63 protein-coding genes and 2 other annotated features (1 of these 65 running past the window's edge) are annotated in these 57,671 nt (G+C 41.6%); of the genes, 51 read left to right on the top strand and 12 right to left on the bottom strand.

The window, feature by feature from the left end; translation table 11 throughout:
• The 4 genes from ASE42_RS15450 to ASE42_RS18820 all read left to right on the top strand — a co-directional run.
• On the top strand, window positions 1–1,911 hold the 3' portion of the coding sequence (locus tag ASE42_RS15450) for an ATP-dependent RecD-like DNA helicase (protein ID WP_056767973.1). The gene continues 474 nt to the left of window position 1, outside the view; only the last 1,911 of its 2,385 coding nucleotides appear in the window; the start codon falls outside the window, past its left edge; its stop codon occupies window positions 1,909–1,911.
• Window positions 1,912–2,021: 110 nt separating this feature from the next.
• Window positions 2,022–2,540 carry a hypothetical protein gene (locus ASE42_RS15445; protein WP_056767970.1) on the top strand — a complete coding sequence of 173 codons (519 nt, stop codon included), beginning with the start codon at window positions 2,022–2,024 and terminating at the stop codon, window positions 2,538–2,540.
• A 13-nt stretch (window positions 2,541–2,553) separates the two neighbouring features.
• Entirely contained in the window at window positions 2,554–2,745 is a 192-nt protein-coding gene (locus ASE42_RS15440) for a hypothetical protein (protein ID WP_003216308.1), read from the top strand.
• A 20-nt stretch (window positions 2,746–2,765) separates the two neighbouring features.
• Window positions 2,766–2,897 carry a YrzQ family protein gene (locus ASE42_RS18820; RefSeq protein ID WP_003216198.1) on the top strand — a complete coding sequence of 44 codons (132 nt, stop codon included), beginning with the start codon at window positions 2,766–2,768 and terminating at the stop codon, window positions 2,895–2,897.
• Window positions 2,898–3,000: 103 nt separating this feature from the next.
• On the opposite strand, the gene ASE42_RS15435 is transcribed toward ASE42_RS18820, so the two are convergent.
• The 4 genes from ASE42_RS15435 to ASE42_RS15420 all read right to left on the bottom strand — a co-directional run bounded on the left by ASE42_RS15435 (window position 3,001) and on the right by ASE42_RS15420 (window position 5,949).
• Window positions 3,001–3,651, bottom strand: a complete 651-nt coding sequence (locus ASE42_RS15435) for an amino acid ABC transporter permease (protein WP_056767967.1) — start codon at window positions 3,649–3,651, stop codon at window positions 3,001–3,003.
• A gap of 15 nt (window positions 3,652–3,666) precedes the next feature.
• Entirely contained in the window at window positions 3,667–4,320 is a 654-nt protein-coding gene (locus tag ASE42_RS15430; protein WP_024423118.1) for an amino acid ABC transporter permease, read from the bottom strand.
• Window positions 4,321–4,397: 77 nt separating this feature from the next.
• Window positions 4,398–5,207, bottom strand: a complete 810-nt coding sequence (locus ASE42_RS15425) for a transporter substrate-binding domain-containing protein (RefSeq protein ID WP_025092422.1) — start codon at window positions 5,205–5,207, stop codon at window positions 4,398–4,400.
• 13 nt (window positions 5,208–5,220) lie between these two features.
• Entirely contained in the window at window positions 5,221–5,949 is a 729-nt protein-coding gene (locus ASE42_RS15420; protein WP_048238982.1) for an amino acid ABC transporter ATP-binding protein, read from the bottom strand.
• 230 nt (window positions 5,950–6,179) lie between these two features.
• On the opposite strand from ASE42_RS15420, the gene ASE42_RS15415 reads away from it, so the two are divergent.
• The 13 genes from ASE42_RS15415 (at window position 6,180) to udk (ending at window position 19,431) form a co-directional block, all read left to right on the top strand.
• Window positions 6,180–7,244 (top strand): AI-2E family transporter, encoded by a 1,065-nt coding sequence (locus tag ASE42_RS15415; protein ID WP_056767964.1) that lies wholly within the window; start codon window positions 6,180–6,182, stop codon window positions 7,242–7,244.
• Window positions 7,245–7,288: 44 nt separating this feature from the next.
• Window positions 7,289–7,496, top strand: a binding site (T-box leader).
• A gap of 80 nt (window positions 7,497–7,576) precedes the next feature.
• The gene (alaS, locus tag ASE42_RS15410) at window positions 7,577–10,213 is read left to right on the top strand and encodes an alanine--tRNA ligase (RefSeq protein ID WP_056767960.1); all 2,637 of its coding nucleotides are present in this window, start codon (window positions 7,577–7,579) and stop codon (window positions 10,211–10,213) included.
• Between the two features lie 89 nt (window positions 10,214–10,302).
• A complete protein-coding gene (locus ASE42_RS15405) occupies window positions 10,303–10,569 on the top strand; it encodes an IreB family regulatory phosphoprotein (RefSeq protein ID WP_008358522.1) in 267 nt (88 codons plus the stop codon).
• Between the two features lie 3 nt (window positions 10,570–10,572).
• Entirely contained in the window at window positions 10,573–10,989 is a 417-nt protein-coding gene (gene ruvX / locus ASE42_RS15400) for a Holliday junction resolvase RuvX (protein ID WP_024423113.1), read from the top strand.
• Between the two features lie 15 nt (window positions 10,990–11,004).
• The gene (locus ASE42_RS15395) at window positions 11,005–11,286 is read left to right on the top strand and encodes a DUF1292 domain-containing protein (RefSeq protein WP_024423112.1); all 282 of its coding nucleotides are present in this window, start codon (window positions 11,005–11,007) and stop codon (window positions 11,284–11,286) included.
• Window positions 11,287–11,440: 154 nt separating this feature from the next.
• Entirely contained in the window at window positions 11,441–12,007 is a 567-nt protein-coding gene (locus tag ASE42_RS15390; protein WP_056767957.1) for a biotin transporter BioY, read from the top strand.
• Window positions 12,007–13,467, top strand: a complete 1,461-nt coding sequence (locus ASE42_RS15385; protein ID WP_056768098.1) for an acyl-CoA synthetase — start codon at window positions 12,007–12,009, stop codon at window positions 13,465–13,467. Before ASE42_RS15390 ends, ASE42_RS15385 begins: the two co-directional genes overlap by 1 nt.
• Window positions 13,455–14,543 carry an acetyl-CoA C-acyltransferase gene (locus tag ASE42_RS15380; RefSeq protein ID WP_056767954.1) on the top strand — a complete coding sequence of 363 codons (1,089 nt, stop codon included), beginning with the start codon at window positions 13,455–13,457 and terminating at the stop codon, window positions 14,541–14,543. The genes ASE42_RS15385 and ASE42_RS15380 overlap by 13 nt, the downstream gene beginning before the upstream one ends.
• A 73-nt stretch (window positions 14,544–14,616) precedes the next feature.
• Window positions 14,617–15,699 (top strand): endolytic transglycosylase MltG, encoded by a 1,083-nt coding sequence (gene mltG, locus ASE42_RS15375; protein ID WP_024427875.1) that lies wholly within the window; start codon window positions 14,617–14,619, stop codon window positions 15,697–15,699.
• Window positions 15,700–15,910: 211 nt separating this feature from the next.
• The gene (locus ASE42_RS15370) at window positions 15,911–16,576 is read left to right on the top strand and encodes an O-methyltransferase (RefSeq protein ID WP_024423109.1); all 666 of its coding nucleotides are present in this window, start codon (window positions 15,911–15,913) and stop codon (window positions 16,574–16,576) included.
• Window positions 16,573–17,502 carry a peptidase U32 family protein gene (locus ASE42_RS15365; RefSeq protein ID WP_056767952.1) on the top strand — a complete coding sequence of 310 codons (930 nt, stop codon included), beginning with the start codon at window positions 16,573–16,575 and terminating at the stop codon, window positions 17,500–17,502. Before ASE42_RS15370 ends, ASE42_RS15365 begins: the two co-directional genes overlap by 4 nt.
• Window positions 17,503–17,522: 20 nt before the next feature.
• Window positions 17,523–18,791, top strand: coding sequence for a peptidase U32 family protein (locus ASE42_RS15360; RefSeq protein WP_056767949.1), 1,269 nt, complete (start codon window positions 17,523–17,525; stop codon window positions 18,789–18,791).
• A 7-nt stretch (window positions 18,792–18,798) separates the two neighbouring features.
• Window positions 18,799–19,431: a uridine kinase gene (gene udk, locus ASE42_RS15355; RefSeq protein WP_024423106.1), complete on the top strand. Its 633-nt coding sequence runs from the start codon at window positions 18,799–18,801 to the stop codon at window positions 19,429–19,431.
• 52 nt (window positions 19,432–19,483) lie between these two features.
• On the opposite strand, the gene ASE42_RS15350 is transcribed toward udk, so the two are convergent.
• Entirely contained in the window at window positions 19,484–19,840 is a 357-nt protein-coding gene (locus tag ASE42_RS15350) for an Ig-like domain-containing protein (protein WP_056767947.1), read from the bottom strand.
• A 622-nt stretch (window positions 19,841–20,462) separates the two neighbouring features.
• On the opposite strand from ASE42_RS15350, the gene greA reads away from it, so the two are divergent.
• The 3 genes from greA (at window position 20,463) to ASE42_RS15335 (ending at window position 23,447) form a co-directional block, all read left to right on the top strand.
• A complete protein-coding gene (gene greA / locus ASE42_RS15345; protein WP_008358505.1) occupies window positions 20,463–20,936 on the top strand; it encodes a transcription elongation factor GreA in 474 nt (157 codons plus the stop codon).
• Window positions 20,937–20,986: 50 nt separating this feature from the next.
• Window positions 20,987–22,729 carry a peptidoglycan D,D-transpeptidase FtsI family protein gene (locus ASE42_RS15340; RefSeq protein ID WP_056767942.1) on the top strand — a complete coding sequence of 581 codons (1,743 nt, stop codon included), beginning with the start codon at window positions 20,987–20,989 and terminating at the stop codon, window positions 22,727–22,729.
• Between the two features lie 67 nt (window positions 22,730–22,796).
• On the top strand, window positions 22,797–23,447 hold the full coding sequence (locus tag ASE42_RS15335; protein WP_056767940.1) for a YrrS family protein: 651 nt from the start codon (window positions 22,797–22,799) through the stop codon (window positions 23,445–23,447).
• 180 nt (window positions 23,448–23,627) lie between these two features.
• Here the strand turns inward: ASE42_RS15335 and ASE42_RS15330 are convergent, their stop codons facing one another.
• A complete protein-coding gene (locus tag ASE42_RS15330) occupies window positions 23,628–23,831 on the bottom strand; it encodes a DUF2536 family protein (protein WP_039183233.1) in 204 nt (67 codons plus the stop codon).
• 186 nt (window positions 23,832–24,017) lie between these two features.
• Here ASE42_RS15330 and ASE42_RS15325 point away from each other — a divergent pair, with 186 nt between their 5' ends.
• From ASE42_RS15325 to ASE42_RS18955, 7 genes are all read left to right on the top strand, one after another.
• A complete protein-coding gene (locus ASE42_RS15325; RefSeq protein ID WP_056767938.1) occupies window positions 24,018–24,659 on the top strand; it encodes a class I SAM-dependent DNA methyltransferase in 642 nt (213 codons plus the stop codon).
• Window positions 24,660–24,674: 15 nt separating this feature from the next.
• Window positions 24,675–25,370: a 5'-methylthioadenosine/S-adenosylhomocysteine nucleosidase gene (gene mtnN / locus ASE42_RS15320; protein ID WP_024423101.1), complete on the top strand. Its 696-nt coding sequence runs from the start codon at window positions 24,675–24,677 to the stop codon at window positions 25,368–25,370.
• A gap of 46 nt (window positions 25,371–25,416) precedes the next feature.
• On the top strand, window positions 25,417–26,340 hold the full coding sequence (locus ASE42_RS15315) for a PLP-dependent cysteine synthase family protein (protein WP_024427895.1): 924 nt from the start codon (window positions 25,417–25,419) through the stop codon (window positions 26,338–26,340).
• Window position 26,341: 1 nt separating this feature from the next.
• Window positions 26,342–27,490 (top strand): bifunctional cystathionine gamma-lyase/homocysteine desulfhydrase, encoded by a 1,149-nt coding sequence (locus ASE42_RS15310; RefSeq protein WP_024423100.1) that lies wholly within the window; start codon window positions 26,342–26,344, stop codon window positions 27,488–27,490.
• A gap of 72 nt (window positions 27,491–27,562) precedes the next feature.
• Window positions 27,563–27,793 carry a YrhC family protein gene (locus ASE42_RS15305; protein ID WP_034624035.1) on the top strand — a complete coding sequence of 77 codons (231 nt, stop codon included), beginning with the start codon at window positions 27,563–27,565 and terminating at the stop codon, window positions 27,791–27,793.
• A 449-nt stretch (window positions 27,794–28,242) separates the two neighbouring features.
• On the top strand, window positions 28,243–28,377 hold the full coding sequence (locus tag ASE42_RS18810; RefSeq protein ID WP_065214597.1) for a YrzI family small protein: 135 nt from the start codon (window positions 28,243–28,245) through the stop codon (window positions 28,375–28,377).
• 159 nt (window positions 28,378–28,536) lie between these two features.
• Window positions 28,537–28,698 carry a hypothetical protein gene (locus tag ASE42_RS18955; protein ID WP_155267112.1) on the top strand — a complete coding sequence of 54 codons (162 nt, stop codon included), beginning with the start codon at window positions 28,537–28,539 and terminating at the stop codon, window positions 28,696–28,698.
• A 43-nt stretch (window positions 28,699–28,741) separates the two neighbouring features.
• Here ASE42_RS18955 and ASE42_RS19520 read toward each other — a convergent pair whose 3' ends face one another.
• Window positions 28,742–28,867 carry a YjcZ family sporulation protein gene (locus ASE42_RS19520; protein ID WP_008342643.1) on the bottom strand — a complete coding sequence of 42 codons (126 nt, stop codon included), beginning with the start codon at window positions 28,865–28,867 and terminating at the stop codon, window positions 28,742–28,744.
• Between the two features lie 268 nt (window positions 28,868–29,135).
• Here ASE42_RS19520 and ASE42_RS15300 point away from each other — a divergent pair, with 268 nt between their 5' ends.
• The 10 genes from ASE42_RS15300 (at window position 29,136) to ASE42_RS15255 (ending at window position 40,351) form a co-directional block, all read left to right on the top strand.
• Window positions 29,136–29,738, top strand: a complete 603-nt coding sequence (locus ASE42_RS15300) for a class I SAM-dependent methyltransferase (RefSeq protein ID WP_024427897.1) — start codon at window positions 29,136–29,138, stop codon at window positions 29,736–29,738.
• A 401-nt stretch (window positions 29,739–30,139) separates the two neighbouring features.
• Window positions 30,140–31,354, top strand: a complete 1,215-nt coding sequence (gene fdhA, locus ASE42_RS15295) for a formaldehyde dehydrogenase, glutathione-independent (protein ID WP_024423097.1) — start codon at window positions 30,140–30,142, stop codon at window positions 31,352–31,354.
• Between the two features lie 98 nt (window positions 31,355–31,452).
• Window positions 31,453–32,226: a class I SAM-dependent methyltransferase gene (locus tag ASE42_RS15290; RefSeq protein ID WP_056767935.1), complete on the top strand. Its 774-nt coding sequence runs from the start codon at window positions 31,453–31,455 to the stop codon at window positions 32,224–32,226.
• 330 nt (window positions 32,227–32,556) lie between these two features.
• Window positions 32,557–33,501, top strand: a complete 945-nt coding sequence (locus ASE42_RS15285; RefSeq protein WP_056767933.1) for an ABC transporter ATP-binding protein — start codon at window positions 32,557–32,559, stop codon at window positions 33,499–33,501.
• Window positions 33,502–33,520: 19 nt separating this feature from the next.
• A complete protein-coding gene (locus ASE42_RS15280; protein WP_056767931.1) occupies window positions 33,521–34,687 on the top strand; it encodes an ABC transporter permease in 1,167 nt (388 codons plus the stop codon).
• The gene (locus ASE42_RS15275; protein WP_056767927.1) at window positions 34,680–35,801 is read left to right on the top strand and encodes an ABC transporter permease; all 1,122 of its coding nucleotides are present in this window, start codon (window positions 34,680–34,682) and stop codon (window positions 35,799–35,801) included. The genes ASE42_RS15280 and ASE42_RS15275 overlap by 8 nt, the downstream gene beginning before the upstream one ends.
• Before the next feature lie 141 nt (window positions 35,802–35,942).
• Window positions 35,943–36,692, top strand: a complete 750-nt coding sequence (locus ASE42_RS15270) for an SDR family NAD(P)-dependent oxidoreductase (RefSeq protein ID WP_056768094.1) — start codon at window positions 35,943–35,945, stop codon at window positions 36,690–36,692.
• Window positions 36,693–36,770: 78 nt separating this feature from the next.
• Window positions 36,771–37,011 (top strand) — a binding site (T-box leader).
• Window positions 37,012–37,063: 52 nt separating this feature from the next.
• A complete protein-coding gene (locus ASE42_RS15265) occupies window positions 37,064–38,284 on the top strand; it encodes an MFS transporter (protein ID WP_056767924.1) in 1,221 nt (406 codons plus the stop codon).
• A 70-nt stretch (window positions 38,285–38,354) separates the two neighbouring features.
• Window positions 38,355–39,395, top strand: a complete 1,041-nt coding sequence (locus ASE42_RS15260; protein WP_017358082.1) for a 2,3-butanediol dehydrogenase — start codon at window positions 38,355–38,357, stop codon at window positions 39,393–39,395.
• A gap of 125 nt (window positions 39,396–39,520) precedes the next feature.
• The gene (locus tag ASE42_RS15255; protein WP_025092842.1) at window positions 39,521–40,351 is read left to right on the top strand and encodes a manganese catalase family protein; all 831 of its coding nucleotides are present in this window, start codon (window positions 39,521–39,523) and stop codon (window positions 40,349–40,351) included.
• A 35-nt stretch (window positions 40,352–40,386) separates the two neighbouring features.
• Here ASE42_RS15255 and ASE42_RS15250 read toward each other — a convergent pair whose 3' ends face one another.
• From ASE42_RS15250 to ASE42_RS15235, 4 genes are read right to left on the bottom strand one after another with little or no spacing between them, the layout of a single operon-like run.
• Window positions 40,387–41,100, bottom strand: coding sequence for an amino acid ABC transporter permease (locus ASE42_RS15250; RefSeq protein WP_056767921.1), 714 nt, complete (start codon window positions 41,098–41,100; stop codon window positions 40,387–40,389).
• Between the two features lie 12 nt (window positions 41,101–41,112).
• On the bottom strand, window positions 41,113–41,811 hold the full coding sequence (locus ASE42_RS15245; protein ID WP_056767918.1) for an amino acid ABC transporter permease: 699 nt from the start codon (window positions 41,809–41,811) through the stop codon (window positions 41,113–41,115).
• Window positions 41,808–42,668 (bottom strand): amino acid ABC transporter substrate-binding protein, encoded by an 861-nt coding sequence (locus ASE42_RS15240; protein ID WP_056767915.1) that lies wholly within the window; start codon window positions 42,666–42,668, stop codon window positions 41,808–41,810. The genes ASE42_RS15245 and ASE42_RS15240 overlap by 4 nt, the downstream gene beginning before the upstream one ends.
• Window positions 42,665–43,429 carry an amino acid ABC transporter ATP-binding protein gene (locus tag ASE42_RS15235; RefSeq protein WP_024423086.1) on the bottom strand — a complete coding sequence of 255 codons (765 nt, stop codon included), beginning with the start codon at window positions 43,427–43,429 and terminating at the stop codon, window positions 42,665–42,667. Before ASE42_RS15235 ends, ASE42_RS15240 begins: the two co-directional genes overlap by 4 nt.
• Window positions 43,430–43,573: 144 nt before the next feature.
• On the opposite strand from ASE42_RS15235, the gene ASE42_RS15230 reads away from it, so the two are divergent.
• The 10 genes from ASE42_RS15230 to ASE42_RS15185 all read left to right on the top strand — a co-directional run bounded on the left by ASE42_RS15230 (window position 43,574) and on the right by ASE42_RS15185 (window position 50,855).
• On the top strand, window positions 43,574–44,737 hold the full coding sequence (locus ASE42_RS15230; RefSeq protein ID WP_056767911.1) for an acyl-CoA dehydrogenase family protein: 1,164 nt from the start codon (window positions 43,574–43,576) through the stop codon (window positions 44,735–44,737).
• A 125-nt stretch (window positions 44,738–44,862) separates the two neighbouring features.
• On the top strand, window positions 44,863–45,651 hold the full coding sequence (gene blaBPU / locus ASE42_RS15225; RefSeq protein ID WP_056768091.1) for a BPU family class D beta-lactamase: 789 nt from the start codon (window positions 44,863–44,865) through the stop codon (window positions 45,649–45,651).
• A 112-nt stretch (window positions 45,652–45,763) separates the two neighbouring features.
• Entirely contained in the window at window positions 45,764–46,378 is a 615-nt protein-coding gene (locus ASE42_RS15220) for a hypothetical protein (protein ID WP_056767907.1), read from the top strand.
• A gap of 95 nt (window positions 46,379–46,473) precedes the next feature.
• Window positions 46,474–46,821, top strand: coding sequence for a YxiJ family protein (locus tag ASE42_RS15215; protein ID WP_056767903.1), 348 nt, complete (start codon window positions 46,474–46,476; stop codon window positions 46,819–46,821).
• A gap of 18 nt (window positions 46,822–46,839) precedes the next feature.
• Complete coding sequence (locus ASE42_RS15210; protein ID WP_235566807.1) at window positions 46,840–47,103, top strand: hypothetical protein; 264 nt, start codon at window positions 46,840–46,842, stop codon at window positions 47,101–47,103.
• Window positions 47,104–47,267: 164 nt separating this feature from the next.
• Window positions 47,268–48,137, top strand: coding sequence for an alpha/beta hydrolase (locus tag ASE42_RS15205; RefSeq protein WP_056767899.1), 870 nt, complete (start codon window positions 47,268–47,270; stop codon window positions 48,135–48,137).
• Between the two features lie 72 nt (window positions 48,138–48,209).
• Window positions 48,210–48,566, top strand: coding sequence for a winged helix-turn-helix transcriptional regulator (locus tag ASE42_RS15200; protein ID WP_029708013.1), 357 nt, complete (start codon window positions 48,210–48,212; stop codon window positions 48,564–48,566).
• 239 nt (window positions 48,567–48,805) lie between these two features.
• Window positions 48,806–49,438 carry a 3-hexulose-6-phosphate synthase gene (gene hxlA / locus ASE42_RS15195; RefSeq protein WP_024423080.1) on the top strand — a complete coding sequence of 211 codons (633 nt, stop codon included), beginning with the start codon at window positions 48,806–48,808 and terminating at the stop codon, window positions 49,436–49,438.
• Window positions 49,435–49,992, top strand: a complete 558-nt coding sequence (gene hxlB, locus ASE42_RS15190; RefSeq protein WP_056767896.1) for a 6-phospho-3-hexuloisomerase — start codon at window positions 49,435–49,437, stop codon at window positions 49,990–49,992. The genes hxlA and hxlB overlap by 4 nt, the downstream gene beginning before the upstream one ends.
• 137 nt (window positions 49,993–50,129) lie before the next feature.
• Window positions 50,130–50,855 (top strand): DsbA family oxidoreductase, encoded by a 726-nt coding sequence (locus tag ASE42_RS15185; protein WP_056767893.1) that lies wholly within the window; start codon window positions 50,130–50,132, stop codon window positions 50,853–50,855.
• Between the two features lie 144 nt (window positions 50,856–50,999).
• Here ASE42_RS15185 and ASE42_RS15180 read toward each other — a convergent pair whose 3' ends face one another.
• Window positions 51,000–52,088: a GntR family transcriptional regulator gene (locus ASE42_RS15180; protein ID WP_024423077.1), complete on the bottom strand. Its 1,089-nt coding sequence runs from the start codon at window positions 52,086–52,088 to the stop codon at window positions 51,000–51,002.
• Window positions 52,089–52,361: 273 nt separating this feature from the next.
• On the opposite strand from ASE42_RS15180, the gene ASE42_RS15175 reads away from it, so the two are divergent.
• The 4 genes from ASE42_RS15175 to ASE42_RS15160 all read left to right on the top strand — a co-directional run bounded on the left by ASE42_RS15175 (window position 52,362) and on the right by ASE42_RS15160 (window position 57,546).
• Window positions 52,362–53,987: a xylulokinase gene (locus ASE42_RS15175; protein ID WP_056767889.1), complete on the top strand. Its 1,626-nt coding sequence runs from the start codon at window positions 52,362–52,364 to the stop codon at window positions 53,985–53,987.
• The gene (locus ASE42_RS15170) at window positions 53,981–54,685 is read left to right on the top strand and encodes an L-ribulose-5-phosphate 4-epimerase (RefSeq protein ID WP_056767886.1); all 705 of its coding nucleotides are present in this window, start codon (window positions 53,981–53,983) and stop codon (window positions 54,683–54,685) included. Before ASE42_RS15175 ends, ASE42_RS15170 begins: the two co-directional genes overlap by 7 nt.
• Before the next feature lie 17 nt (window positions 54,686–54,702).
• A complete protein-coding gene (gene araA, locus ASE42_RS15165) occupies window positions 54,703–56,124 on the top strand; it encodes an L-arabinose isomerase (protein WP_056767882.1) in 1,422 nt (473 codons plus the stop codon).
• A gap of 81 nt (window positions 56,125–56,205) precedes the next feature.
• Complete coding sequence (locus ASE42_RS15160) at window positions 56,206–57,546, top strand: sugar porter family MFS transporter (RefSeq protein ID WP_056767877.1); 1,341 nt, start codon at window positions 56,206–56,208, stop codon at window positions 57,544–57,546.
• Window positions 57,547–57,671: the final 125 nt, after the last annotated feature.

The following is a 57,671-nucleotide window of genomic DNA, read 5'->3' as shown; positions in this document are numbered from 1 at the left end:
CAAGGACTGGAACAAATCATGATCAGCTTGAATCAGTATGGCTTTGGTCCGCAGCTCAGCATGAAGATTTACCAAGTATACGAGAGTGAAACACTGCAGAAAATCGAGGAAAATCCCTATCAGCTCGTTAAGGATGTTGAGGGAATCGGGTTTATTAAGGCGGATGAGCTTGGCGCTAGAACAGGCATCTCAGGAAATGACCCAGAACGGATTCGCGCCGCCTTGCTATATACAGTGGAGACAGCCAGTCTACAAGACGGTCATACGTACATACAAACGAAAGATTTGATCGTCGAAACCCGCAAGCTGCTCAACCAAACCGGCAATGATTACAAAGTGACTGAAATGGATGTTGCCAATCAGATCATTGCACTTGGCGAAGGAAAAGAAATGATCATTGAAGATGACCGCTGCTATCATCCATCCTTATTTTATGCGGAGCAAAGTGTCGCCAAACGCATTCAAAAAATCGTCTCCCAAACAGAATATGCAGATCAATTTCCTGAATCAGAATTCCTGCTAGCACTTGGCGAGCTGGAGGAGCGGTTAGGCGTCCAATATGCACCGACACAAAAGGAAGCGATTCAAAAGGCACTCATGTCCCCGATGCTGCTTTTAACAGGCGGGCCTGGAACAGGGAAGACGACGGTCATTAAAGGAATTGTCGAGCTTTACAGTGATCTTCACGGTGTTTCTCTTGATCCGAGTGATTATAAAAAAGATGAATCCTTCCCATTTGTGCTTGCGGCACCAACTGGACGGGCGGCTAAACGGATGACAGAATCAACAGGGCTTCCAGCTGTCACCATTCACCGGCTGCTAGGCTGGAATGGTTCGGAGGGCTTCTCTCATGATGAGGAACAGCCGATTGAAGGCAAGCTTGTCATTATTGATGAATCAAGTATGCTGGATATTTGGCTTGCGAATCATTTGTTTAAAGCCATTCCTGATCATATCCAAGTGATTATGGTAGGGGATGAACATCAGCTGCCATCTGTCGGACCAGGCCAAGTTTTACGGGATTTGCTTGCCTCAAAAGCCGTGCCAGCTGTTACCCTGACAGATATTTACCGGCAGGCAGACGGCTCAACCATTGTTGAACTTGCACATGATATGAAAAATGGTGTGCTGCCAAAGGATATCACTGCACGCTCAAAGGATCGGTCCTTCATTCAGTGTTCAGCTGATCAAATGAAAGAAGTCATTGAGAAAGTTGTCAGCAATGCTGCTCAAAAAGGGTTTTCAGCAAAGGATATTCAAGTGCTGGCACCGATGTATAAAGGAAAAGCAGGCATCAATGAGCTCAACAAAATGCTGCAGCACATTTTGAATCCTAAAAAACCAAAGGGCAGGGAAATCCCGTTTGGTGATGTGGTGTACCGGACAGGTGATAAGGTGCTTCAGCTTGTGAATCAGCCGGAGAACAACATTTTTAACGGCGATATCGGTGAAATTGTCTCGATTTTTTATGCAAAAGAAAATACAGAAAAAGAAGACATGGCTGTGATCTCTTTTGATGGAAATGAAATCACCTTTACAAAAAAAGATTTTCATCAATTTACACATGCTTATTGCTGCTCCATTCACAAATCACAAGGAAGTGAATTCCCGATTGTTGTGCTGCCAGTCGTCAGGAGCTACTACCGAATGCTTCGGCGGAATCTGCTGTACACAGCCATTACACGCAGTAAAAAGTTTTTAATACTGTGCGGCGAGGAATCAGCGCTGGAGTGGGGCGTGAAAAACAATGAGGATTCCCTCAGACAAACGTCCTTAACGATGCGGCTAGTGCAAACCGAACAAATCATGGATGCAGAACTTGAAGCGCTCCAAAAAGAGCTTCCGTTTAGCGTACATGACGCAAATATTGGCATGGAGGGAATCACTCCGTTTGATTTTATGCATGAGTAGAAGGTTCAGATTGTTGACAAAGGGCTAAAATGATTTTTATTTTAGCCCTTTGTCTTCTTTTAGCGTGAAAAGAACTTCACCCATTCCGTTCATGGAAGCCATTTCTTCGTATGAGTCATGAAGCAAACGCACACGATAAGACTGTTCCGCAAAAGGTGGTTGAGCACATTTTGAGAACATGCCAAGAACTTGAAGGAATGACGATCTATACAGATGAGCTGTCCCAATCGCTTGGTTCTATAAAAGATATTTGCTTTTTAGCCGGAGGCAGCTGCGGAGGATATGTGTTAGAGGGGAAAAAGAAAGACTGTGCACTCGTTCCATTTTCTGCTTTTGATCAGCTGACAGACAAAGGTTTGTATGTGAGCTGCCAGGAGGGAGTGGGCATGGATTCCTCTGCTCCATTCTTGTTATTTTCGAAATTAAAGAAGAAAATGATGCAGTCGCCTGATGGTGAAAATTTAGGCATTTTGGAAGATGTATACTTTTGCTCAAATTCGGGCACAATCGTAGCATATGAACTCTCGGACGGCTTCTTTACAGAGCTATCAGGGATTCGGAAACAGCTGCAGGCTGCCGGAACCTTGATGAACGTTCAAAAGGAAGCACTGGTTCTAAACCGAACGTAAAGAGGTGCTGATTATGCTCATTTGCCCAAATTGCAAATGTAAAGACATCGGAAAAATTGGGGTCAATCAATATTATTGCTGGGGCTGTTTTATTGAATTGACGCTGTCAAAAGGCAAAATATCTACACACCAAGTGGAGGAAGACGGGACACTAAGCAGCTTAGATGATCTGTTTAGTGACGATGAACGTTCAATTCAACTATAAGTGTTAAGGGGGAATTTCGAATGGGCAAAATGACTTCTTCACTATTAACGCTTGGTGCAGGTGCACTCGCATATCACTTTGCAAGCCGATATGATATGCCATCAAAGCGGGATATGAAAAAGCTAAGAAAACGTGTTATGAGAATGATGTAAACAAAAAGGGCTAAAATGATCTTCATTTTAGCCCTTTGTTTTTTTCAGCGTGATAGCCAGCCGGTCTATACGCTGAGGCATCCGCCAAGAGCGGATGTTCTTTTTATGCCTGCCTGTATTCTAATCGTCTTGCAAGAATGGATAAGCTGAAATTGACGACAAAATACATCATAGCTGCCAATAAGAAAATCGGCAGTAAATAGGATTGGCTTTGACCATTTAATATTTGAGCGTGATGTAATAATTCTGGAAGCGCAATGACAACGGCAAGCGACGTATCTTTCAAAAGAGATATGAACTGACTGACAATTGGCGGCACCATTCGGCGCAGAGCCTGCGGCATTATAATCATTTTCAGTGTTTGAATATAGGTTAAACCAGAAGATCTGGCTGCTTCAATCTGGCCCTTATCAATTGATTTAAGGCCGCTCCGAATAATTTCTGACAGCATCGCGGATTCAAACACGGTTAAAGCTGCAATGGCAGAGGCTGTGATGCTTAGCTTGATGCCGATTTCAGGCAATGCAAAATACGTGAAAAAGATGATCAGCAAAAGCGGCAGGTTTCGAATGGTCTCTACAACTACCGCAAGTACCTTCGATAAAAGTGGTATTTGAGCGAACCGTAATGTGCCAACGACTAATCCAATGATAAAGCTCAAAATGATGGAGATAAAAGCCACTTTTAAGGTGACAGCAAATCCTTCAAATAAAAAGGCGAGATGATCAGGCTGGTAGGCACCTATAAAATCCATGATGTTTCCTCCTTTCTAGTGGCTTCTTGCTAATCTTCTTTCTAAATAACCGACGCCTAGACTGAGCGGAATGGTTAATAGCAGATAGAACATCGCAACAAAGATGTAGACATCAAACGTCACAAATGTTCTAGACGCAATGAGGTCTCCTTGATACATGAGATCAAACCCTGCAATGACACCTAAAATCGAGGAGTTTTTGACAAGGTTAATAAATTGATTTCCAAGAGGGGGAATGACGATTTTAATCGCCTGCGGCAAAATGATATACCGCATCGTCCCGCCATATGACAGACCTGAGGCGCGGGCTGCTTCCATTTGTCCAAGCGGTACAGCTTGTATCCCTGCACGAATGGCTTCAGCAATAAAGGCAGACGTATAAATGGCAAGAGCAATTGTACCGGCAGTAAAGCCATCTGCTACAATACCCAGCACCGGTAAACCAAAGAAGAAAACAAAGGTGATCAATAATAACGGAATATTCCGAATAAATTCAACATAAGCCGTTCCGAACCAGTTGAGCGGCCTAAATGGCGCAATTCTCATAATGGCAATGAGTGTACCGATCAAAAAGCTTCCAATCAGAGCGATGACACTTGCACCAATGGTATATTTAAAGCCTTCTAAATAAAGATGAACATTTTCAGTGAGAATGGAAAACCGCAGCAATCAGTTCACTTCCTTCCTGATCAACAGGGGAGCCTTTGAGAGGCTCACCTGAGGCATTGATCTTGACGAATCAAATGCTATTCTTTGATCCATTTTTTAAGAATCTTGTCATACTCTCCATTGTCTTTTAACGTTTTTAAGGCTTTATTGATCGCATCTGTTAATTCTTGATCTCCTTTTTTCACAGCAATGCCATAAGGCTCATCTGTAAAGGTGCCGCCGACCACTTCATAATTTGAATCTTCATCTGCCATACCAAATAAGATCGCATTATCAGTTGTCAGCACTTGCCCTTGGTTTGATTTTAATGCTGTAAAAGCCTCCTGATAGTTCTCAAATTCTAATACGGATGCTTCAGGTGCTTTCTCGCGGATATTTTGAGAAGAAGTAGATCCTTTCACGGCCAGCACCTTCGTTCCTTTTTTAAGATCATCAATGGATTGAATGTCGCTTCCTTTTTTCACAAGCAGTGATTGTCCTGCTTCAAAGTAAACATCTGAGAAATTGACTTCTTTTTTACGCTCTTCTGTAATTGTCATAGTCGCAACAATTGCATGGATATCCCCTTTTTGAAGCAAAGGAATTCTTGTTTTAGATGTCACTTCCTTAAATTCTGCTTTTCCTTCATCGCCGAGTATTTCCTTTGTGATGGCTTTTGCAATGTCAATATCAAATCCTTCAATATCACCGCTGCTCGGATTTTTTAAACCGAATAAACGTGTGTCATTTTTTACACCGAAAATGATTTTTTTGTCTTTCTTAATGGCTTCTAAAGAACTTCCTTGTTTTGCATCAGTTGACCCTTTTTCAGTAGATCCACAAGCAGCCAAAGCGGCGATGCAGCAAGTCATAAAGAGCAGCAGGCCAAAGCGTTTCATTTTTTTCATCAAACCATTCCCCCTAGTGATTTAATATACGGCTTAAAAATAATTGAGCACGTTTCTCTTGCGGTTTTTCATAAAATGCAGCCGGTGTTGATTCTTCAAGAATTCTGCCTTCATCAATAAAGACAATACGGTCAGCCACTTCGCGGGCAAAGCCCATCTCATGTGTGACGACAACCATGGTCATGCCTTCACGAGCCAGCTGCTTCATCACATCTAATACCTCGCCGATCATCTCTGGATCAAGTGCAGATGTCGGTTCGTCGAAAAGCATCACCTCTGGCTTCATCGCAAGCCCTCTTGCAATGGCAACGCGCTGCTGCTGTCCGCCCGAAAGTCTTGAAGGATAGGTGTCTGCCTTTTCAGGAATGCCGACCTTATTTAAATAAAATTCAGCTGTTTCCTTTGCTTCTTCCTTGCTCACTTTTTTGACCTTCATCGGCGCAAGCATAATGTTTTCAAGCACCGTCTTATGCGGATAAAGGTGAAAATGCTGAAAGACCATGCCGATATTTTGCCTGACAAGATTGATGTTGGTCTTCGGATGCTGAACAGACACTTGATTGACGAGAACTTTTCCCTCATCAATGCTTTCAAGACGATTGATACATCTGAGCATCGTGCTTTTTCCAGATCCTGAAGGACCGATGATCACAACAACCTCCCCTTTTTGAATATGTAGGTTAATGTCCTTAAGTACATGGAACTGGCCATAATGCTTGTTAACTTCTTCGAATGTGATCATGAAGAACCTCCTCTTGTGTTTCATTGGCTAAAGCTAAAGTGGATTCTAGCGCAACTTGTGTAAAAAGAAGTAAAAGATGGAATATTTTCTGACGAGATTTTACAGCAAACAGTGACTTTGGATGGAGCTGTATGTTTCATGTGTATTCATTTTTAACAAAGTTAGGACAAATTTTATTTACGTGGATAATTGCAGAAGATGGTTAAACAATAAGAAGAGAGGTGAAAAAGGTGAAGAAACGTCCGATCCAATTTCTGATATATGCTGCAGGGGTCCTGCTTGTCCTTGCATCCTTGCTCATTTTACTGCAGCTTGACGAGTTATGGATGCCTATTTTTTTATTGCTGAAGGCGGTTCTGATTCCGCTTCTCATTGCCATTTTTATTTCTTATCTGCTTTATCCTATTGTGGAAAGACTGCATGCAAGAGGGCTGCCAAGAACAGTCAGTCTTTTACTCATCTATGTCCTGTTTTTTGGCGGGATTGGTTTTGCGGTTTATAAAGGAGCGCCTGTTATGATCGCACAGTTAAATGAGCTGTCAGAACAAATTCCTGTCATCGCTGAAACGTATAATGGCGCATTATCACATATTCATCATCATACGAGCCACTGGCCTGACGGACTTCATGACCGCTTGGACCGCTTCATTGTTCAATCGGAGACATATGCAGCCAATAGCGCTGAGCGGATGATTCTTAGCTGTAAAGTTTTATTTGATTACGCTTTAGTTGCAGCACTCATCCCTTTTCTTGTTTTTTATATGGTAAAAGACATGAACACGATGAAGCGGGCGGCATGGTATTTAACGCCGCCGTCATTTAGGAAGAGGGGGCATGCCTTTGTGAAAGCAGTGGATGAATCGCTTGGTGATTATATTCGAGGGCAGCTGCTTGTCTGTTCTTTAATCGGGGGTGCAGCAGCCATTGTGCTTTGGCTTTTTCATATCCCGTATCCGCTCGTTCTTGGCATGCTGATAGGAGCAACGAACGTGATTCCGTATTTTGGACCGATAATTGGCGCAGTTCCTGCCATCTTTATTGCGTTTACTATTTCGGTGAAATCGGTCATCATTGTATTGATCACAGTAGCAGTGCTGCAATTTTTAGAGAGCAATGTCCTCAGCCCGATCATTGTAGGGCGAAGTCTTCATATGCATCCTGTCGTTATTATGCTTGTCTTGCTTGCAGGAGGGGAGCTGTTTGGCTTAATTGGGATGATTTTAGCCGTACCAGCAGCTGCGATTATCAGGGTGATCATTGTGCAATATATCCTGATGAGACGAAGCGTTCATTGACAAGACGAGCCGAGTTGTCTATAATAATTTCGATTCATACATATTGAAATTCAATGACGGACCCGAGTACGTTAAAAAGCTGTTGCAGAGAGAGGCTTTATTTGCTGAGAAAAGCCTTATCAGACCTTTAACGGAAGCTAGTCCCGAGTGCAGATAAACACTGCCGCTCTCTTCCGGCGTTATCGGATGTGAAGGTGATAGACGAATGTGTCTATAATCAGGGTGGTACCGCGAGAACATCTCGTCCCTGTGTAAGTCGTTTTGTGCTTGCATAGGGCGGGATGTTTTTTCGTTTGTGTGGAGATTGATGAATGATAAGGGAGGATTTTTGAATGAAAACTTTAACTTCAGCTCAAGTACGTCAAATGTTTTTAGACTTTTTTAAAGAAAAAGGACATGCTGTAGAACCGAGTGCGTCACTTGTACCGCATGACGATCCGACACTTTTATGGATCAACAGTGGGGTGGCAACATTAAAAAAATACTTTGATGGCCGCGTCGTACCTGACAATCCGCGTATTTGCAACGCGCAAAAATCGATTCGTACGAATGATATTGAAAATGTAGGGAAGACAGCACGTCATCACACGTTCTTTGAAATGCTTGGCAACTTCTCTATTGGTGATTATTTTAAAGAAGAGGCCATTGAATGGGCGTGGGAATTCCTCACAAGTGAAGAGTGGATTGGCTTTGATCCGAATTTGTTATCTGTGACAGTCCACCCAGAGGACGAAGAAGCATATATCCTTTGGAGAGATAAAATTGGTGTGCCTGAAGAACGTATTATTCGTCTTGAAGGCAACTTCTGGGATATTGGCGAGGGCCCAAGCGGACCGAATACAGAAATTTTCTATGACCGCGGTGAATCATACGGTGACGACATGAACGATCCAGAATTATATCCAGGCGGAGAAAACGAGCGTTATCTAGAAGTATGGAATCTCGTGTTCTCTGAATTCAACCATAATCCAGATGGATCATACACCCCACTGCCGAAGAAAAACATTGATACAGGGATGGGCCTTGAACGAATGGTATCTGTCATTCAAAATGTGCCAACGAACTTCGATACAGACCTATTTATGCCAATTATTCGTGCAGTTGAGACCATTTCTGGAGAAAGCTATGGCGAAACAAAGGAAAAGGATACAGCATTCAAAGTCATTGCTGACCACATCCGGACAGTTGCCTTTGCTGTAAGTGACGGAGCACTTCCTTCCAATGAAGGCCGCGGATATGTATTAAGACGTTTGCTGCGCCGAGCTGTGCGTTATGCAAAAACGATCCATATCCACCGTCCGTTTATGTATGATCTAGTGCCAGTTGTTGCTGAGATCATGAAGGATTTCTACCCAGATGTACAAGCAAAAGAAGAATTTATTGCGAAAGTCATCAAAAACGAAGAAGAACGTTTCCACGAAACACTGAACGAAGGGTTAGCTATTTTGTCAGAAGTGATCAAAAAAGAAAGAGACAAAGGCAGCTCACAGATTTCAGGTGAAGATGTATTTAAGCTGTATGACACGTATGGATTCCCTGTCGAACTGACAGAAGAATACGCAGAAGATGAAAACATGACAGTTGATCGAGAAGGCTTTCAAGCGGAAATGGAGAAGCAGCGTGAACGGGCAAGAAATGCGAGACAAGATGTCGGCAGTATGCAGGTTCAAGGCGGCGCTTTAGGCGATATTAAAGTGGAAAGTACCTTTGTTGGCTACGAAAATTTAACTGCGGAAACTCGCATTATCGAATTGCTTCAAAATGGTGAACTTGTCTCTGAAGCACATGAAGGAGACACGGTGCAAATCTTGTTAGATGAAACGCCTTTCTATGCGGAAAGCGGCGGACAAGTAGCGGATAAAGGAACACTAAAAAGTGCAGAAGCCATCATTGAGATCAAAGATGTGAAAAAAGCGCCAAACGGTCAGCATGTCCATGAAGGAGTCGTCGTAAGCGGTACGGCTCAAAAAGGTCTCGAGGTTACTGCAGAAGTGGAATCAGCTCTTCGAAAAGGGATTGTCAAAAACCATACAGCGACACACCTTCTGCATCAGGCGCTCAAAGATGTATTAGGAAGCCACGTAAACCAAGCAGGTTCATTGGTAAATGAAAACAGACTTCGCTTTGATTTCTCTCACTTTGGACAAGTGACGAAAGAAGAATTGTCTCAAATTGAAAAAATCGTCAACGAAAAAATTTGGGAAGGCATCTCTGTTGCCATTGACCTGAAACCAATTGCTGAAGCAAAAGAAATGGGTGCAATGGCGCTCTTTGGCGAGAAGTATGGCGATATTGTCCGTGTTGTCCAAGTGGGCGATTACAGCATCGAGCTATGCGGCGGCTGTCACGTGCAAAACACTGCGGAAATCGGTTTGTTTAAAATTGCGTCTGAGTCGGGTATTGGTGCTGGAACACGTCGTATTGAAGCTGTGACTGGTAAAGGTGCTTATGAAGAATTAAATGACCAGCTGGCGATTTTAGAGCAGGCAGCAAGTGAGCTGAAGTCAAATACGAAGGATGTACCAAAACGGATTGCTTCATTACAGGCAGATTTAAAAGAGGTTCAAAGAGAAAACGAATCTCTCCTTGCGAAATTAAGCCAAGCAGAAGCAGGCTCTATTTTAGAAAAAGTGACAGAAGTTGGCGGAGTGAAAGTATTAACTGAAAAAGTAAACGCTAAAGACATGAACCATTTAAGAACAATGGTTGATGACTTGAAAGCTAAATTAGGATCAGCTGTCATCGTGCTGGGAGCCGTTCAAAACGGAAAAGTAAACATTTCAGCAGGAGTGACAAAAGACGTGATCGAAAAAGGTCTGCATGCAGGAAAGCTTGTGAAGCAGGCAGCTGAAATCTGCGGCGGAGGCGGAGGCGGACGTCCAGACATGGCACAAGCAGGCGGAAAACAACCAGAAAAGCTTGAAGAAGCACTGGCAACTGTCGAAGAATCTGTCAAATCCGTTTTATAATCAGGCAATGTAGTGTAGAATAATGGTATTAGATGAGCGGTTAGAAAAAAGCTTGCTAGTAGAATGTTGGAAGAGAGGTGCAAGAAGCAGTGAGTTCATTTGATAAGACAATGAAGTTTAACTTCTCTGATGATTCAGCTGAAACCAATGTGAATGAAGTGCTCATTACAGTTCATGACGCACTCCAAGAAAAAGGATACAACCCGATCAATCAAATTGTCGGATACTTGCTGTCAGGCGACCCTGCTTATATTCCAAGACATCAGGATGCACGCAACCTAATTCGTAAACTAGAACGAGACGAATTAATTGAGGAATTGGTTAAATCGTACTTAGAGACACATAAAGAGGCGTAAAACATGAGAATTTTGGGCTTAGATTTAGGCACGAAAACCCTTGGTGTTGCGATCAGTGATGAAATGGGATGGACAGCGCAAGGGATTGAAACAATTAAAATTGATGAAGCAGGCGGAGACTTTGGTCTCAGCCGCCTGTCTGAGATCATAGCGGAATACGGAGCTGATAAAATTGTACTTGGCTTTCCAAAAAATATGAACGGTACGGTCGGTCCTAGAGGCGAAGCCAGCCAATCATTTGCGAAAGTGCTAGAAAACACGTACAATGTTCCTGTTGTGCTTTGGGACGAGCGTCTGTCAACAATGGCAGCGGAAAAAATGCTCATCTCTGCAGATGTGAGCAGACAAAAGCGTAAAAAAGTCATTGATAAAATGGCGGCTGTCATGATCCTGCAAGGGTATTTAGACAGCTTAAATTAAAATGAGGTGAATCAAATGGAACACGGAGAAAAGCAAATTACAATCGTTGATGATAATGGAAATGAACAGCTTTGCGAAGTACTATTTACTTTTGAAAGCGACCATTTTAACAAATCTTATGTCCTTTACTACCCAATTTCTGAACAAGACAATGAGGAAATTGAAATTCATGCATCAAGCTTTACACCGAACGAAGACGGTGAAGATGGCGAGCTAGAGCCGATTGAAACGGATGAAGAATGGGACATGATTGAAGAAACGTTAAATACGTTCTTGGATCAAGAAGACGAAGAATAGAACAAATAAAAGGCCTGTGAACAGATCTTCTTGATCTTTCTTCACTGGTCTTTTTTTACGATCAATATGTTAACTTAATTTTATTTTATGTTGACATAATGAATCATACCTTTTACTCTGTTTTTAACAATAAATTGAGTGAGGGGCATGGAGATTGAAAATACAAGATATGATGCAAATAGCGTTAATGACAGCGGTCATCGGGATGTTAGGCTTGATCCCGCCGATTTTACTTACATTTACACCTGTACCGATTACATTGCAAACCGCAGGTCTTTTGCTTGCTGGGGGGCTGTTAAAGCCAAAACAAGCACTGATCAGTTTATGTCTTTTTCTTTTGGTTGTGGCAGCAGGCGCACCTCTTTTGTCAGGCGGGAGAAGCGGGATAGGGGTCTTCTTTGGTCCAAGCGGTGGTTTTCTTCTTGCTTATCCTGTTGCTGCCTTCATGATCAGCTTATGGGTGAACCGGCTGAAAAAAGTAACCGCACTGCGTCTTTTTGTGATCTATGCGGTTTGCAGTATTGTGATTTTGTATATGTGCGGCATCCCTTTTCAAGCCATGATGATGCATATTAAGGTGTCGCAGGCCGCTTTCCTTAGTTTGATTTATCTTCCAGGTGATCTCATCAAAGCGGGAATGTGTGCTGTCTTTACGGTCAAAATCATACAGGCCATGTCATATCGAAAAAGGGATCTGCATAAAGGGAGGCGTGCGGTTTGATCAGAATAACGGAAAGCTATGCAGTACATGCAGAAATGAAACCAGATCAGATTGCCATCATAGATGAGCAAGAAAGCATTACATATCAAGATTGGTACGAACGTGTACAGAGATCAGCGCAGTGGTTACAAGGAACGGCTCATCAGCAAAAAAGAATCGCTTTTTTATTATCAAATGGTGCTTCTTTTTTGCAAATATTTGCGGGCGCTGCTTGTGCAGGGTGGACAGCCGTTCCGCTTGATCCGAGATGGAGTCATGAAGAATGTGTTGAAAAGCTCTTGTTAAGTGAGGCGGATCTCGCCATTATAGAGGATCGATTGATGAAAAGATTTGATCAAAGCAGCGTAGACATACCGATTATTTCTTTATCTGAATGGAAGGAAAGAATGAGCCTTCTCACAGACAGTCCAGATAACAGCTGCGATACCGAGAAGGATCCTGTCTTTTATATGGGATTTACGTCAGGATCAACAGGCTCACCGAAAGCCTTTATTAGGCGTCAGCAGTCTTGGATCGAGAGCTTTCGAATGACCACCGCTTCATTTGGAATCACTCATCAAGATCATGCTCTTATATTAGGTACACTTTTATCCTCTCACTTTTTATATGGTGCCATCAGTACATTATACTTTGGCGGCACAGTGACGCTTTTAGAAAAATTTGTGCCAGTAAAAGCGAAGAAAGCCTTAGAGACAGGTGATATCACCGTGATGTATACTGTCCCAACAATGACAGAAACGTTACTGCAAATCGAAGCTTTTAGAGAAGACAATCCGCTTCTTGTCATGTCATCGGGAGCAGATTGGAGCATCTCTTCAAAAGAACAGCTCGTCACCAACTATCCACATGTCACTTTTTTTGATTTTTATGGCACATCAGAGTTAAGTTTTGTCTCTTATTTGTCTTCAAATGACTTTTTGCAAAAACCTTCTTCTGTTGGACAGCCTTTTTCCTCCATTCAAGTAGAAGTAAGGCGGCCCGATCAATCTGTCTGCCAGCCAAATGAAACAGGGAGGATTTATGTGAAGAGCCCAATGACGTTTTCAGGTTACTTGCATGAGCAGAAACCGCCGGAGGAGTGGCTGACAGTTTACGATATGGGATGGCTGGATGAAGACGGTTATCTGTATATGAGCGGTCGTGAGAATGGCATGATTGTCTATGGAGGACTGAATATTTTCCCAGAGGAAATTGAGCGTGTGCTAAATGAACAGCCAGAGGTAAAACGGTCGATTGTGGTTGGCGTTCCTGACCCATATTGGGGTGAAATCCCTGTTGCCATACTGGAGCAAGAGGCGCAAATAAAGGCGGTTCGACAAGCTGTTAAAGAAAAGCTGGCGGCCTACAAGGTACCAAAAAAATGGCTTGTGATTGATCAAATGATTGAAACATCCGGCGGAAAAATAGCCCGCGCGAGCATGAAAAAGTGGGCGGAGGAGCAATTGTCATGCAAGCAGTGATCGTAGAAGCAAAACGAACACCCTTCGGTGACAAAAATGGGATGCTGAAAAATTATCGCCCAGAGCAATTAGCCGCTCCCCTTATTCAGCATTTGTCTCAGATATTGACACCGGATGACGTCATATTAGGCAATGTCGTCGGAGGCGGTGGAAATATGGCCCGTCTGTCCTCATTAGAAGCAGGTCTTCCTTTACACGTTCCTGGTATGACAATTGACAGGCAGTGTGCCTCTGGTCTTGAAGCGATCCGAACAGCTTGCGTCATGGTTCAATCGGGGGAGGGCACGATGTATATCGCTGGCGGGACTGAGAGCATTTCCAGCTCACCAATGAAAGAGAGAGCACGCTTTTCACCGGAGCGGATAGGAGATCCGCATATGGGAGAAGCAGCAGAGCTGACCGCGTCGGCATTTTCTGTCACGAGAAAAGAACAAGATGACTATGCCCTTTTAAGCTGGGAAAGAAGTTTAGCGGCATTCACACATGGTACATATTCAGAAGAAATCGTTTCGATTGACGGGATGAACATAGATGAAGCGGCTGCTAAAATAAGACCGATGGCAAAGCTGATCAAGCGGGCAAAGCCTGTATTTTTACCGGGAAAAGGAACTGTGACCGCCGCCAATAGCTGTAAGGAAGCAGACGGAGCAGCCGCCGTCGCTGTGATGGAAAGATCGCTAGCGGAAGCAAGTGGATATAAGGTGATGCTACGGTATGCCGGAAGTGCTGTGACAGCGATACATCCTCATTTTCCAGCTGCTTCACCAATTGATGCGATCAAGAAGCTTTTACATCAAGAGAACATCAAGGCAGAGGAAGTGGCGCTATTTGAAATCAATGAAGCGTTTGCGCTGAAAGCTGCACTTATTGCCCGGACGCTGGGGATACCATATGATCGAATCAATAGAAGAGGCGGTGCACTTTGCCTTGGGCATCCTTACAGCGCGTCAGGAGCTGCTATGATGGTGAGATTATTTTATGAAGGGCGCGCCTTACCGAATGGAAGCTATGTCATGGCTGCTATTGGAAGTGGTGGCGGCATTGGTTTAGCCGTGTTATGTCAAGTTCTGTCATGACATGCATAAGCAAGGAATTGCCGAACTCCGTCGAATCATGTACTATAAAAGCTAGATGTGAGGAGGGCCATGCATGTTTTCAGAACAAAAGAAACGACCATTCTTCAAAAGAAAAATGGGGATCGTCCTGTTATCTGTCCTTGCTGTCATCATCATTGCAGCATTATCAGGCTTTTTATATGTTAAATCAGCACTCGGACCGGTCGATCAAAAAAGCAAACAAACCATTAATATTCATATTCCAAATGGGACATCTGTCCGCGAAATTGCAGGCATTTTAAAAGAAAATGGGCTCATTTCGAATGACACGATTTTCACTTATTATGCAAAATACAAAAAGGCGTCCGGCTTTAAAGCGGGATATTTCCATTTAAAACAAACAATGGACGCAGACACGCTGATCAAAAAGCTGACATCTGGCGGGACAGATTACGCCTTTCAGCTTGTGATTCCAGAGGGAAGACAGCTGTCTGATATTGCAGTCATTATTGCAAATCAGACGAATTTTTCAGCGAAGGAAGTTGAAGCGAAGCTGGATGATCCTGCTTTTATTCAAACGTTAATGAAAAAATATCCGAAAACCGTGACATCACAAGTGAATGGAAAACAGGTGAAACATCCGTTGGAAGGTTATTTATTCCCTGCTACGTATCCATTTTATCGTGAGGATGAATCGCTCGAAACGATCATTGAAACGATGATTAAACAAACAGATCAATACGTGAAAACGTATGAAAAAGACATGAAAAAGAGAAACATGTCCATACATGATGTGTTAACGATGGCTTCACTGATTGAAATGGAAGCAACAGAAAAGACAGATCGGGCAAAAATCTCAAGTGTATTCTATAACCGGTTGAAAAAAGACATGCCGCTTCAAACTGATCCAACCGTTCTTTATGCACTTGGTGAGCATAAATCCCGCGTGTATTACAAAGACCTAAAAGTGAAATCTCCTTATAACACGTATAACAACAAAGGGCTGCCGCCTGGACCTATTGCAAATGCGGGTGAATCCTCTTGGAAAGCCGCACTGCATCCAGAGAAAACGGATTACGTTTACTTCCTTGCGAAGAAAAATGGAGAAGTCGTATTTACGAAAACGTTAAATGAGCATAATAAAGCAAAAGCGAAATACATCACAGGCAGCAATTAATGGACAAGTGAATCTAAAAAGACTGTAGACAATACGAGATTGCCTGCAGTTTTTTTCGTTGGAATCTCCATTTTATAGGTTCGCAATTGCCCCTTCTTTGTGGTAAAATATATCGGGTTGTTTTTACTAAGATGAACGAAAGATTGACGAGAAAGAGAGCTGCAATAGGCAGGACTCTTCTTTTTCAGGTCATGAAGGAGCTAGACAGATAATGACTATCGAAGATGATCGAATAAATGATTATATTGAACATTTAATTCACCCAAGTCCTGATGCAATCGCTCAATTAGAGATCTATGCAAAAGAGCATCATGTGCCAATTATGGAAAAGGTGAGCATCGAGCTTTTATTGCAGCTGCTTTCGATGAAACAGCCGAAGAAAATTCTGGAGGTTGGGACAGCGATTGGCTATTCCGCTATTCGAATGGCAACAGCTCTTCCAGACGCTGAGATTTATACGATTGAGCGAAATGCAAAGCGCTATGAAGAAGCAACACGGAACATTGAGGAATTAAAGTTAAAAGAAAGAATACACGTGTTTTTTGGTGATGCGATGGAATCGGCTAAAACGGTCCAAACGATGGCGCCCTATGATGTGATCTTTATTGATGCCGCAAAAGGGCAGTACAAGCGTTTCTTTGAATTGTTTGAACCGATGCTCGCTCACGACGGAATGATTATCACAGACAATGTCTTATTCAAAGGCTTAGTGGCAACGAATTATGAAGAAGAAATTGAAGATAAACGAAAAAAACAATTAATTGGAAAAATTGATCGATACAATCAATGGCTCATGTCAAACCCTGATTTCCAAACGTGCATTATTCCAGTTGGAGACGGGATCGCCATTAGTACAAAAAGAGGTGACCAATCATGAAGAAACCAGAATTGCTTGTGACGCCAAGCAGCGTGTCAGACGTACTGCCATTAATTGAGGCAGGAGCTGATGCATTCTTAATAGGCGAACAAACATACGGTATTCGTCTTGCAGGTGAGTTTTCAAGAGAAGATGTGAAACAAACGGCTCTGCTTGCACATGCCCATCACAAAAAAGTGTATGTAGCGATGAATGCGATTTTTCATAATGACCGCGTTCAGCTGCTTGGAGATTATTTAACCTTTCTCGATTCATTAAGCGTGGACGGCGTCGTCTTTGGAGACCCAGCCGTGATCATGGCCGCAAAGGAAACAGGAGTGAACCTGAATCTTCACTGGAGTACAGAAACGACTGGGACAAACTATTACACTTGTAACTACTGGGGCAGAAAAGGCGCATCGCGTGCTGTTCTTGCAAAAGAGCTGAATATGGACAGTGTGATCGACATCAAAGAAAATGCTGAGGTGGAGATTGAAATTCAAGTCCATGGCATGACATGTATGTTTCAATCGAAACGTACGCTCATCGGCAACTACTTTGAATACCAGGGCAAACAAATGGACGTCGAAGGCAGAAATATGGAGGAAGGGCTATTCCTGCATGACCAAGAGCGTCAAAACAAATATCCTATTTTCGAGGATGCAAACGGAACACATATTATGAGTCCAAATGATGTGTGTATGATTGACGAATTAGAAGAGTTTGTTGACGCAGGCATTGACTCATTTAAAATTGACGGAATTTTAAAGTCACTTTCTTATATGACAGAGGTGACATCACTTTATAGAAAAGCAATTGATTTACTAACGACTGACAAAGACGCGTATGAAGATCAGAAAGAGGACTGGGTGAAGCGGATTGAAGAGATTCAGCCAGTGAATCGTTCGATTGATACAGGGTTCTTCTTTAAAGAAACGGTTTATTAAGATAAGAGGAGGCAGAGGAAATGGCATTATTGAAAGATGGTATTTCTGAAATGATTGATGGGAAACGTGTCATTACAAAAAAACCAGAACTGCTTGCACCCGCAGGAAACTTGGAAAAACTGAAAATTGCTGTACATTACGGAGCTGACGCTGTTTTTATTGGCGGGAAAGAATTTGGACTTCGCTCAAATGCAGATAACTTTTCAATTGAAGAAATGGCAGAAGGTGTCGCATTTGCAAACAAATATGGCGCACGCATTTATGTGACAACAAATATCTTCGCCCACAATGAAAACATGGACGGGCTGGAGGAATACCTTCAAGGGATCGAAGGCGCTGGAGTAGCAGGCATTATCGTAGCTGATCCACTGATCATTGAAACATGTAAACGTGTTGCACCGAAGCTTGAAGTCCATTTAAGCACACAGCAGTCTCTTTCAAATTGGAAAGCTGTTCAGTTTTGGAAGGAAGAAGGGCTTGAGCGTGTGGTGCTCGCACGTGAAACTAGTGCGTTAGAAATTAGAGAAATGAAAGAAAAGGTCGATATTGAAATCGAAACATTTATTCACGGTGCGATGTGTATCGCATACTCTGGCCGCTGCGTGCTCAGTAACCATATGACGGCAAGAGATTCTAACCGCGGAGGCTGCTGCCAGTCCTGCCGCTGGGATTATGATCTTTATAAACTAGAAGGTTCTGAGGAAGCGCCTTTATTTGGTGAGGAAGATGCGCCATTTGCAATGAGTCCAAAAGATTTGAAGCTTGTCGAATCCATTCCTCAAATGATCGAAATGGGAATTGACAGCTTAAAAATCGAAGGACGGATGAAATCCATTCATTATGTTGCCACTGTTGTAAGTGTATATCGCAAAGTCATTGATGCGTATTGTGCTGACCCAGACAATTTTGTCATTCAGCAGGAATGGTTAGATGAATTAGATAAATGCGCAAACCGTGACACAGCACCAGCCTTTTTCGAAGGCATACCAGGAACGGATGAACAAATGTTTGGCATCCATGGGAAGAAAACGACATTTGATTTCGCAGGTCTTGTTCTTCATTATGATGAAAAAGAAAAAATCGTGACATTGCAGCAGCGTAACTTCTTTAAGCAAGGCGACGAAGTCGAATTCTTCGGACCAGAAATTGAGAATTTCACATGCAAAATTGAGACGATTTGGGATGAAAAAGGAAATGAACTAGATGCCGCTCGTCATCCGCTGCAAATCGTCAAATTCAAGCTTGATCAAAAAGTATACCCTAGCAACATGATGAGAAAGGGGAAATAACAGCCACATGAGGAGTAAACCAGTTGTCATTGGTATTGCTGGCGGCTCGGGTTCGGGTAAAACGAGCGTCACCAATTCAATCTATGAAAAATTTAAAGGACATTCCATCCTCATGCTTCAGCAAGATCTATATTACAAAAATCAAAGTCATATGCCATTTGAAGAGCGCCTGCTCACGAACTATGATCATCCGCTTGCATTCGACAATGACCTGATGTTTGAGCATTTGGAACAGCTCCTAAGATACGAATCCATTGAAAAACCAATATACGATTTTAAACTAAACACACGTTCAGAAGAGACGGTTCATGTTGAGCCGAAGGATGTCATTATCGTTGAAGGTATCTTTGCGCTCGAAGACGAACGTTTGAGAGACTTAATGGATATTAAACTGTATGTTGATACAGATGCAGACCTTCGCATCATCCGCCGCATTTTACGCGATACGAAGGAAAGAGGCCGGTCGATCGATTCTGTGATTGAACAATATGTATCTGTTGTCAGACCGATGCATAATCAATTCATTGAACCGACGAAACGATACGCCGATATCATCATCCCAGAAGGCGGCCAAAACCATGTGGCGATAGACTTAATGGTGACAAAAATTCAAACGATTCTTCAAAACCGAGCAGAGTAAATGGTGGAGAAGAAAAAGACCTTTACAGTGTAAAGGTCTTTTCAGCATCATCTTACCAAACTCTCACAAAAACTTGTCCTAAGACAGACGTCCCTTTATAAAGAGTGATAGTGGCATCGCCACGTGAATGAGCGGTCACTATTCCAAAAGAGTTAACAGATGCAACTCTCTGGTTGTCTGTCCAATAACGTGTTGCTGCAGCATTATAGACTGAGCACTCCTGACCAACTTTCATAGGTAAATCGTAATTTTGAATTGAAATCACATCTAATGTTTTCAATCCAGAAGTGCATATATTATTGTTATTGACTGTGAAATCCGCTGTTTCTTTGGCCGAAGCCATGCCCATTAGTGAAAAAGATAAGGTAGAGATGGATAGAACAGAAACAATTGTTTTCTTCATGTTCATTTAAAACACTCCCTAGCATGTATTTGGTCTTGCATTGATAGAATTCAACAAAAACCAAATATTACCTTGTCAATATTTGTTAATAATATGTGAACATTTATAAAAGCAGCATTCTCGGAAAAAATCTTAAGGGTTTGATATGATAAGAAAACAATGAAGAAAAGAAGAGATGGAGAAATCACTACCACATAGCGAAAGAATGAAGTTGAAAAAGTATATTAAAAAAACGACAAACAAATCATCACAAATTTTCAAACAATTCTTGATCAAAATGCAATTTTGTAATAATATAGCATAGACATATCGTACACTGACCATATTAGTATTGGAAGATGGAGAATGGATAAGCTATTCTTCTACATATGATCGAAATGGCCGAACGAGGTACAGGAGCTTCCTGTGCCTTTCCACAGTTTGTGCGATTTTAGACCGCTGCGAGTGGTCCTGTCTAATAAAAGGCATAATAGTTGCATCTAAAAGGGACGCCATGTAAGATGGACTTTTACGAATATGGTACAGAAGGAATGAGGGCCTGAACATGTCCTCATTCTTGTATATTTCAGTCGTCACTCACGTGCAGAAAGTTTGTATGGTGAGGATTAATAGAAGGAGTGAATGATTCATGGCACAAGAGAAAGTATTTCCAATGACAGAAGAAGGAAAACGTAAATTAGAAGAAGAGCTTGAATATTTGAAAACGGTTAAACGTAAAGAGGTTGTAGAGCGTATTAAAATCGCTAGAAGCTTTGGAGACCTCTCTGAAAACTCGGAGTATGATTCTGCTAAAGAAGAGCAGGCGTTTGTAGAAGGCCGTATTACAACGCTTGATAATATGATTCGTAATGCTAAAATTATCGAAGATGAAGGAAACTCAAATGTGGTTTCACTTGGTAAAACGGTGACATTCGTTGAATTACCAGACGGGGAAGAAGAGTCTTACACAATTGTTGGAAGTGCAGAAGCTGACCCGTTCGAAGGCAAGATTTCAAACGATTCACCTATTGCAAAAAGCCTTTTAGGTAAACAAGTAGACGACAAAGTAACCGTTCAAACACCTGGCGGAGAAATGTTCGTCCAAATTGTAAAAATTTCTTAATCACGTTTATCAGGTAAACACCTCGTCCACAATAGGGACGAGGTGTTTTTATGCGCAAAAAAAGAAGAATTCAATGGACAGGTGCGATTATTTTTATACTATTGCTCGGTCTTCTGATGAGACTGGCAGAAATTCAGCTGTTCTTTACAGAATCGTTTTCAAAGCTTGATATCAATTTAATACAAGAAAGTGTCAAACAGCGAACAGAAGAAGTCGTTATTTCAGACGGGCGCGGTGAGTTTTTAGATCGAAACGGCCAAGCACTTCTTACAAAAGAACAGCCTGCGGTTATCTTATTTCCTTTCCTGCAATATGATCTTCCACGCTTACAGCAAACCGCCTCTATTCTTGAGATGGAAGAGGATGAACTCAAAAAACAGTTAACAGAAACGAAAAAACCTCTCATTTTAAAAGATGACATCACGAAAAAAAAGCTGAAAGACATCAATGATATGAAATATTCAGGTGTGTACGGCGTATATATGAAAGAGAAGGACAAAAAAAGACTTGCCCTCCACACATTAGGTTTCACAAGCGAAAATCCAGAACTATTGAGAAAGCGTTATCCTGACAAAAAAGAGCTTTCCATACGTACTGAAATCGGCACATTTGGGCTGGAAAGCACCTTTGACGAATTTCTATTACCCGAGCAAGACACAAAATTGTTATATCATGTGGACGGAAGGGGAAACCCTTTGTTCGGTATGGACGTCAAATATACAGCAGAAGCTCATTCCTTTTATCCACTTCAGGTACAGACAACAATAGATGAAGACATGCAGGCTGAAATGGAGAAAGTGCTCAAAGAACAAGGCGTTGAAAAAGGCGGTGCCGTTCTGCTCGACATTGAAAAAAGCAGTGTACTCGCGATGGCGAGTACCCCAAATGTCACAAGTAAAAACCGGCATGAGGCAAGAAATTACATGCTGACAGCGATTGCACCAGGCTCTGTCTTTAAAACGGCTGTACTTGCCGCAGCAATCGAAAAAAATCTTGACCAGCCACAAACCATGTATGACTGTCGAAAGAATTTATATGGAGAGCCTGAAGGAAAACAAGAAGTGCTGAATCTGACTGATAGTTTCTCGCAGAGCTGCAATTATACCTTTGCGACACTTGCTGAAAGGCTCATTCAAACAGATGATCAAATCATCGAAAAGACGGCTTCTAAGCTTGGACTCATAGATCGAGCTGGCTGGGAAGGGGATGTCTATCATAAGCAGCACTTCAAACAGTTTGATCGTGAAGAAACAGGCAGTGTGTGGGGAGATAAAAGAGACAAGCATGTCAAAAAAGCCATTGCACAAACCGCAATAGGACAAAAAAATGTCAAAACGACGCCTCTGCAAATCGCGAATATGATGGCTGCGATCGCAAGAGGAGGAGAACGAAAAGAAGTGAAAATTGCAGAAAAAGTGCTGTATCAAAACGGAACAACGATGCTGTCCTTTCAAAACAAACGGCCTGAAGGGGGCAGCATAGACCGCTATACAGCTCAAAAGCTGCAAAAATTCTTAAGGCAGGTGGTGACCTCTGACAAGGGAACCGGAAGAAGGTTTCAAGATTTGCCATACGATGTAGCGGGAAAATCAGGTACTGCCCAAACCGGCAGTCAAGACAAAAAGGGGAATCCGCTTTATCATAAGTGGTTTGCTGGATACTTTCCGGTAGAAAAACCAAAATACGCCCTTGTTGTTGTTCACCTTGATGAGACAAGTGGCCGGGCTAAGACAAATGATGCGTTTTATGATATTGTAAAAAAGGTCAATGAAATTGAAAAGAAACAGACATAGAACATCCCTTCATGACATGTTAGAATAGTAACGACTTAGGGAACAGAGGCAAAGGAGTGCAGAGATTTTGAGTAGAAATTCTCGATTTGAACATCGTGATAAGCGCAGAAAGGCAAATATGGTGCTTAACATATTAATTGGTATCGTTGTGGTGCTTATTTTGGTTGTCGCATCGAGTTTGTTAATTTTTAATAAGCCGAAAGATCCTGATGTAGCGGATGCGCCATCAAAAACGGCACCTGCAACAAGTGAAAATAAACAAAACTCACAAGAAGATGTGAAAGATCCAAAGAAAGACACATCCGATGATTCAGATGCAAAAAAAGATGATTCATCTGATCAAGACGACGAAACGAAGAAGACAGATGATGAAGAAAAACCTAATAAAGATGCGTTAAAAGACGCCAAAGAAACAGATGGCGGCAAAACGAGTGATGTAGACAAAACATACGAAAATGATGACTGGGAGCCTGTAGGAACAGAGCAATCCGGTTCACATACAGCAACCTATGATTCCAGCTCAAAAGACTGGAAAGAAATGATCAAAGCCATGTCCTATGCGACAGGAATTTCAGAAGATCAAATGACCGTTCTTTGGTTAGGAAATAACGGAGGTCCTCAAGATGCAAAAGGAACCATCCGTGATAAATCAACAGGTGAACGCTACCGCGTGGAAATTACGTGGGTAGATGAAAAAGGCTGGAAACCTGTGGGCTAAAATGATGTTTATTTTAGCCCTTTGTCTTCTTTTCAGCGTGATAGAAAACCTTTGCAGTCTAGGAAGGACGAGTACCGGAGCGGAGCGAATTTGACATTCGTGAGCACCGGCACGCAGAACTGACAACGAATGCGAGGGTTTGTCTACACGCTGAGATAGCAGATCTGCTATCTTTTTTGTTTAAACATTCGCTTTAAAATGAACAACTGCTGTATACAAAATCTGCTCATCGATCACAGTCGTTTGATGACTGACAGAATGAACAGTCAGCAGAATCGCCTGATTATGTTCAATTTGTTTTTGGATCTTTTGTTCAAGTTCTTTTAAAGATGTTGCTTCAAAAAATTCTATTTTATCCTTTAAAAAATCCAGCTGAAAATCCATTTGATTCACCTCTCTATACTCTTCATTCATCTTAATCTCTCTCCCTCAGAAGGGCAAATGTTTTTCGGTCTCTCCCAGTATTTTTTAGTAGGAAAGAAACAGAAGTTGTGGTAGGATAGGAACTGTTCGACGGAATAAAACATACTATACGCATAGGAATAAATAGATAAAGTGGAGGGAAAGAAAATGGGACGTGAATTTCTTTCTTTATTTGATCATTGGGCTGACTCTTATGACGACACGGTAAGTGGTCATGACGAGCAGTATAAAGAAGTGTTTCGCCGGTATCCGGCTATTTTAAAAGAGATTGTCCGCCTTTCAGGCCAAGACGTTCTTGAGTTTGGAAGCGGTACGGGGAATCTAACAGCGCTGCTCCTTGCAGCTGATAAAAACGTGTATGGTGTTGAACCATCAGATGCCATGAAGAAAGCGGCTCTTCAAAAAGGACTGCCAGATCTATTTCATGATGGGGATTTTTTATCATTTCCAGCGCCGCCATTTGAGCCAGATACGATCGTCAGCTCATATGCATTCCACCATTTAACGGATGAAGAAAAAAAACAAGCCATTCACACCTATAGCAACATCCTTCACTCAGATGGTAAAATAGTTTTTGCTGATACAATGTTTCAAAATCAAGCAGCACATCAAGCTCAGATCGACAAAGCGAGAGCCGCAGGGTTCGATCAGCTTGCAGAGGATTTAGAAACGGAATATTATCCATCCATTGATGTGCTAAAGCAAATCTTTGAAGAAGAAGGTTTTAGCACGTCCTTTCATCAAATGAATGATTTTGTTTGGATCGTAGAAGCGAAGAAAAGGGAATGAAAGGATGTTTTTGATTTGAAAATCGCAGTTATAGGTGCAATGGAAGAAGAAGTGACGATTTTAAGAGATCAACTAAAAAATGCTACACAAGAAAACATCGCTGGGTGTGAATTTACAACAGGTGTTTATGAAGATAAAGAAGTGATTTTATTAAAATCAGGAATTGGAAAAGTAAATGCAGCGGTCAGCACAACATTACTGCTTGACCGCTTTCAGCCAGATTATGTGATCAATACAGGATCTGCTGGCGGTTTCCATCACTCATTAAATGTAGGTGATATTGTCATCTCTACTGATGTGAGACATCATGATGTAGATGTGACCATCTTTGATTACGAATATGGACAAGTGCCGGGACTTCCAGCTGCTTTCATTGCAGATGAAAAGCTTGTGAAGCTGGCAGAAGAATCTGCTTTAGAAATTGATCATATTCAAGTGGCAAAAGGAACGATTGCAACAGGAGATTCGTTTATGAATGATCCGGATCGTGTAGCGTTTGTGAGAGAGAAGTTTCCAGAGTTATATGCGGTGGAAATGGAAGCCGCAGCCGTTGCACAGGTCTGCCAGCTCTTTGGTACGCCATTTGTTGTCGTTCGAGCGCTATCAGATATTGCAGGGAAAGAATCCAATATCTCCTTTGATCAATTCCTTGAGCAAGCAGCGATTCACTCAACCGACCTTGTCTTGCGTATGATAAAGCAAACACAATAAAAGAAGGGGTTTCCCCCTTCTTTTCCATGCAAAGGAAGGGAATCATATGGCTGTCATAAAGGATATTACTGAATTAATTGGCCGCACACCGCTTTTAAAGCTGTCAGGGATTGGCGTCCCAGAAGGCGTTGAGGTGTATGCAAAGCTTGAGATGATGAATCCAGGTGGAAGTATTAAGGATCGTTTAGGTGACATGCTCATCAGAGAAGCATTAGCATCTGGCAAACTGCGTCCAGGCGGAACTATTATTGAAGCAACTGCTGGAAACACAGGAATTGGGCTTGCCCTAAGTGCAAGAAAGCATCAATTGCAAACCATTTTTTGTGTACCAGAACATTTTAGTCAAGAAAAACAACAACTGATGAAGGCGCTCGGTGCAGAGATTATTCATACACCCAGAAAAGAAGGCATGAAGGGTGCGATTGATCGAGCCCTTGAATTAGAGGCAAGCCTTGACAATGCCTATTGTGTTTTACAATTTAAAAACCAAGTAAATCCATTGACTTACTACAGAACGCTCGGTCCCGAATTATGGTCCGACTTAAAAGGGAATATCGATGTATTCGTGGCGGGAGCAGGATCTGGCGGAACTTTTCAAGGTTGTGCCGCCTATTTAAAAGAGCAGAATCAGGCGTTAAAAACAGTGGTTGTGGAGCCTGAAGGATCAATTTTAAATGGAGGGGATCCGGGTCCGCATAGAACGGAAGGAATTGGCCTTGAATTTATCCCAGATTATATGGAGCAGGCTTTATTTGATGAGATTTACACTGTCAGTGATGATGATGCGTTTCGAATGGTGAAAGAAGCAGCTGAAAAAGAAGGTGTTCTCATCGGCAGCTCTTCTGGTTCCGCTTTATTTGCCGCTTTAGAGGAAGCAAAGAAAGCAGCACCTGGGACAGTCATTGTCACCATTTTTCCTGACAGCAGTGAGCGATATTTAAGTAAAGGAATTTATGAGGGAGGAAAATAGAATGAAACCAAAAACAATGATGATTCACAGCGGAACAACGGGTGATGAAAGAACAGGCGCCGTGTCTGTACCGATTTACCAAGTGAGTACTTATAAGCAGCCGAAAGCAGGCGAACATACGGGGTATGAATACTCCAGAACAGCAAATCCAACAAGAACTGCCCTGGAAACAGTCATTCGTGATCTTGAAGGAGGAGCAAGCGGCTACGCATTTGGTTCAGGGATGGCAGCCATTACGGCTGTGATGATGCTGTTTAACAGCGGAGATCATATTGTGCTGACAGATGACGTGTACGGCGGAACCTACCGCGTCATCACAAAGGTGCTAAACCGTATTGGCATTACTGCAACCTTTGTTGACACAAGTGATCCTGAAGCAGTGAAAAAAGCCATTTTACCTGAAACAAAAGCCGTTTACATTGAATCGCCAACCAATCCTTTACTCAAAATGACGGATCTAAAAGCCATCGGCGAATTGACAAAGGAAGCCAACATCTTGATGATTGTCGACAATACATTTTTCACACCGTATTTCCAAAAGCCGATTGAATATGGCGCAGACATTGTCTTGCACAGTGCGACTAAGTATTTAGGCGGCCATAGTGATGTTGTAGGCGGGCTTGTCGTCACAGCGACGAAAGAGCTTGGAGAAGAACTGCACTTTGTTCAAAACTCGACAGGCGGAATTCTTGGACCGCAGGATTCATGGCTTCTCATGAGAGGGATGAAAACGCTTGGACTACGAATGGAAGCACATCAACAAAATGCACAGAAAATCGCTGAGTTTTTAAAGCAACATGCAGCCGTCACACGTGTTTATTATCCAGGTCTCGATACTCACCCTGGACATGAACTTGCGAAAACACAAGCATCCGGCTTCGGCGGCATGATCTCTTTTGATATTGGAAAAGAAGAACATGTCGATGTATTTTTAAGCCAGCTTAAGCTGTTTACAATCGCAGAAAGCCTTGGAGCGGTTGAAAGCTTAATTTCTGTCCCTGCCCGGATGACCCATGCGTCCATTCCAAAAGACCGCCGGGAGGAGCTTGGCATCACAGATGGTTTAATTCGTATTTCCGTCGGAATTGAAGATGTGGATGATTTACTACATGATATCAAGCAAGGACTAAGCGCACTGGCGAATGGATAGATTTACATGCTCCTCGCTTTCTCTCACTATGTTAAGCTATGAATAGACATTGATAACTGGAAGGTGAAACAAGTGAAGAAAAAGTGGAGTGATTTAGTGACAGATTACAAGCAGTACGCTTTTATTTTGCTTGCTGTCAGCACCTTTTTATATATTGGTACGATCTTACCGAACCAGCACATCGAAGCATCTCCAAAAATGCTGATGATGGGAATAGATTGTGTTTTCTTATTAGCAGCTTTTATTTGTGTTAAACGCGCGATTTTCTTTCAAAAGAAACTGCAAGAATTAGATGAAGATTAATTCGAAAGCCTCCTCATTTGCCTGAGGAGGCTTTTTTTATTGTATTGGATAATCGGACAAGAATAACTGTAGAAATTTAGTCAAAAACACAAAATTCATCTATATTACTAAAAACAGGTTTACAAAATGGTGCTTGCTGGATATACTTACAAAGTAATTAAAAAAAACGTAAAGGAGGCTGAAGAATATGTTATTCGTATCTACTTGTGATCAATTCAACCAACAATTTCATCATGTCATCAGCCTGTGGAAGAGTTCGTGTCCTTCCTTTGCCTTATACGGTGCACGCTTCAAAACTGTTTAAGTAAACGAGGATTTCACACGTATCATCCATTGCAGGTTGGAAGACACTGTCTTTTGATCTGCATTTTTGTGTGCCCGCAGGTCAACTGATAAAGAAGATCTGCGGGCTATTTCGCGTGCTGCGAACTGAAGGGAGGTGAGCGTATATGACAATCCATTTATTTTTTATTACTTTGACGATTAAGCGGAAATACAAGGACATTGAGACCGTTCTTTACGAACAAGAAGTCGAAACAATTTATGAAGAAATGAAACAGAAACAACTAAAGTATATGAACTAAAACAGGAAATGAAAAATGTGAAAAGGAGGAGATTGACATGTTTATGATGCTTGCCATGCTTGATTGTTATACGATGGAGAAGGATCAGGTTTAGACACGCTCCACATTGATCACCTGCACATATGATACCGTAAAAGGTGATTGTGAGGTGATCAATGAATGTCGATGTCACCATATATGAGATTTCCGTCTGTGGGGCACGGGTATGCATCTATTCCGCATTCCTTAAAGCACGGATACGGCAATCCATACCGCATGCAAAGAGAGCAAGAGGAAATGCTCAGACGTTATATGTATCAGTACCGGACTTATTGGTATTAAAGAAAAGGAGCAGGAAACCATGACGTTTCCTGCTCCTTTTACGTTAGCAAATCCAGCTTGCACCAATGATGATCAACAAAATGAACAGTACAACAAGCAATGCGAATCCGCCTGCAAAACCGCCACCGTAGCCACCGCAGTAGCCTCCAGAATAACCGCCAAAGCCCATAATCTAGCACCACCTTTATCTAATCAAGATACATTTATAAATTATGCAGCTCATGCAGAAAACGAAATCAATCTGAGCACAAATAATGAAAACGCCTATTCAGGTTAAAAAAATTTTCACTTTCTGCGAAACATTTTCTGAAAAGGAGCGTCTTATAAGAGACAAATAAATTAGGACTAGGTCTTAATTTTTGTAAGGTGAGAGCCGATATGAAAAGTAAGGAAATTTGTAAATAGTTTTATTTACTGGTGAAAAGCAGGTGTTAACATTGATTCAAAGCTGGATTGGAAAACAAATGAGGGAACCAAAAGGCTTGTTCTCAAAATGGGTTGCCCGCTATATGGAAAAAAATCATCATAATATCAATGAATGGACGATTCAACTCTTAAATATACAAGAAAATGACCGAATTTTAGAAATTGGGACTGGAAGAGGCATCACCTTATCAAAGGTAGCTGAAAAACTTGACCGCGGAAAAGTATATGGAGTGGATGCCTCTCGCCATATGATTAAATATGCAAAAAGAAAACATAAGAAGCTTGCGGAACAGGACAAAGCCGTCATTACGCTTGGTAAGGCTGAGCAATTACCTTTTGAAGACAGATCATTCAATAAATTATTTACGGTGCAGACGATCTATTACTTGAAGGATATTGAGCAAGTCATGAAGGAAGTGTACCGCGTCCTTCAAGTGGATGGAGAAGTATTTTTATCTTTCCAAAAGCAGGAGCTGATCAACGAACAAAAACGGTCAACATCTTTTTCATCGTACAGTGAAGAAGAGATCAGCCGTCTGTTTTCAGCATATCACTTTAGAGAAGTCTCGGTTTATCACTATGATACATACATCTGTATCAAAGCCTTAAAATGATGAAAATATTTCCCAGGTAATGAACAAGCACTCAAAAAAGAGGCTCTTCGTCAGAGGAGCCTCTTTGCCTGCAATAAAAAAAGGCTCTTCATCAGAAGAGCCTTTTGTATGTGATATAGGCGCCAGCCAGGTGTGTAAGGAATGATAGTATATATAAGGAATTTGTTTGTCGATTAAGGATACCTGTCTGGCTTATTTCTTATATCGACACCGTTCTGCAAAAGTTTAGCTTTTTTTTCAATATTTTCTTTTTTATTTCGCTGAAAGACACATTTTTCTTTCTCACATAGACATGTGACTCCCTCTTTTTCACATAATGTGCTGTTTGAAGAAGGAAATTGCTTAAGAAATAGAGAAAATTGTAGAGACTTCATTTTTAAACAAAAGGGAGGAATGAAATCATGTCGGGAAACAAAGGTGTCGTTTATAAAGGAGCAGGAAAAGTAGCAGTTGAGGATATTGGATACCCTGATTTGGTCTTAAAAGACGGCCCGGGTGTACCTAAAGCCAATGTGGGGCGCAAATGTGAGCATGGCGTCATTTTAAAAGTAGTGACGACGAATATTTGCGGAAGTGATCAGCACATGGTGAGAGGGCGTACGACTGCACCTGAAGGACTTGTCCTTGGTCATGAAATTACAGGTGAAGTCGTGGAAGTTGGGCGAGATGTAGAGTTTATTCAAAAAGGAGATCTCGTGTCCGTTCCGTTTAATATTGCATGCGGACGCTGCGTCATGTGTAAGGAACAAAAAACCCATGTGTGCTTAAATGTAAACCCGGACCGCCCTGGCTCTGCCTATGGATATGTAGATATGGGCGGATGGGTTGGCGGCCAATCCGAGTATGTCATGGTTCCATATGCAGATTTTCAACTGCTCAAATTTCCAGACAAAGATCAAGCGATGGAAAAAATACTTGATCTCACGATGCTTTCCGATATTTTCCCGACAGGTTTTCATGGTGCTTATACGGCTGGAGTAAAGCCTGGTTCGACCGTATATATTGCAGGTGCTGGGCCAGTAGGTCTTGCAGCAGCACATTCGGCTCAGCTTCTTGGCGCATCTGCTGTGATTGTTGGAGATCTGAATGAGCAAAGACTGGAACAGGCAAGAAGCTTCGGCTGTGAGACGATCAATCTACGAAAACATGATCGAATCGGCGAACAAATTACGAATATTTTAGGGGAGCCAGAAGTTGATTGTGCCGTCGATTGTGTCGGCTTTGAAGCTTCGGGTCATGGAGACCAGGGAGAAGCACCAGCAACTGTTTTAAATACGATTATGGATATTACTAAAGTTGGCGGCAAGCTTGGAATTCCAGGGCTTTATGTCACAGAAGATCCAGGAGCAGTGGATGCCGATGCAAAAGTCGGTTCTCTGAAAGTGCGAATTGGACTTGGCTGGGCGAAAGCTCATACCTTTGTGACAGGTCAAACCCCTGTTATGCAATATCATCGCAGTCTAATGAAATCCATTTTAAGCGGCAGAGCACAGATCGCTAAAGCCGTCAATGCGACCGTCATTGACCTTGATCAAGCCCCTAAAGGATATAGTGACTTTGATTCGGGTGTGGCGAAGAAATTTGTCATTGACCCGCACGGGATGCTTTCTCGATAATTTTTAACATGAAAGGAGCCGCTCAATAAAATGGGACGGCTCTTTATTGTGGAAAATCACATAGAATATACAAATCCATTTCAAGGGGGAGGAATTAGATGAATTCAGATCAAGCCAAAAGAAGGGTTGTAGAACAATTTGGGAGAAATGCAGAAAAGTATGTGACGAGTCAAACTCATGCAAAGGGAGCAGACCTGGATCTAATCGTTGAATGGACAGCTCCAAAAGAAAGCTGGATCGTCCTCGATATAGCAACTGGTGGCGGGCATACCGCAAAAGCATTGGCTCCATATGTGAATCAAGTATTTGCGACGGATTTAACGAAAGAGATGCTTTCTCATACATCACTTCATTTAAAAGCGTATCCACAAATTTTTTATGTAGTAGCGGATGCAGAAAGCCTTCCTTTTTTAGATGGCACATTTGATATGGTCACATGCCGAATTGCAGCACACCATTTCCCGCACCCTGAACAGTTTGCCAAAGAGGCATCTCGCGTATTAAAGTCAAATGGTCTGTTTTTCTTTATTGATAATGTTTCGCCAAATGATGAAGAGCTTGCACTATTTATCAATGAGCTGGAAAGATTGAGAGACCCAAGTCATGTGTCCTGTCTATCTACAGAACAATGGCGGGAATTGTTTTATAAAGAGGGAATAAAAGAAGTAAGATCAATGGAACGAAAAAAACGTTACCCTTTTCAAGAATGGGTCAAGCGAACAACGAAAACTTTAAAGGAAGAAGAGATCGTTACAAAATACATGCTAGATGCTAACGAGAAAATAAAGCAATATTATAGATTGAACATGACAGAGGATCAAATAGAATCAATAGAGGTGGATGACTGGATTGCTCTTTTCAGGAAAGAATAAAAATGTCGATTAAACTTTGTGGAAAAAGCAGGGTCAAACATTTGTGAGTGGTGATCCCCCTTCTGTGATGTAATATGACTGAAATTAGTATTTGATCCGCATATATTGATTAAAAAACTTACAAGAACCTCTTGTAAGTTTTTTTGTGTTTTCAACATTTATAAAAGCCTGTACTATTCTCCTGCATTCCGTAACATGTTAAAATGAACGGATTGGAAATATTAATATTTAGTAGAATTTTATACCATATATTATAATTTGATTGGATGGTAAATATTTTTAGGTTTTTTATGTAAGAGAACGATATGCCGAATAGAGGAGAGAGATAGGTTGCTAAAAGTACATGACATTAAGAAAAATTATGAGAATCAGCAGGTATTAAAAGGGGTAACCTTTCACTTAAAAAAAGGAGAATCATTTGGTCTATTGGGACCGAATGGTGCTGGGAAATCCACATTAATTGGCATCTTGACAGGGCTTATCCGAGCAACTAGCGGCTCTGTAACGATTGAAGGTTTAGATTTAAACAAAGAAACAAATAGAGCACAGCAAATGATTGGTATTGTCCCGCAAGAGATCGCGTTATATTTACATTTGACAGCAAAAGAAAATTTAATATTTTGGGGGAGAATGTACGGACTCAAAGGAAAGGAGTTAAAAAGCAGAGTACAAGAAACACTTCAGTTAATTGGTCTTGAAGATAGAGCAAATGACAAAGTGAAAGTATTCTCTGGAGGAATGAAAAGAAGAGTGAATATCGGATGCTCGATTTTGCATCAACCGAAACTATTAATCATGGATGAACCGACTGTAGGTATAGATCCACAATCAAGAAATCACATACTAGAAACAGTAAAAATGTTAAATAATGAAGGGATGACAATTATATATACTAGTCATTACATGGAAGAAGTCGAATATTTATGTGAAAGAATGGCTATTTTGGACCACGGATCCATCATTGCAATGGGGGATCAACATGAATTAAGTGAGCTTGTCGGCAATCAAAGGGAAATTATTTTTACTATTAAACGTGAACATGGACAGAGCGAAATAGATCGTGTTTGCCAATACATAAATGATGAAGATCCGTTAAAGGAAATCGTGATTCATGGAAATCAAATTAAAATATTTGATCAACATCCTCAGCAGCTATTAAGTCGTCTCATTCAAGGTGTGACTGCATTAAATGTTCAAATTATTTCAGCAGAAATCGTAGAACCAAACTTAGAAAATGTTTTTTTATATTTAACTAGTAAAAAATTGAGGGATTAGGCTGTCTGGAGGTGAGCATATGAGCATTTGGGTTGTACTGAAAGATCTATTATTGTTTTTTAGGGATAAGAAAAGCTTTTTTACACTTTTTTTTATGCCTATCATATTAATTGCTATTTTAGGTGCAGCATTTGGAGATAACATGCAGAAAGATAGTGAAATCAGGATCAATTCATTTCGAGTAGGAATAACAGATCAAGATAAGTCCGCTACAAGTAAAATGTTTCTTTCAACAGTGTCTAAGAGTGAACTAAGTGACATATTTGATGTGAAGGTCACCTCGAAAAATCAGCTAGAGAAAGATTTAAATAGTAGAGACATTACAATGGGGATAATCATCAAGCCGAATTTTGAAAAAAGCCTATTGAATCATGATCATGTGCAATTGAATATTTTGAAAGGACCTAATTCAAACTTACAGGAAATGGTTCTGGAAAATGTGGTTTTGCAATTCTTTCAAAATTATCATATGAATCGTATTCTGGTGCCGCTGAATCAAGGTAAAGAAGTGGAGATCGTGTCTGATCAACTGAAAAAAGACCTGGTGAACGAGAGAAATATTCATATCAACAGCCAGCCGATTACATCCTTCCAATACTACGCAGGCGGGATGGGTGTGCTTTTTTTATTAATGACTGTTGTTTTTCTAGTTGGAAGTATGATAGAGGAAAAAGAGGAAGATGTTTATAAAAGGCTGATTGTATCAAAATTAAGCAATACTAGTTACATCGTTGGAAAGTTATTAGGTATTGTTTTGATGAGTATGATTCAACTTGCGGTCATTATTTTATTTACTAGTTTTGTCTTTAAGGTGAACTGGGGAGAGCCTTTTACTGTTGTTATGATCGGATGTAGTTTTATATTAAATGCTGCGGGTTTCGGGGTACTGATTGGTTCTTTTATCAATAGAGAAAAAACGTTTAACAGTGTGGGGATTTTAGGAACTCAAGTGTTAGCTGCTTTAGGTGGGAGTATGGTGCCCTTATACTTATTCCCGCAATGGGTAATTGATATCAGCTATTTTTTACCTAATTCTCTTGCACTTCAAATGTTTTTGAAAAGTATGGCAGGTGCTGATTTTAGTGAAATTCAAAGCGGATTATTACTTAGCTGTGGGATGGGACTAGCTTTCTTCATCATTGCTTTATTAAGAATGTCTTTTGAAAGGAAGCATCGTTATGCATAAAATATTAGCCATTATAACGTTAAAGTTAAAAGAAACATTAAAGTCCCCATTGACCCTCATTTTTTTATTTGTTATGCCAATCGTATTTAGTTTTATCTTTGGCAGTACCGCATCTGATTCAAAGAAACCTACAGTTGCTTTTATTCTAGAGCCTAGTCAAGGGAAACTGGATCAAGAAATTTTTCGAATTCTCGAAAAAAACACCAAATTTCTCTGGGTAAAGGCGACTGAAAGAGACGCAAAAGATTTAGTATCTGAAGAAAAGGTAGTGGCGTCTGTAAAAGTCGCAAACCAATTAAAGTCCCATCTAAAAGAAAATAAAGAAATTTTTGATGTGACAGTTTATAAGAAAACTGAAGAATATGCAGTCTTATCTCCTTATTTAAAAGAGACAGCTACCATCATTTATCAAATCAATCAGGGTGTGAAAGAGCAGAAAAGTGTTTCTCTCACTAATGCATTGAACAAGTTAAATGAATCTGGCACCATTTCATTTATTGAAAAAAATCAAGATGATCAAGCAAGCCAGCAGCCAAACTTAATACCGCTTGGCTTTACCATTATGTTTATGATGTTTGCGATTTCAAGCTCTGTGTCATCTATTCATTTGGAATATAAAGATTATACATGGCAAAGATTGCTTTCGAGTCCAATTCATAAAATATATGTGCTTCTGGGCTATTTAGTGGCTTATTTCCTCCTTGGATGGATACAACTGGGTGTTCTTTTGACTGTCTTATCTGTGTTCTTTCATGTGTACTTAGGCAACGTAATTCATATTCTAGTGTTTGGATCATTTGTTATAGGGCTAGTCGTGAGTTTAGGTTTTATGATTGCCACCTTATCTCATACAAAAAAGCAAGCTGAAGTATTTAGTGCAATTGTCATTGTAGGATCGTGTATGCTGGGTGGTATTTATTGGCCTTTAGATATCGTTCCAGACATTATGAAGAAGATCTCTTTGGCTATACCGCAAACGTGGATGATGTCTGGTTTTGGTGAGATCATGAGTGGTACGGTCAACCAATCAATCTTATTATTAGACATAACAGTTTTAGCAGCTTTTACGATTGTTTTTATGGTGATTGGTTTGAAAAATATTAGATCCTATTAATCATTTTTCTTCGTTCCATTTGAGTTTTTAAAAAATCCCTCTATTACTCTCAATTGCGATAAAGGGGTTTTTTATTCATGCGTACTCCTCAAAATGATATGATAGACGACAACATCTCATGGAGAAAGGATTGGATGAATGATGAATTTTCAACATAAAACCGTCATCATCACAGGTGCAGCCAATGGTATTGGTGAAGCGGTCGCCTGCGGTTATGCAAAAGAAGGGGCGCGTGTGGTGCTTGCGGATATAGATGAAGAGAAGGGGAAGCGTTTGGAGGAGCAGCTGAGAAAAGAGTCCTTTGAAGTTTATTTCATTAAAACAGATGTGAAACAGGAGAAGGATATTCAGCGCTTAATGTCGTTTGCGGTGGAGCACTGCAAAACAATTGATATTCTTATTAATAATGCCGGCGTCATGTGCACAGCATCGCCTTATGAGTTAACGGTCGATGAGTGGGATCATGTGCTGCATACAAATGTAAGAGGGACTTTTTTATGCGCTAGAGAAGCAGCACGTTACATCAAAGAGAATCCAAACGGCGGTTCCATTGTGAACATTTCATCTACCCGTGCGACCATGTCAGAGCCCTATACAGAAGCATATGCTGCATCAAAAGGCGGCATTTCCGCGCTTACTCATGCCTTGGCAGTTTCTTTTAGTCAGGATCACATTACGGTCAATAGCATTTCCCCTGGATGGATTGAAACGAAAGATGAGAAAAGTCTTCGAGAAATTGACCATCAGCAGCATCTTTCCAATCGAGTCGGCACGCCAAAGGATATTGTGAAAGCCTGTTTTTATTTAACAGATGAAGACAATCAATTTGTGACCGGCACAGATTTGGTTGTTGATGGCGGCATGACTAGGAAAATGATTTATGCGGATTAACATGAAAAAAACATTGACGCTTTGATCGAGGCGCAGTACAATATGTAACAATTCAGCTGAAGATCGTGATGAAAAAAAGACAAAGCGCAAATAGAGAAGAGTACATCATAGCTACCCCACACAGAGAACTCCGTGAAGCTGAGAAGGAGCTGGGAAGCATGATGGAACCAAGCCTCTTAGCTCTGCACCGGATTCCCTCGGATGGTGGTGCAGCGAACTTCTCCCGTTACAGAGAAGGGTGAATGATCACCCGCTAAGGTTCATCTGGCAACAGATGAATGAACTGAGGTGGCAACGCGGAGTAAATCCCGTCCTCAAGACAGACATGTCTTGGGGGCGGGATTTTTTTATGACAAATAGGGGGGACAATGATGAAAAAACATTGGCGGGATATGAGTATTTTACTTGGAGCCATCGGGATCGCGAACATAGGAGAATGGATTTATATGATTGTCCTCCATCTGCTTATTTTTCAAGAAACGGGCTCTGTACTTGCTGTAACAGCAGTTTATTTGCTAAGACCGGCTGCTGCTCTTTTGACCAATAGCTGGTCCGGCAGTTTGATTGACAGGCTGAATCAGCGGAAAGTGATGATCAGTTTAGATATTACCCGTGCTCTGCTCATTGCATGCATCCCTTTTGCCTTATTTTCAGGACATCTGCTCATTCTGTATGTCATGGTGTTTTTCATACAGATGGCACAAGCGATGTTTCATCCAGCGTCGATGGTGTATATGACAGGACTCATCCCGGCGGATAACCGAAAACGGTTTAATGCCATTCGCTCTTTATTACAATCCGGTGGATTTTTACTTGGGCCCGCAGCAGCAGGTCTGCTCTTTCTCATCGGGACGCCTGTTCTTTCAATTTATGTAAATGCCATCTGCCTGTTGATATCTGCACTGTTAACGATGTGTTTACCGAATTTGCTCAAAACAGATGCTGCCCAAAAGCGGTTTTCCCTTTCAATGTTAAAAGAGGATGCAAAGCTTGTTCTGCGATTTAGTCTGACGTCACGCCAGATCATGACGGTATATTTATTATTTAGTGCGGCGATAACGGTCCTTCCTACGGCCATAGACTCACTTGAAACAGCCTTTGCAAAAGAAGTATTAATGCTGACTGATACACAATATGGCCTTCTTGTCAGTATAGCTGGAGCGGGTATCATTGCAGGGGCAAGTCTTAATTCGGTCATTGTTGAAAGGCTGTCAGTTTCGCTGATGCTTGGAATCGGCAGTTTGTTTGTGGCGTTTGGCTATCTTATTTATGCATTTTCCAGCAGCCTAGTTGCAGCTGCCGGTGGATTTTTTATATTAGCCTTCTTTTTAGCATTTGCGAACACAGGATTTATGACGTACTATCAAACGAATATTCCTGTGGAGGTGATGGGGAGGGTAGCCAGTTTTTATGCTTTGGTTGAAGCTATTCTAACGATGACCATGACAGGAATATTTGGCGGACTCGCTCATATTTTATCGATCAGAATCTCCGTCATCATTGGGTGTATATGTATGCTTCTTATCTGTCTATTGTTATGTTTTGTCATCTTTCGTCCATTGACTGTCAAAAAAATAGTGCATCCTACTTAGAAAATTAAAAAAATTATGTTATCATTATTTAAGTAAGTTAATTAAATTGATGAGAAAAGGAGTCTTACAAATGAAAGCACTACGCTGGCACGATCAAAAGGACATTCGACTAGAGGAAATTGATGAACCAACAGTTGCTCCAGGAAAAGTGAAACTGAAAGTAAAATGGTGCGGCATTTGCGGTAGTGATTTACATGAATATTTAGGCGGACCGATCTTCATTCCTGTGAATGAACCTCATCCACTTACAAAAGAAAAAGCACCAATTACACTGGGACACGAGTTCTCTGGTGAAGTTGTTGAAGTAGGAGAAGGCGTGAGCAATTATAAAGTAGGCGACCGAGTGGTTGTTGAACCTATTTTTGCAACTCACGGACATCAAGGTGCTTATAACTTAGATGAAAACATGGGCTTTTTAGGACTTGCCGGAGGCGGCGGTGGATTCTCTGAATATGTATCAGTCGATGAAGAATTACTTCATTTATTACCAGACGAAATCTCATATGAGCAAGGCGCGCTTGTCGAGCCTTCTGCGGTTGCTTTATATGCGGTTCGTTCTAGTAAAGTACAAGCTGGGGATACAGCGGCTGTGTTTGGCTGCGGACCAATTGGTTTACTTGTCATTGAAGCATTAAAAGCAGCTGGTGCTACTGATATTTATGCAGTTGAATTATCAAAAGAACGTCAAGAGAAAGCAAAAGAGCTTGGAGCGATCATTGTTGATCCTTCTCAGTATGAAGATGTTGTTCAAGAAATTGCACGCCGCACAAACGGTGGCGTCGATGTTTCTTTTGAAGTGACAGGTGTACCTGTTGTATTGAAGCAAGCAATCCAATCAACTAGAATTTCAGGCGAAACAGTCATTGTAAGCATTTGGGAAAAAGGCGCTGAAATTATGCCGAATGACATTGTCATTAAAGAACGTACAGTAAAAGGAATTATCGGCTACAGAGACGTATTCCCATCTGTATTAAACTTAATGAGAAAAGGCTATTTCTCTGCAGACACACTCGTCACGAAAAAAATCAAGCTGGACGATGTGATCGAGGATGGCTTCCATGCATTAATCAATGAAAAAGATCAAGTGAAAATTTTAGTCAGTGCTGAATAAGTAAGATAACAAAGAGGATGGCATAAGCCGTTCTCTTTTTTTATGTATTCAGATCTTTTTCATAAAGGGAGCTGCGGTCGAATAGTGATAAGTGAAAAGATGTTTTTGATAAGGGAGATGACATCATGTTTTATCACATCAAAGAATTGCAATATGAAGCAAAGCCCTCAAAGCCTGATCCGGTGTATGCAAAGAAATTACAAGAAGTATTAGGCGGTCAATATGGTGAAATCAGTGTAATGATGCAATATTTATTTCAAGGCTTTAATTGCCGGGCAGACCAAAAATATAGAGATCTGTTATTTGATGTTGGAACCGAGGAAATTGGTCATGTCGAAATGCTGGCAACGATGATCGCACGTTTATTAGATAATGCACCCGTCAAAGACCAAGAACAGGCGTATCAAAGTGATCCAGCACTTGCGGCTGTTATGGGCGGAATGAACCCGCAGCATGCAATTGTTGCCGGTTTAGGGGCAATGGCAGCGGATAGTCAAGGATACCCGTGGAATGCCAAATACATCATTTCAAGCGGAAATTTAATGGCGGATTTCAGAGCAAATTTAAATGCAGAATCACAAGGGAGACTCCAGGTCACAAGACTCTACGAAATGACAGATGACCGCGGCGTCAAAGATATGCTCTCCTTCCTCATTGCTCGTGATACATACCATCAAAATATGTGGCTTGCTGCAATTAAAGAATTAGAAGAGCGAGAAGGGGATGTCGTCGTACCAACCACCTTCCCTCGTTCATTAGAGAAACAGCAAGTATCCTATGACTTGTTTAACTTCTCAAGAGGGGAAGAAAGTAAGCAAGGCAGATGGGCACATGGCCGCAGCATGGATGGGAAAGGAGAGTTCAGATATATTTCTGCACCTGTCGTGTTCGGCTCTGCACCAAAGCTCAAACCCGCACCAAAAGAACTGTTTAACACACCAAAAAAGGGTGAATAAAAAAGTCGATCAGGTTTTTGTGCCTGATCGACTTTTTAACGTCCGAGAGTTCTTCCGTATACGCTGACACGTTTCTCTAATAATGCAAAGGCTAATTCAAAGACAATGCTCAGCAGCCAATAGATCAAAGCAGAGACGAGATAAGTTTCTAAAAACTGATAGCCGTCATTTGCAATGATCCGGGAAATACCCATGATTTCGAGTACCCCAATTGTAAACGCAAGAGATGTCGCTTTTAATAACTGAACGAGCTGATTGCCTAGGTTTGGTAAGGCCACAACAAATGCCTGCGGCAAAATAATGCGTATCATCGCCTGACGTGTGGTCATGCCTACAATTTTTGCCGCTTCAAGCTGCCCTTTGTCTACTGCCAGAAGTGCACTTCGGACCACCTCTGTTAAATGAGCGGCTGAATGCAGGCTGAAGGTAATAAGAGCCACAGCTAAAGGGGAGACCATATCCGGATGAAAGGTCAGTCCGAATGTGCCGTTCATACTGGTTAGAAGAAAAGGGAGTCCATAAAAGAAAGCGAACAGTTGAACAATAAGCGGCGTTCCTCTAAAAAAGGAGACGTATAGCGTAACGAGCTGTCTGAGTACAGGGATGCGAAAGAGGCGAATGAAAGCAAAAACAGATCCGATCACAAGACTCACAGCCATAGAAACTAGTGCAATGAATAAGGTGAAAGGAACACCTTTTAGAATATGTGGAACTTGGTCAATCGCAAATGGAATATCAATGGTTTGCATCAAATCGCCTCCTTAACGTGACAGACTGGTACGGCCTTTTACAAATTTCTTTTCAAGCAGCATGGTGACTAGTTCAATGCTCATACAAATGAGCCAGTACACAAGCGCGATGATCACATACACTTCAAACATGCCGATTCCATAGTTATTTCCTAAGATGATCTTCACCTGTCCCATAATATCGATGAGTCCGATCGTAAAGGCAATCGCCGTGTCTTTCACAAGATCAATGGTGTAATTTCCGAGGTTTGGCAGGGCTATGAGAAAGGCCTGCGGGATAATGATCCTGATCAAGGCCTGTGTATCTGTCATCCCAACAATGTAGGCGGCTTCCAGCTGATCCTTCCCAACAGACGAATACGCACTGCGAAAAACTTCAGATAAATAAGCCCCCGTATGTAAAGAGAACGTCATCATCACAAATAACACACGATCCCAATGATTGATTTGAATTCCTGCCACAAGTAAAAGCTGAGGAAGTCCAAAATAAATTAAGAATAACTGAACAATTAATGGCGTACTTCGTGTAAAAGATAAATAGATAACAGCCAATTGCTTCAGCACTGGGATTTGTTTTATACGAATGCATGCAAATAAGAGCCCTATTATGATGGCGAAAAACAATGACACCACAATAATGAGAAAAGTGAGTGGCAGGCGTTCAAGCACCTGTAAAAAAATTCGCAGCCAATCTCCAGCTGTAAACGTCATGACGCTTCCTTCCTTTCTTCATATTGATAGCCTTGCTCTGAGATGTAGTCAATATTTTGAAAGAAATCAACCCCAAACCACTTTTTCGCAAGCTTAGGCAGTGTTCCATCATCAATCATCTCTTGTGTGACCTGGTCCAAGTCTGCTGCAAGCTGCTTCTCACTTGGCTGTAAGACAAGATAGATCGGCTCTTTTGACACGATCCCGCCCACTTTGACCTTCAGATTCAGATGCTTTTGAATGGTATCGAAGGTCGAAATATTCATAAAGGCCGCATCGGACCGTCCGCTTTCAACACGCTTTAAGTTGAGTTCATTTGAAGGGCTTTCAATGGTTGTCAGCGGAATATCTGGATCATGTTCTTCATTATATTGATTTAATATGGAACGCAATCCGCCGCTAGGACTGACAGGAGCGAGCTTTTTTGATGTCATATCGTCAAGCGATTGAATATCCCGGTTTGATTCTTTCACAATTAATCCTGTCATCGAATAGCCGTACGGAACTTGAGGGTAAAGAAACCGTTTTTCACGTTCAGGGTTACTGAAAAACCAATTAGCTGCCATTTCAAACTTCCCCGCGCCAACACCAATTAAATTGGATTCTTCCTCGCCAAATATGTAATCAAAATGTATGTGTGGAAGTCTTTTTTCCACTTCATTTAAATAATCAATGTTATAGCCAATCGGTTCGTTTTGGTCATTTGTGGCTAAAAAGGGTGGATTGACCTCTGCACTCAGAGCGACTTTCACAATTTGTTTTCCATCATCTGTTGTTGTTTTCACACTGCTGCAGCCAATCAGAGAGAGGAGAATCAGAAGGACACCAGCTGTCATGAATGCTGCCTTTTGCTTCATATGTCTTCCTCCGATCCTTGCCACATTCCGCGATGAATCCTGGATAAAAATTGTTTTGTTCGTTCATGCTGAGGCTTCATGAGGACGTCTTCTGGTGAGCCTTTTTCAACGATTTCTCCATCTGCCATAAAGATCACCGTATCCGCTACGTCTTTTGCAAACGAAATTTCATGCGTCACAATGACCATCGTCATTCCTTGGCTCGCAATATCTTTGATCATTTCAAGGATTTCTCCGACCATCTCTGGGTCCAATGCGGACGTTGGTTCATCAAACAAAAGCACCGCAGGATTCATCGCAAGAGCGCGGGCAATTCCAATCCGCTGCTGCTGACCGCCAGATAATTCACTTGGAAATGCATCCTTTTTATGAAGCAGTCCAATCCGCTCTAAAAATTGCTCTCCAACCTTTTCTGCTTCTTTTTTAGACATGTTTTGGGACACAATCAATCCCTCTGTAATATTTTCAAGTGCGCGTTTATTTTGAAACAAGTGATAATGCTGAAATACCATGGAAGATTGCTGCCTTAGTTTTAAAAGATCTTTTTTATGATATCGTTCAAATTGAATCGTGGCTTCTCCAACAGTCAGCTCTCCTTTGTCTGGAATATCGAGGCTGTTTAAACTGCGGAGAAGTGTTGTTTTTCCTGATCCGCTCGGTCCAATAATTGCGACCACTTCACCTTCTTGTACGGTGAAATCAATGCCTTTTAACACATGGGTCTGCCCATAAGATTTATGTAGATTAGTAGCTGAGATCATAAAAGCATCACGTTCCTTTGACAGATGTACTTAATATTGATAAAATTTAACACATTAAATCCTATAAGTAAAGTGTGTTTTATTCATTCCGATTGGAAAAATGAGATATCATAGATTGTGAGAAACAGAGGAGTTGGATACGTTTTGTCTAAAGCATTATTTGTCGATACCGATTTTCAAAAAACATGGCTCAATCAGCTGGAATCTCTTCGTGAAACGATCGAACAAAACGCAAAAAAACATGATGAAGGCGCTTATTTTCCTAAACAGAATATCGAATCATTAGTAAACATGGGATATACAGCCCTGTCTCTTCCCGCTGAATATGGAGGCGGGGGTCAATCTGTAACGGATATGGTTCTATTTCAAGAAACGCTTGGCAGCATGGACGGAGCGACTGCCTTATCGATTGGCTGGCACCAAGGAGTTGTTGGTGAAATTTATGAAAAGAAACTATGGAATGAGAAGCAGCTGCAATTCTTTGCGGAAGAAGTGAAGAAGGGCGCCCTTGTCAACCGCGCTGTAAGTGAGGCGCAGACAGGCAGTCCAACAAGAGGCGGCAAGCCTGGGACAACAGCGATGAAATCAGGTGATCGCTGGGTGATCAACGGACGTAAAATTTTCACTACGATGTCACCAGCTCTCACATACTTTTTAGTCGGCGTATGGATCGAAGAAAAAGAAGCCATGGGATTTTTCTTAATTCACCGTGATACAGAAGGTGTTTCTATAGAAGAAACATGGGATGTTGTCGGTATGAGAGGAACAGAAAGCCATGATTTAATCTTAGATCAGGTTGTGGTTTCAGATGACATGCTTGTTGAAGTGCAAAAAGGACCTCGGGGCGGTACGTTAAACCCTTGGATCGCACATATCCCTTCCTGTTATTTGGGGATTGCGCAAGCGGCAAGAGATTATGCAGTTCAGTATGCCATCACACATTCACCGAACAGTATCAGCGGAACGATTAGCGAACTGCCAAATGTCCAAACACTGATTGGCGAAATTGATTTACTATTAAAGCAAGCACGCCACGTCATCTATTCAACGACAACATTGTATGAAAAGCCTGAGAAAAGAGAGCTGTTAATCAATGAATTCGGTGCTGTGAAGTATACAGTCGTCAATCATAGTCTGCAAGTGGTTGATAAAGCCATGCGTTTAGTCGGTGCAAAAAGCTTGAGCCTAGACTGTCCGCTGCAGCGTTACTATCGAGATATTCGTGCTGGGCTCCATAACCCGCCAATGGATGATATGACCATTTCAAAAATCGCGAGGCAGGCCATAGAAGAGAAAAAAGAAAGCTAATATGATCAGAAAGCCGGATGAAACCGGCTTTTTTTATTTGGCAGAAAAGAGGACAAGCGTCCCTTATGTCTCATCACTCAGGCATGCTACAATCGATACAAATCATAGGAAAAGGAGCGGTTTTTTTGAAGAAAAAGCATATGAAATGGCTGTTTTCAGGCTTCATGCTGATGGCACTTTGTATCGGCCAGCCTTCATCAAGTGAGGGAACAACACCAGCGTGGTCAGTAGATGAATTCATGAAAGACCGGGAAGGCACATTTGTGATACAAGAAGTAAAAGAAAAATCGCCATGGGTGTATAACAAAAAAAGAGCGAACAAGCGCTTTGCACCACAATCGACATTTAAAGTGGCAAATGCCCTCATCGGACTCCAAACAGGCGCAGTGAGAGATGAATATGACATCAAATATTGGGACGGAGTAAAAAGAGAGATTGATAACTGGAATAAGGATCATACACTGGGCTCTGGCATGAGAGATTCAGTCGTCTGGTACTATCAAGCCATGGCGCGTGACATCGGAGAAGAACGCATGAATCATTGGGTGAAAGCTATTCATTATGGGAATGAAGACATATCTGGCGGAATCGATCAATTTTGGTTAAGCAGTACGTTGCGCATTTCTCCAGTAGAACAAGTCCATTTTCTAAAACGGTTATATGAAGAAAGTCTCCCATTTGACCTATCTGTCATGAGAACCGTCAAACGAATGATGATACAAGAAGAAGAGAAACATGCCACCCTATACGGAAAAACAGGCTCCGGCTCAGGCATCGGCTGGTACGTAGGCTTCATCAAACATGAAAACAAAACCTACATCTTCGCCACAAATATCGAAGGTACCGGTCTAGAAGCAAAAGAAATCACCTATCGTATTTTGAAAAAATATCATTTGATTGAAGCATCCGTTTAGGATGCTTTTTTTATATATAAAAGGTGATATTTTGATAAGATGATGATATATGGTTTAGTTTTAGGAAAATAATAGTGAAATCACTTGAGTGTTGTAGAAAGGGGGCTTTTGCTTGAACCAGCCTGAGCACTTATTTATTCGTTCAGAAAAAGAATTCAGGTTCTATCAGAATTTAGTGGATCATGTATTTGAACAAAATAAAAGGCTGCCGCAACAAGTCTTCCGTAAGAATTTTGATTGTTTTTTGTTTCAAGAGTTTGAGTGGGCATTAAGTGATGATATTTTACCTACAATCAAGGATTTATTAAATTCAACAAGTGATAGAGAATTTTTGACCGCAGTCCTTAAGCCAGATCCAGTTGATTATTATTTTAAGGAGTTTGGTTATTACAATTGGCTGAAAGCGAGTGTGAATATTTCCGGTGAGGATTATGTAAATGCACTATGGACGCACCCAAAAGGTTCTATAGCGGATAATATAATTACGAACTCAAACATAGTGGTTTGGTTATCCCGTTCTTTGCAGTGGGCGATTCTAGCAGATAGAGATTTGGAAATTTGTATAATAGGTATGGTATCAAAAAAAGATTGTCCCCAAAATATTTTATTAGAAAAAGAATGGAAACCACTGGATCATCCCGTTTTAGCAAATTGGTTAGAACTGTTATTGAAGGATCAAAAAACATTCAATGAATATTTCAGTCAATTGCTATCAAATTATTCGTAATGTTACTTGTGGTTTAAATTGGGAAGTATCAATTACTAATGATAGACAAAGAAATGATTATCAGTAATGTCTATATATAAAAGGAGCATAAGGCCATGAACATCAGCCAAGATAAAACAGCATTAATCAATGATTTGAAGCAGCGCTATCAATATTGTTTTCATTCAGATTACCCTGAAGAGATCCTATCTTTTGAGGAGGAAACTGGTATCTGGTCCGATGGTTTTTATGAATTTTTCACTCTTGTGACAGGCAGCTTAAGTTATGTGATCGATAATAAACGAATTCCAAAAAAACAGCTAAACGTGCTGCGTCAGTCATTTGAAGAGCAATACCCTCAAATCAAATCGTTTCAACACATCCTTGAATCGTATCCTATATTACATTCCTATATCCAGTACCATGAAGAAACAAGAAAACGAATCATTGCACTTATACAATAACCTCTTGGAGGACAAACGATGACATGGTTTTTAGATGAAAAAATCCAAAAACAAATCCCTGATTTCAATATCAACCATCTAAAGCAAATCAATGAATTTCACTACTTTAAAGAGTATAATGAACATTACGACTTGATCAATTGTATACATCTGCACATCCCATATGAATCTTCAACCCATAAAGCAGACATCCATCTAAAATTCACCAATGTCTCTTCTGTTCAAATCAAAGATTTGGAGTTAACAAACGATGACTATCTTTTCTTGGACATTCAGCTTTAGATAGGGCTGGGAAAATTTGAATTACTTTGTCGAAGACTTTGAAGAACAATATTTTTCTTTTTATTGTGAAACGGTTCGAGTCATACAAGTAATATCAAATGAATCGTGATAGTTTGCCAACATATGCCTAAACATGCTCCCCCATCCCAACACAGAAAGGTGCAATGACATTGAATCGAATCATGAAATGGCTCTTATTTGCGGCGGTCATCGCTGGTTTATTGGTATGCGCATTCTTTTTGTTCCGTTTCAACCAGCCTAAGCCGACAACCAATATCCATTATGCAGACACACAAAATAAACAGCAAACACTCGATATGTATATGCCAAAGGGCAAAGATGAAGACAAAAAGAAGAAGCATCCTGTGATGATCTATCTCCATGGCGGAGGCTGGACAGGCGGCGATAAGAATAGAGTCGCTTCAAAGGCTGATTATTTTACAGGTCAAGGGTATGTGTTTGTTTCGATGAATTACAGGCTTCACCCTGATGCTAATTACGAGCAGATGGCAGATGATACAGCAAACGCCATTAAATGGGTGAAGGATCATGCGGATGAATATCAAATTGATTCATCAAAAATCAATGTCATGGGTCACTCAGCGGGCGGTCATTTGACGGCGCTGGTTGCCACAGATTCGACCTACTTAAAACGTGTGGGGCTGTCGCCAAAAGCGATCAATTCCATCGTGATTTTAGATGGGCCGTTAAACCTCAATCAATTTATACAAGCCATCCCATCGTACAAAAAAGTCTTTGGCAAACAAGAGAAGAACTGGACAAAGGCATCACCTGTCACTTATATGAATGAAAAGAATGTACCGCCTGTCTATTTGGTGACGGGCTGGGAAAATCCTGAGGTGTACCGATTTGCAGAAAAACTAAATCATGATAAAGGCTCTCGGTTTGTTTTTCGGGTTCATACGCTAAGCCATAGTGACCTGAACAAATGGTTTGGATCAGACAGAGCGCCAAAAGAAGCACAAAAAATGACAGAGGCTGTGATGGCTTTTGTCAAAAAACAAAATCAATAACGAAGACCGTATGCTCGGGCAATTCTTTTTGCCGCAGTATAATGATAAAGTGGTTTGAAATTAAAGGAGTGTATGTTGTTGTCATCACGAATGGAAAATAAAGTGTTCAACTGCGAAAAAGAGCTGACGCTGAATATTATCGGCGGTAAGTGGAAAATGCTGATTTTATGGCATCTAGGCAGAGAAGGGACAAAACGTTTTGGTGAGTTAAAGTCGTTAATGCCTGGGATTACGCAAAGAATGCTTGTCAATCAGCTAAGAGAATTAGAAGAAGATCACATTGTGCACCGGGAGGTTTATCCTGTCGTCCCGCCAAAGGTTGAGTATTCTCTCACAGAACTAGGAGAAAGCTTAATGCCGATTTTAGAGGCGATGTATGATTGGGGAAAACAATATCTCGACAGCAATTTCTTAAAAGATGATAAATAGAAAGATGACCGATTGTAGACAAAGGGCTAAAATAACTTTATTGTAGCCCTTTGTCTTTACCCTGAGATACTGGCCAAAAGACAGTATCTTTTTTGTAACCATATGCGGAAAAGTATAGTATGTAAAAAAAAAGTGCGTACTTACATTGCGTCATTCCTGTTGTTATACTCATTTCATCATTCAAGATGCATCATCCGCGGAGCTCTTGAAGATGAGATGAAAAACGGGAGTGAAAGTTGATGAAATTACAATTAGCATTAGATTTAGTGAATATACCAGAGGCGATTGAGCTGATCAAAGAAGTAGAAGCATCCATTGATGTGGTCGAAATTGGGACACCTGTTGTGATTAACGAAGGGCTTCGTGCTGTAAAAGAAGTCAAGCAGGCTTTTCCGAATTTACGTGTACTCGCTGATCTAAAAATTATGGATGCTGCCGGCTATGAAGTGCAGCAGGCCTCCGAAGCTGGAGCAGATATCGTCACCATTCTTGCAGCGGCAGAAGATATGTCCATTCAAGGAGCGGTGAAAGAAGCGAAAGCAAGAGGAAAACAAATTCTAGTTGATATGATTGGCATCAAAGATATCGCAGGCCGTGCAAAAGAGCTCGATGCGCTTGGAGTCGATTATATTTGTGTGCATACAGGCTATGATCTGCAAGCGGTTGGTCAAAACTCATTTGCTGATCTTATGACGATTAAACAAGTTGTCAAGCAGGCAAAAACAGCGATTGCAGGTGGAATTAAGCTTGATACGTTACCTGAAGTCGTGAAATTAAACCCTGATTTAATCATTGTAGGCGGCGGTATCGCAAGCCAGGACAATAAAGCAGAAGTGGCTGCACAAATGAAGCAGCTGATCGCACAATCATGAAAACCAGCGACTATGTGAAAGCCATTTTAAATGAGCTTTCTAATCATTCGTCTGCCATTCAAGACGAACAAGCAGAGCGCCTGGTCACAAGTATTTTATCTGCACAAAAAGTCTTTGTGACAGGTGCAGGCAGATCTGGCTTGATGGGAAAATCGTTTGCGATGAGACTTACGCATATTGGCGTCAAGGCATATGTAATTGGAGAAACGAATACGCCTTCCTTTACAGAAGAGGATCTTTTGATTGTGGGGAGCGGCTCTGGCCGTACAGAGTCTTTACTGGTCCTTGCAAAAAAGGCAAAAGCAATTGGCGGAAAAGTGGCAGCGTTCACGCTTTCTGCTGAGTCACCTTTAGCTGATCTATCGGATGAAGTCATCTTATTGTCAGGTGCACCGAAGGATCAACAGGATGGAAACCATCATACCATTCAGCCAATGGGTTCACTATTTGAGCAGTCGCTTCTTCTGACATACGATGCGGTCATTTTAAGGTTAATGGAAATAAAAGAGCTCGACACACATACAATGTACGGTCACCATGCAAATTTAGAATAGGTATTTTCAAAGCCTTTCCTTTCATAAAAGGAGAGGCTTTTTCATTTATCAAGAACAGAATCTTGACATCATCTATTTGATGTAACTATAATTGTTACATCGTTAAAGAAAAAGTGCAGCACGGAAGGAAGATGAACATGAAAGTACAAATTTGGTCAGATATCGCCTGTCCTTTTTGTTATATAGGAAAAAAACAGCTGGAAACAGCGCTAGAACAATTCCCAGAGAAGGATCAGGTAGAGATAGAGTTTAAAAGTTTTGAGCTTGATCCCCACGCACCTGTTGATGTCGATCATGACGTTCATGATATGCTTGTTAAAAAATATGGCATGAGCCGCAGCCAGGCCATGGCGATGAATGAGCAGGTGAAGCAGGCCGGCAAAGAGAAAGGGATCGATTTTCAATTTGATCCGCTCGTGTTGACCAACACCTTTGATGCCCATCGATTGGCGCAATATGCTGGTCAAATGGGGAAAGGCGATTTCGTTATGGGAGAGCTGTTTCACGCATATTTTACAGATGGAAAGCATGTTGGTGATCGTCAAACCCTTTTACAAATTGCAGAAAAAGCAGGTCTTGATGAGAAGGAAGTACAGCAAGTTTTGGGCAGCGAAGCATTTGCCGATCATGTCCGAAAAGATGAACAAGAAGCGAGACAGCTTGGGATCAATGCTGTTCCGTTTTTCTTGATCAATGACAAGTATTCAGTTGCAGGTGCGCAGCCAGCCGATACGTTCCTGCGTGCACTTGAAACAGCTTGGAAAGAGGAAGCAGCTCAAGCAGAGAAAGCTCCTGACAATGCGTTTGAAGCGGCATGTGCAGATGGCGTATGTGCGGTGCCTTCCCCTAAAGAAGAGGCGTAATAGATATGTTCCCTATCTTTTTATAAGATGGGGATTTTTATTGTTTAAGGATGAGGGGAAACCCATGTCTTTCATTTCAGGGATCCGACCCATTCACGCCTTATGCTGGAATCTAAAATAAAATGAGCCACTTGGAGTAGGGGCTCATTTTATTCGTTTGATCGTTTCACCTGGAACCAATTCAGGCTCGTAAAACGTTTGATCAGGGAGATTCTTTTTTCCTTGTACTTTTTTAATCATCCAGTCTGCTGCATCACGGCCCATTTGCTCCTGAGGATGGGTCAGTGTTGTCAGCTTCACATGGGCATTTTTCTGGGCGATATACGAATTATCCTGTCCAATAATCGAGAGATCATCTGGAATGGACAGCCCGATTTCGCTGCATACATTGGCGACTTCTAAACCCACCTCATCGTTATAGCAAACAAGGGCAGTCAGCTCATGCTGGTGCGCCATCAGGAATGTGTGAATTTGCTCCCCCAAATGCTGCTTCGATTCTGTATCGAAAAAGAGCACATGCTCAGGCAGGAAATTAAGCTTAGCTTCACCTAGCGCTTGAATATAGCCCTTCATCCGATATTTTCCCTGTAAATCATCTGTTTTTGAAATAAGTCCAATTTGTTGATGACCCGAGGTGATCAGCTCTTTTGTGGCTAAATAGCTGGATTTTACATCATCTAAACAAAGAAAAGGAACCTCTAGCTGCTCATAATAGGCATTGATCATAATGAGCGGTACATCCTGTTCTTTAAAGGATAAGTAGTACGAAATGTTTGGATTATATAAATTGCTTTTCGTCGGCTCGACAATAAGTCCGTCCACCCCAAACGACAGCATCATTTCCAGCGCTTTTTTCTCCTGCTCAACATCGTTATTTGTACTTGCCAGTAACAAGGAATAGTTCTCTTCGTTTAATCGGCTTTCAATGCCTCGAATGATAGAAGGGAAAATGTAATCAGATATGTATGTTGTAATGACCCCAATCGTTTTCATATGTGCATGTCCCGCAGGTTTTGTTTGATATTGATTGGTTACAAATGTGCCTGAACCTTTTTCGCTGCGCAAAAATCCTTCGCTGGACAATTCCAAGATGGCTTTTCGAACTGTATGTCTGCTTACTTGATACATGTCTTGCAGGCTTGATTCGGTTGGAATACGCTCCCCGATCCGATAATCCCCTGTGAGTATTTTGCTTTTTATATCATCAATAATGATCTGGTACTTCTTTTTCATCGTTTCACTTCTTTCTCAGTTGATCATCTACTCGGATTGAGAAGAAATTGTATGGACATATTTTAACATGGTTGTCGGATCAAAAACAGGCGCTTCCCTTTTCTGTTATGACCCCTTCAGAAAAAATGAAAGTTTTTGTCGCATTATGTATGTACAACTATATTTATAATTGACATATGTACGTACAAATATTATATTGTGATTGTACCAGAGAATCAATGAATCTAGAAAAAGAAAATTGAAACCGCTATCAAAAATGGGGGTGAACGCAGAGTGAATCACAAAGAAACGGCCAAAGCCTTGAAAGAAGGACGGACATCTTTAGGCATTGAATTTGGTTCAACACGAATTAAAGCAATTTTAATAGATGAGGAATTTCAGCCAATTGCACAAGGTGCATATGAATGGGAAAGTTTTCTCCAGGATGGAATATGGACGTACAACTTAATTGATATCATTACAGGTCTGCAAGTGGCGTATCGAGAGATGAAAGAACAGGCCGAGCAAAAGTATGGTGTGACCATTCAAACGATTGGCTCAATCGGGGTATCAGCGATGATGCATGGCTATGTGGCATGTGATCATACAGGAGAGGTTCTCGTTCCGTTCCGAACATGGCGGAATGCAACGACCATCGAGGCGAGTCAAAAGCTGACAGACGTATTTCAATTTCATATTCCAGAAAGATGGAGCATTGCCCATTTGTATCAAGCGGTATTAGAAGATGAAAAACATCTATCCCGATTAGAATATATGACCACTTTGTCAGGATATATTCACTGGCTGTTAACCGGAAAGCAGGCCATTGGTATTGGCGATGCGTCAGGGATGTTTCCGATTGATGAACAAACGAAGGACTACAATGAAGAAATGCTCCAGCAATTTGAAGCATTGATTGCAGAAAAAGGCTATCCGTGGAAGCTTCGCCACCTTCTGCCGCGTGTCTATTTGGCAGGGGAAGAGGCTGGCGTGTTATCGGCAGCAGGGGCAGCCATTTTGGATCAAGGAAAACATTTGCAGCCAGGCATTCCATTTTGCCCGCCGGAAGGTGACGCTGGAACGGGCATGGTGGCGACAAACAGTGTAGAAAGACGGACCGGAAATATTTCTGTTGGGACGTCGGTTTTTGCCATGATTGTGCTGGAGCAGGATCTAAAAGGTGTGTATCCAGAAGTGGATATGGTTACGACGCCGGATGGACTGCCAGTTGCCATGGTTCATGCGAATAACTGTACAAGTGACCTAAACGCTTGGATGAATATATTCAGAGAGGCATTTGAAGCACTTGGCCTGCAAGTGGAGTCAGAAAGGTTATACGAATCGTTATTGCAGCAAGCTTTAGAAGCAGATCGAGATGGCGGCGGACTCTTAAGCTATGGCTATTACTCTGGTGAAAATATTACGAGACTGCCAGAAGGAAGACCTCTTTTTGTCAGGTCTCCTGAAAGCCGCTTTAACCTTGCTAATTTCATGCGCACCCATTTGTTCTCTGCTTTTGGTGCTATGAAAATAGGCATGGACCGATTAAAGGAACAGGAACATGTAGTGATTGACCGATTACTAGGGCATGGGGGATTATTTAAAACACCGCTCGTTGGACAAAAAATGGTTGCCGCAGCGCTGAATACACCTGTATCAGTTGTTTCAACAGCGGGAGAAGGCGGTGCGTTTGGGATGGCTGTCCTTGCTTCATATATGGTCCATCATCAGCAGCAAACATTGGCTGAATTTCTCACCCATCGCGTATTTGCCCATACATCAGAAGAGCTCATGGAGCCCGATCCACTCGATGTCAAAGGCTTTAACGAATTTTTAAAGCGCTATCAAAATGGGCTTGCGATTGAAGAAGCGGCGGTAGCGCATCTCATGCCAACGAAAGGAGTGACGACGGTATGCTAGATCGCTTAAAAGAAGAAGTGTATCAAGCAAATTTAGATTTGCCAAAATACGGACTTGTGAAATTTACATGGGGTAATGTCAGTGCATGTGATCGTGACAGTGGTTTGTTTGTGATTAAGCCGAGCGGCATAGCGTATGACCAACTATCAGCAAAAGATATGGTCGTGGTGAATTTTGATGGTGAAGTGGTGGAAGGAGAATTGAGTCCTTCGTCAGATACAGCTACACATGCAGTTCTTTACAAACACTTTGAGGAAATTGGCGGCATTTCACATAGCCATTCCATGTGGGCAACCGTTTGGGCGCAGGCAGGACTTGATTTACCAGCAATGGGCACAACACATGCCGATACATTTTACGGTGCCGTTCCGTGCGCTCGTTTTCTAACAGAAGAAGAAGTCAATCGGGGTTATGAGGTAGAAACGGGCAAGCTGATCATCGAAACGTTTGAGAAAAGAAACCTAGATGTGATGGCGGTGCCGGGTGTATTGCTTCAAGGGCATGGTCCATTTACGTGGGGGAAAGATGCAAAAAGTGCGGTCACAAACAGTGTGATTTTAGATGAAGTCGCCAAAATGAATCTTTTTGCCAAGCAATTGAACGAATTTGCGGAGCCATTGCCGCAGCGAATTTTAGATAAACATTACTTAAGAAAACATGGAAAGCATGCGTATTACGGACAAAAACCTTCAACATAAAGAAACGAGGGATATCTATGTTAACAAGCCTGAAAAAAGAGTTTTGGTTTATCGTTGGGTCACAGCATTTATATGGTGATGAAGCACTGCAAAAAGTAAAAGCAGATGCACAAAAGATGACGGATGCTTTAAATGAGAGCGGTTTACTTCCTTATCCAGTGATCTTACAGGAACTGGCTGTCAGTGCCGATCAAATCACAAAGCTTATGAAAGAGGTCAATTATCGCGATGAAGTTGTCGGTGTGATGACGTGGATGCATACATTTTCTCCAGCAAAAATGTGGATACGCGGCACCAGTCTTTTGCAAAAGCCTCTTTTGCATCTTGTTACACAATATTATGAAAAGATTCCGTGGGACACGATCGACATGGACTATATGAATCTCCATCAATCCGCACATGGAGACAGAGAATATGGCTATATCAATGCACGTTTAAATAAACAAAACCAAATTGTGACCGGTCATTGGTCTAAGCCGGAAGTGCAGCAGCAAATTGCTGATTGGATGGACGTTGCGGCTGCCTATCATGAGAGCTTTCACATCAAAGTAGCCCGGTTTGGTGACAACATGCGGCATGTGGCTGTGACAGAAGGCGATAAAATCGAAGCGCAGATTCAATTAGGATGGACCGTTGACTACTTTGGAATAGGCGATCTCGTCGAATATGTAAATGCAGTAGAAGACGAAGAGGTAGATGCATTATTTGCTGAGTATTTAACGCAATATGATGTGAATTATGGAACGTATTCAGTTGAAGAGTGGGAGAAAAGTGTCAAGGTGCAGGCGCGATATGAGATCGCCATCAAACGTTTCTTAGATGAAGGCGGCTATCATGCCTTTACAACAAACTTTGAAGACTTACATGGGATGAAGCAGCTGCCTGGACTTGCGGTACAGCGGCTGATGGCAAAGGGATACGGCTTTGCGGGGGAAGGTGATTGGAAAACGGCCGCACTGGACCGCTTATTAAAAGTGATGAGTCATCATCAATCCACTGGATTTATGGAGGACTACACGTATGAAATGACGTCTGGAGAGGAAGCAGTGCTGCAATCTCATATGCTGGAAGTTGATCCAGCGCTCGCTCATACAAAACCTGTCATTGTCGTGTCTCCACTTGGTATCGGAAACCGGGAAGATCCAGCACGTCTTGTGTTTGATGGAAAAGCAGGCGAGGGTGTCGTTGTCTCTATAGCGGATTTTGGAACACATTTTAAATGGCTCATACAAGAAGTCGAAGCCTTTGAGCCAGAGGAAGCAGCACCTCATTTACCAGTTGCGCGTGTATTGTGGAAAATCAAACCGAATTTTCAGGATGGCGTCAAAGCATGGATTAAAGAAGGCGGAGGCCACCATACAGTCGTGTCTCTCAATTTAACGGTTGATCAAATTGTTCATTTTGCAAAGCTAGTCAATGCAGAATATGTGGTTTTATAGAAGGGGGAAAGGTCTTCTACTGGTTACAGTAGAAGCACTGGGTGAAATGAAAGCGGTTAATTAAGTGAGGGGGTCATCCACTTGGAGAAAAAAGTGTCAAGCAAATTTATCTTCTTTTTCGGGTCCTTTGCAGGCATCTTATTTGGATATGATATTGGTATTATTGCAGGGGCGGAAGGACATATTCAGCAAGAATTTCAGCTCAGCCCATTATGGCTTGGAATCGTTGTCTCTTCATTAATGGGCGGGGCCATTATTGGCTCCATCTTAAGCGGTCTCTTAGGGGATAAATTTGGCCGCAGAAAACTCATTTTGGTCTCATCCGTGATCTTTTTTGTCGGGGCGATCGGATCAGCTGTCGCACCAGAAGAGATTTCACTCACCATCGCTCGAATCTTTTTAGGGACAGCAGTAGGAACAGCCTCATCATTGGTTCCGGCTTACATGTCTGAAATCGCTCCTGCTAAAATCCGCGGGAAATTATCTGGACTCAATCAGCTCATGATTGTAACTGGTCTATTGCTCAGCTATATTGTTGCGTTTGTGTTTGAACCCATCCCAGACAGCTGGCGCTGGATGCTGGGAAGTGCCGCTTTATTTGCGATCGTGCTTTATATTGGTATGCTGAAGCTTCCTGAATCTCCGAGATATTTGATTAAACACGGAATGGCTCATAAAGCACGGGAAGTATTAGGATCATTGCGTTCTTCCCGTGAAGAAACCGAATCAGAAATGCAGGAAATTTTAGAAGTCGCCAAAGAAGAACGCTCGGGGATTCGTGAATTGTTTCAAAAGAAATTCAGAATGGCTCTTTTCATTGGGGTTGGAATGGCAACCCTTCAGCAAATTCAAGGCGCGAACTCCATTGTCTATTATGCAACGAGTATCGCTCGGAATGTAGGCCTTGCGCCGCAGGTCGCCGCAGGTTTTACAGTTATTGTCGGTGTCATTTTTGTCGTCACGACCGTGATCTTTTTACAATTTGTTGACCGCTTCGACCGCCGGACGATTCTCACCGTGGGAGGATCGGGCATGGCCCTTTCTTTCTTTGCTCCCGCAGCATTAGGGGCACTTGGCGTCAGTGAAGGAATTTTAAACTGGGTAACATTGATTTCACTTTGCTGCTTTATTTTGTGCTATGCCTTCTCGTGGGCACCGATTACCTGGATCATCATCGGCGAAATTTTCCCGCTTTCTGTCAGAGGTATCGGAGCAGGTATCTCTTCTGCCTTTAACTGGACCGGATCGTTAGCAGTTGGACTCGTTTTCCCTATTCTGGCAGACAAATTCAGCTTTGGGGTTATTTTTTCCTCATTTGGAGTCATCTGTTTAATCGGGCTGTTATTCACCCGATTTGTGCTAGTCGAGACAAAGGGAAGAAGCTTAGAGCAAATCGAAACCGATATGGCTGCACGTGTATAAATAAAGAAAACCATCTATCCCATGTGGGGGGACTGACCCCATAAGATGAGACAAATAAAAAACACCTTCAAGTTTGAAAACGGATCGTTGTGATCCGAAATAAAACATGGAGGTGTTTTTTCTAT

The sequence above is a fragment of the Bacillus sp. Root920 genome, from assembly GCF_001429445.1.
In the GTDB taxonomy this organism is placed as follows: Bacteria; Bacillota; Bacilli; order Bacillales; family Bacillaceae; genus Bacillus; species Bacillus safensis.
Note: the sequence above shows the minus strand (reverse complement) of the source record. Positions and strands in the feature narration are given on the sequence as shown.

Bases quoted from the DNA above. Each gene is read 5' to 3' on its own strand.
- ASE42_RS15445 (WP_056767970.1), top strand. From the start codon at position 2,022: ATGAGTCATGAAGCAAACGCACACGATAAGACTGTTCCGCAAAAGGTG.
- ASE42_RS15440 (WP_003216308.1), top strand. From the start codon at position 2,554: ATGCTCATTTGCCCAAATTGCAAATGTAAAGACATCGGAAAAATTGGG.
- ASE42_RS18820 (WP_003216198.1), top strand. From the start codon at position 2,766: ATGGGCAAAATGACTTCTTCACTATTAACGCTTGGTGCAGGTGCACTC.
- ASE42_RS15435 (WP_056767967.1), bottom strand. From the start codon at position 3,651: ATGGATTTTATAGGTGCCTACCAGCCTGATCATCTCGCCTTTTTATTT.
- ASE42_RS15425 (WP_025092422.1), bottom strand. From the start codon at position 5,207: ATGAAAAAAATGAAACGCTTTGGCCTGCTGCTCTTTATGACTTGCTGC.
- ASE42_RS15420 (WP_048238982.1), bottom strand. From the start codon at position 5,949: ATGATCACATTCGAAGAAGTTAACAAGCATTATGGCCAGTTCCATGTA.
- alaS (WP_056767960.1), top strand. From the start codon at position 7,577: ATGAAAACTTTAACTTCAGCTCAAGTACGTCAAATGTTTTTAGACTTT.
- ruvX (WP_024423113.1), top strand. From the start codon at position 10,573: ATGAGAATTTTGGGCTTAGATTTAGGCACGAAAACCCTTGGTGTTGCG.
- ASE42_RS15395 (WP_024423112.1), top strand. From the start codon at position 11,005: ATGGAACACGGAGAAAAGCAAATTACAATCGTTGATGATAATGGAAAT.
- ASE42_RS15380 (WP_056767954.1), top strand. From the start codon at position 13,455: ATGCAAGCAGTGATCGTAGAAGCAAAACGAACACCCTTCGGTGACAAA.
- mltG (WP_024427875.1), top strand. From the start codon at position 14,617: ATGTTTTCAGAACAAAAGAAACGACCATTCTTCAAAAGAAAAATGGGG.
- ASE42_RS15370 (WP_024423109.1), top strand. From the start codon at position 15,911: ATGACTATCGAAGATGATCGAATAAATGATTATATTGAACATTTAATT.
- ASE42_RS15365 (WP_056767952.1), top strand. From the start codon at position 16,573: ATGAAGAAACCAGAATTGCTTGTGACGCCAAGCAGCGTGTCAGACGTA.
- ASE42_RS15360 (WP_056767949.1), top strand. From the start codon at position 17,523: ATGGCATTATTGAAAGATGGTATTTCTGAAATGATTGATGGGAAACGT.
- udk (WP_024423106.1), top strand. From the start codon at position 18,799: ATGAGGAGTAAACCAGTTGTCATTGGTATTGCTGGCGGCTCGGGTTCG.
- ASE42_RS15350 (WP_056767947.1), bottom strand. From the start codon at position 19,840: ATGAACATGAAGAAAACAATTGTTTCTGTTCTATCCATCTCTACCTTA.
- greA (WP_008358505.1), top strand. From the start codon at position 20,463: ATGGCACAAGAGAAAGTATTTCCAATGACAGAAGAAGGAAAACGTAAA.
- ASE42_RS15340 (WP_056767942.1), top strand. From the start codon at position 20,987: ATGCGCAAAAAAAGAAGAATTCAATGGACAGGTGCGATTATTTTTATA.
- ASE42_RS15330 (WP_039183233.1), bottom strand. From the start codon at position 23,831: ATGGATTTTCAGCTGGATTTTTTAAAGGATAAAATAGAATTTTTTGAA.
- ASE42_RS15325 (WP_056767938.1), top strand. From the start codon at position 24,018: ATGGGACGTGAATTTCTTTCTTTATTTGATCATTGGGCTGACTCTTAT.
- ASE42_RS15315 (WP_024427895.1), top strand. From the start codon at position 25,417: ATGGCTGTCATAAAGGATATTACTGAATTAATTGGCCGCACACCGCTT.
- ASE42_RS15310 (WP_024423100.1), top strand. From the start codon at position 26,342: ATGAAACCAAAAACAATGATGATTCACAGCGGAACAACGGGTGATGAA.
- ASE42_RS18810 (WP_065214597.1), top strand. From the start codon at position 28,243: ATGACAATCCATTTATTTTTTATTACTTTGACGATTAAGCGGAAATAC.
- ASE42_RS18955 (WP_155267112.1), top strand. From the start codon at position 28,537: ATGTCGATGTCACCATATATGAGATTTCCGTCTGTGGGGCACGGGTAT.
- ASE42_RS19520 (WP_008342643.1), bottom strand. From the start codon at position 28,867: ATGGGCTTTGGCGGTTATTCTGGAGGCTACTGCGGTGGCTACGGTGGC.
- fdhA (WP_024423097.1), top strand. From the start codon at position 30,140: ATGTCGGGAAACAAAGGTGTCGTTTATAAAGGAGCAGGAAAAGTAGCA.
- ASE42_RS15290 (WP_056767935.1), top strand. From the start codon at position 31,453: ATGAATTCAGATCAAGCCAAAAGAAGGGTTGTAGAACAATTTGGGAGA.
- ASE42_RS15280 (WP_056767931.1), top strand. From the start codon at position 33,521: ATGAGCATTTGGGTTGTACTGAAAGATCTATTATTGTTTTTTAGGGAT.
- ASE42_RS15275 (WP_056767927.1), top strand. From the start codon at position 34,680: ATGCATAAAATATTAGCCATTATAACGTTAAAGTTAAAAGAAACATTA.
- ASE42_RS15270 (WP_056768094.1), top strand. From the start codon at position 35,943: ATGAATTTTCAACATAAAACCGTCATCATCACAGGTGCAGCCAATGGT.
- ASE42_RS15265 (WP_056767924.1), top strand. From the start codon at position 37,064: ATGAAAAAACATTGGCGGGATATGAGTATTTTACTTGGAGCCATCGGG.
- ASE42_RS15260 (WP_017358082.1), top strand. From the start codon at position 38,355: ATGAAAGCACTACGCTGGCACGATCAAAAGGACATTCGACTAGAGGAA.
- ASE42_RS15255 (WP_025092842.1), top strand. From the start codon at position 39,521: ATGTTTTATCACATCAAAGAATTGCAATATGAAGCAAAGCCCTCAAAG.
- ASE42_RS15250 (WP_056767921.1), bottom strand. From the start codon at position 41,100: ATGCAAACCATTGATATTCCATTTGCGATTGACCAAGTTCCACATATT.
- ASE42_RS15245 (WP_056767918.1), bottom strand. From the start codon at position 41,811: ATGACGTTTACAGCTGGAGATTGGCTGCGAATTTTTTTACAGGTGCTT.
- ASE42_RS15240 (WP_056767915.1), bottom strand. From the start codon at position 42,668: ATGAAGCAAAAGGCAGCATTCATGACAGCTGGTGTCCTTCTGATTCTC.
- ASE42_RS15235 (WP_024423086.1), bottom strand. From the start codon at position 43,429: ATGATCTCAGCTACTAATCTACATAAATCTTATGGGCAGACCCATGTG.
- ASE42_RS15215 (WP_056767903.1), top strand. From the start codon at position 46,474: ATGAACATCAGCCAAGATAAAACAGCATTAATCAATGATTTGAAGCAG.
- ASE42_RS15210 (WP_235566807.1), top strand. From the start codon at position 46,840: ATGACATGGTTTTTAGATGAAAAAATCCAAAAACAAATCCCTGATTTC.
- ASE42_RS15205 (WP_056767899.1), top strand. From the start codon at position 47,268: ATGACATTGAATCGAATCATGAAATGGCTCTTATTTGCGGCGGTCATC.
- ASE42_RS15200 (WP_029708013.1), top strand. From the start codon at position 48,210: ATGTTGTTGTCATCACGAATGGAAAATAAAGTGTTCAACTGCGAAAAA.
- hxlA (WP_024423080.1), top strand. From the start codon at position 48,806: ATGAAATTACAATTAGCATTAGATTTAGTGAATATACCAGAGGCGATT.
- hxlB (WP_056767896.1), top strand. From the start codon at position 49,435: ATGAAAACCAGCGACTATGTGAAAGCCATTTTAAATGAGCTTTCTAAT.
- ASE42_RS15185 (WP_056767893.1), top strand. From the start codon at position 50,130: ATGAAAGTACAAATTTGGTCAGATATCGCCTGTCCTTTTTGTTATATA.
- ASE42_RS15180 (WP_024423077.1), bottom strand. From the start codon at position 52,088: ATGAAAAAGAAGTACCAGATCATTATTGATGATATAAAAAGCAAAATA.
- ASE42_RS15170 (WP_056767886.1), top strand. From the start codon at position 53,981: ATGCTAGATCGCTTAAAAGAAGAAGTGTATCAAGCAAATTTAGATTTG.
- araA (WP_056767882.1), top strand. From the start codon at position 54,703: ATGTTAACAAGCCTGAAAAAAGAGTTTTGGTTTATCGTTGGGTCACAG.